The sequence below is a fragment of the Pokkaliibacter plantistimulans genome (assembly GCF_003194385.1).
GTDB lineage: Bacteria > Pseudomonadota > Gammaproteobacteria > Pseudomonadales > Balneatricaceae > Pokkaliibacter > Pokkaliibacter plantistimulans.
In genome coordinates this window covers 1-56516 of sequence record NZ_LAPT01000007.1, presented here as the reverse complement: position 1 = coordinate 56516, position 56516 = coordinate 1, and the positions used below count along the sequence as shown (strand labels likewise).

The following is a 56516-nucleotide window of genomic DNA, read 5'->3' as shown; positions in this document are numbered from 1 at the left end:
CCTCTAAGGAGTGAAGTGGCTAAAGAATGTTATGTGTCCCATTCGTCTAGTGGCCTAGGACACCGCCCTTTCACGGCGGTAACAGGGGTTCGAACCCCCTATGGGACGCCACGCGGGAATAGCTCAGTTGGTAGAGCACGACCTTGCCAAGGTCGGGGTCGCGAGTTCGAGTCTCGTTTCCCGCTCCATTTCTTTTCTTGTCTTATTTCTCCTTTAGTGAACTTCATCATCACAGCTTTGTGATGTTATTCCTTTTGATTTCCTGTGTGCATTCTTACATCTGACTAAATCAGCATTTTGGCTTTTCCTGAAGGCTGAGCCCGATTGGGCGAGGCTCAGCCGAACAGACTTATCAGTGCGTCGTTTTCCCAAAGCGATCTTTTAAAGCTTCATAGTCAAAGTGTAAGCCTTGCTGTTCAGCCTGAAAGCGCAACTCTTCAATGTTCTGGTAGAATTCGATTTCTTCGTCATCGAGAAAGTGCAGGCAGTCGCCGCCGAAAAACCAAAACAAGTCGCGACTCGCCAAATGAGTATGCTGAGGATAGAGGCGAACAAGCTGATTAATGACGTCTTGTCCCTCTGTGTACCAATCGCCACTGTGTGTCGACATGCTTTCAATCAAATGCTGGAAGTTTTCCAAGAATAATTCGTCAGTCTCGCTGATGTGCTCAGGAGCGAATTCTGACAGTGCCTCTAACTTATTGAGGCTTTCTAGCAGCTGATCCAGATGATACTCAAACCATTGTTGATCATTCATGTAGCGGATTCCTTTGAGGTCAGGCTTTTCCGGGATATACACCGAGAGCCGGTCATTGTTGATGTAATACTGCCGCAACTAAGCGGGCGTGATTGATTCAGAATTCGAAACGCATTGGTTCACTCAGGCCTGGTTGAAAATGCCAGGTTTCCACCCTAAAAAAGGTGGCCATTGCATAATTGGGGACAGGTTATGACCAAAGCGCTAACCATACGTGGGTTGCGAAAGGTATATGGTAATGGTTTCGAGGCTTTAAAAGGCATAGATCTGGATGTGGAACAAGGTGATTTTTTCGCTTTGCTAGGGCCTAATGGCGCAGGCAAGTCTACCACGCTAAGTATCGTTTCGTCCTTGGTGAGAAAGACGGAAGGCTCAGTCACTATCTTTGGCTATGATCTGGACACAAAACTGTCTAACGCCAAGAAAATGCTCGGTGTCGTGCCACAAGAGTTTAATTTCAACCAGTTCGAAAAGGTCTGGAATGTGGTCATTACGCAGGCTGGGTATTATGGCATTCCCGCTGATGTCGCAGCTCCCCGTGCTGAGCGTTTACTGAAAAAACTTGATCTATGGGAAAAGCGCAACAACGTGTCAAGAATGCTATCGGGCGGCATGAAGCGGCGGCTGATGATCGCACGGGCATTGGTGCACTCCCCCAAGTTGCTCATTCTGGATGAGCCCACCGCTGGAGTGGATATCGAGTTACGTCGTTCTCTCTGGGATTTTCTGCGTGACCTCAACTCTGAGGAAGGTACGACGATTATCTTGACTACTCACTACCTCGAAGAGGCAGAAAATCTCTGCCGACATATTGCCATCATTAACAAGGGCGAGATTATCGAGAACACGTCGATGCGGTCTCTGCTGTCCAAGCTCAATACTGAGACGTTCTTATTGGATATCAGTCGTGATCTTCTGCCGGCAGATATACCGGTATTGGAGCATTACCCGTTGAGCCTTGTGGGTGAGCATACGCTGCAAGTTGAAGTAGAGAAGTCGCGTGGTATTACAGCGCTGTTTTCCGGTTTGCAGGCACACGGAATTGAAGTGGTCAGTATGAGAAATAAAGCTAATCGACTGGAGGAGTTGTTTGTGGCTTTGGTCAGAGGGGAGAGTATATGACCTCGCGCGAACTGATGGTGGCGTTCTGGACCATATTTATTAAAGAGATTCGCCGTTTTTCTCGTATCTGGGTGCAGACCTTGCTGCCACCAGCGATCACCATGACTCTGTACTTCGTTATCTTCGGCAACCTGATCGGCAACCGCATTGGGGATATGGGTGGCTTTACCTATATCCAGTTTATTGTGCCGGGGCTGATCATGATGTCGGTGATCACAAACTCCTATGGCAATGTTGTGTCGTCTTTTTTTGGTACGAAGTTTCAGGGGCATATAGAAGAGTTGCTGGTATCTCCTGTGCCTAACTGGGTCATTTTATCGGGGTATGTATTGGGTGGCGTTGCGCGTGGTCTGGCTGTCGGGCTGATTGTGACGTTGTTGTCGCTGTTCTTTACCAAGCTGCATGTGCATCATATCGGCATTACGGTGCTGGTCGTGTTTCTTACTGCCTTCCTGTTTTCACTTGGTGGTTTTGTGAACGCGGTCTATGCCCATACCTTTGATGATATTTCCATTGTGCCGACCTTTGTGTTGACGCCATTGACCTATCTTGGTGGCGTATTCTATTCCATCACGCTGTTACCACCCTTCTGGCAGGCAGCCTCTCAGGCCAATCCGATTCTTTATATGATCAACGCTTTCCGATTTGGCATTCTTGGGGTTTCAGATATCAATGTTGGTACGGCGATAGGGATTATCCTGCTGTTCAGTGTGGCTTTGTTTGTGTATTGCCTGCATTTGTTGAAATCGGGCAAGGGTATTCGTAATTAGAGGTGGGGAGAGATGAGTAAGACTGAATCATTGTTGAAGCAGGCGCAGGCTCCTCTGGGTGAAAAAAGTGCCTACGTGGACCAGTATGATCCGGCTCAGCTGTGTCCTATTCCTCGCCAGCAGATCTGGACTGGATCCTGCTATCGCACGGACGTGTGGACTGGTTATGAGATCTCCTGGCTGAATGAGAAAGGCAAGCCAGTGGCTGCGATGGCGACGTTCGATATACCAGGTGATTCACCAAGTATCATTGAGTCCAAGTCCTTCAAGCTGTACCTGAATTCCTTCAATGGCTATCGAGTGGCAAGCTGGGATCGGGTAGCTGAGATGATGGCAAGGGATCTTTCAGCTGCTGCGGGTGCACAAGTGTCGGTGACACTGCAGCCATTGCATCAGCTGTTGGTGCCTTCATTGCCGGAGGGTTTGTGCCTGGATGACCTTGATGTGACTATTGATCACTACCTCCCGGAAGCTTCTTTGCTGTCCCATGCCAAAGGGGCGGGTTCTGTGGTTGAGGAGGTTGTACATAGCAACTTGCTAAAATCCAACTGCCCAGTAACGGGTCAGCCTGACTGGGGGACAGTCGTCGTTCGCTATGTCGGTAAGGCCATAGACCACGAGTCGTTGTTACGCTACATCGTCTCCTACCGTAATCATGGAGACTTCCACGAGCAGTGTGTGGAGCAGATCTTCACTGACATAATGATGCGTTGTCAGCCAGAGCAGCTCACGGTTTATGCGCGTTATGTTCGTCGTGGCGGGTTAGATATTAACCCTTGGAGATCTACATCGCAGGCGCTGCCTACGTTCTACCGCTTACCACGCCAGTAACCCTGCAGGCATACATTTGGGGGTGGCATGAAAAGCCGGAGCAGCTAAGGCTGTTCCGGCTTTTTAGTATGATTAGTATGAGGCTAACAATGTCTTGCTGCCTTACTCAGCCTTATTGCAGCAAGCTGAATGTCTGCGTGGCAGACTCAATGAGTTTAAGCTGGCCCTGGAGGCGTTCAAGATCGGTCCGTAATACGTGGTGCATATCTCGGGACTCTTTAAGCATCTCCTCTATAAACGCGTGATGCTGAGTTTTGGGGCGGATAGTGCTTAGTGCATCATGCAGCTGACCCGTTGCAGATTGGAGGATTTGAATCTGCTCAAGATATTCTGGAATCTGGGCGTTGGTGTACCACAGCAAGTCAGCGAGCTTCTCTTTCAGTAAGTTGAGATCTTCATCTGGAGCAGGCATATCCAACGTCAGTGCGTTCTGGCAGGCTTGCTGAGCTTGTTTTAGTGAGGACAGGATCTCTCTCCATCCATTCAGTGTCGTTGTGGCAGGTTCGCTGTCGGCGGGATAGTTAGGGCCAAAAGCTGTTGATAGGGTGGTGAGTGTATCTTTGAGTGCTGGTTGATTCTGAATTGTTTTTTCCAGCTCAGAGTTAAGTGTGGTGAGGTGTTTGCTGGAGTCTGCGGCCTGCCGAATTAACTTGCTTACTGATGGGATGAGGTGCCCAAGCAATTCTGCTTCCTGTCGGGGTTGTCCTGAAGCGTTGGTCACACTGGATGGTTCAACAAGTGGTACCGGTTCAGGCTTGCGCCTTTTTTGCTCAAAGTCTTCCATGTACGTTTCGGCGACGCGTGAAAGGCTTTTGTGAATACTGTCCCAGAAGCTGTTTTCATCGTTTGACTTAAGGGCCTGCTTTTCAGCATGCAGGAACATTAGTCGCATTGCTGTGGTCTGAACCTCAGCAGGAAGATCTTTATTGAACTCAAAGTTGGTTTGATCGGGGCGAAGCTCTTTATAGTGTTGAACAGTATGCTGCAATGCTTTGTTCAGATGGTAGCGGTAGCTACTGTCTTGCTCGCCATCTATATCGGCAAGATCAAGGTCAGGCATTTGTTCCGGGCCCCTTTCCAGCTGAGACCTAAGGCGTTTAATACGTTGATTCTGGTAGCGACTGAAAACTGCCAGCAAGATGAGTAAAAATGCCAAAACCACAATTGCTTCAAGGGCGAGCAGCATAAAAGGGTCCTGTAAACTCATTCAATATTCCCATTGTTCAGATCCGCTAAGCAGGTGGGGACTTTAAGCATGCCTCTGGTTCCACTGCCTTTTACTCACGTGTTAAAAATGATCAGGCTAGTATGGCTCGAGTGTACTAAATAATTTGTTGAGCTACGCGTTGCGTTGCTTGGCCATTGTCATCTAAAGCGCAAATTGACAGTAAGTAGTACTCGAGTTTTGGTCTATGTTCCCCTGTCGAGGTTTCTTATGCTCTTCTGTGTGAGCATAGTCTAATTCATATATATCTTTATGGCAGATCTGCGACAGGATATTAGCTGTTTTCAGTTTGATGTTTCAGCATCATATTTGACTAAAGCATGTAACGTACTGCGTAACAATTAAGAGTTTTGTATCTGCGAATGCAGATAAACATAAATGCACCTGCATTTTTGTGCCTTCTCAGCCGTCTCTAGCGATAGCCTGAAAGGCAGAAAACGACTCTGCTGATACGAGTCGGCAATGACGTACCAGCAATATTTTCTTATCTGATCGCGAGCGAGTGTTATTCATGGATGCATTAAGTTTACTTCAGCAGCGGGTTTCTGTAGCTCAACTTACCGAGCCTGCTCCCACCTCAGACCAGTTAGAGCTTTTGTGGCGCGCGGCATTGCGTGCGCCAGATCATGGAGCACTGCGCCCCTGGCGATTTGTTGTCGTTCAAGGTGAGGCGCTTGTTCGCCTTGGGGAGTTATTTGCCCAAGTGGCCATGGACAATGATCCCGATGCCGATCCAGCTTTTCTGGAAAAATGCCTCAATATGCCACTGCGGGCTCCCATGCTTATTGTTGTAATAGCATGCTGCCAGCAGCACCCGAAAGTTCCAGAGCAGGAGCAAATTCTGTCTGCAGGCGCTGCGGCGCAGAACATCCTGCTGGCCGCACATGCTCAGGGTCTGGGAGCAATCTGGCGTACTGGTTGGGTAGCCGATGATGAAGTGATTAATCAGCAGCTTGGGTTGGTCAAGGGGGAGGTGAATATTGGTTATATTTATATAGGCACGCCGAAAGGGCATTTACCGGTCTCGCCCGTATTGAACAGTGCGGATTTTGTAACATCGTGGTATGGATGAGCTGATGAGAGCATTCGATGATGCTGATGTTCTGAGGGTTGAGCGCAGGCTGTTGAGCGCGATCCCGCTTGTTGCGCACATGTCATTGCAAGGTATCACTTTACAGAAGGAGGGGTTGTCGTTGAGTGCCCCCCTGGCTCCCAACGTGAATGACAAAGGGACAGGCTTTGGAGGGGCTCTCTCTGCAATCGCTACGTTGTCTGGCTGGTCTCTGACATCTATTTATGCTGAATCTGTAAAGGCAAATGGCTTTGATGTGGTTGTACATACCAGTGAGCTGACTTACCTGGCACCTGTTAAAGCGGATTTCTGCGCGCTTTGCTACTACCCAGAGGAACAGTTGCTTGATGTCTTTCTGCATAAACTTACGGAGCGAGGGAAGGCCTCTTTGCCGTTACGTGCGGAAATTCGCAGTAATGGCGAGGTGGCGGTTATGTTGTCAGGGCGCTTTGTTGCTTTTGCTCGTGCTGAGCAGGTGTGAAGCTCATCGCTCTGCTTTGCCTGAATTGTACTGATGAAAAAAGTGCTTGCGTTTCAAATGCCTATTAAGTACATTACGCACCGCGTTCAGCGATGAGCGCAACCGGTGAGGTGTCCGAGTGGCTGAAGGAGCACGCCTGGAAAGTGTGTATACGGGAAACCGTATCGAGGGTTCGAATCCCTCCCTCACCGCCAGATTCCAATGAAAAGCCCCGACTGAAAAATCAGTCGGGGCTTTTTGTTTTTCTGCGTTATAGCATGCGCTTGCGCGTCTTTTTTGGCGGCTGGTGCTTCTAATCTTGTCGGCATTGGTACGGATGCTTCTGACTGTTTTCCTTCTTTGAAACCGCTTCGTTTCTCGCTGCGCGCCCCGTTTGATTCTGCATCCTAAACTTCGATGTTGGTCAGAGGGCCATCTATAGCTGCTCCTGAGGTCTATGCTTGGAGGGTGTAGGGCGGCCTGGCTGATATAGCTTTAAATCAAGTTGAAGAGGGGAGTGGGTGATCCGTCGGTTGGTGTTCCGCTTGTGTGAAGGGTGTTGTTTGTTGGGAGCTATCCGTTTTGGGGTGAGTGTGTCAGGTGTGCTGGCGGTTAAGAGACTGATCATTAGTTTCACAATAAGTGGCAGGCAAAAAATGCAAAACCCCACTATCAAGTGGGGTCTTTAAATTGGGCTGCGAGAACTTAGCCCAGATAGGCCAGCATATCCAGTTGAGATGCTGGTGTCTGGAAGTCAACTGCCATCATTACGCTCAGTGCGGTGATGGTAACGATTGAAACCACAAAAACCTTGCGGGCCCACAACCTATCATCAGTGCTGGACTTATAGCCTGACAGCGCCATTCCCAGCCACCACAAGCTGGTTGCACAGGCAACCACCAGATAGCCGTAGCCGACGTAGCCGCTCAGGGCCAGCATGACTGTCGCCAGGGCGAAGGCAACGATGTAGATGACGATATGGTGCTTGGCTTTGTTGATGCCCTGAGCAACGGGAAGGACAGGGATATTCGCTGCTTCGTAGTCTTTGAAGCGGAATATCGCAATGGCATAGGAGTGGGGCATCTGCCACAGACTAAACATGATCAGCAGAATCGCTGCGCCTATGTCGAAATTGCCAGTGACTGCACAGTATCCGACGACAGGTGGTACTGCACCAGAAAAGCTGCCAACCAGTGTGCCGTAAACTGAGTTGCGCTTCATGTAGAGGCTGTAGACAACTACATAAATAAAGAAGCCGAATGCTGCAAATCCCAGTGCAACGAGGTTGGTCCAGTAATAAAGCATGCCAAAGCCAATCAAGCCCAGAACGATGCCATGGGTGAATGCTGCTTTGGTGGACATGGCGCCCGTGACGGTTACGCGATTCTTGGTGCGTTCCATCTTGCGATCGATGTCGCGGTCAATGCAGTTATTCAGTGCACATCCTGATGCCACGATCAATGACAGCCCAACCACCGTGGCCAGAAACAGGGATAAATCTACGCTGCCCTTGGCAGCTAGGAAGAAGCCCCCGGCAACAGAGATCAGGTTGCCGAAAATGATTCCCGGCTTAGTAACGAGTAAGTATCTCTTAATCATCAGAACACGCTTACCAGTTGAAGAGGCGTAAGAAAGGGTGCCAGCAGGCACCCGTTCTTACGGTAGGCGGACAGTCTTACAGGATCATGTTGATATGCATGTTGTACATGATCCAGACCGTACCACCGATCAGGATGACCGCAATCAGAACAGTGAAGGCGAATGCCATCACGTTCCAGCTTTGCTCTGAAGAGCTGTCCATGTGCAGGAAGAACACCAGCTGCACCAGTACCTGAGCGATTGCCATGATTACCATGACAATAACAGCAGTTACTGGTGTAGCCAGGCCTGGGAACATAACCAGAGCAAAGGGCACCAGGGTCAAAATGATGGACAGAATAAAGCCGCTTACGTAGGACTTCATGCTGCCGTGGCTCGCGCCACCATTGCCATGTGAATGATGATCGCTCATTTACATTGCCCCCATCAGATAAACAACGGTAAATACGCAGATCCAGACGATGTCCAGGAAGTGCCAGAACAAGCTCAGGCAGGTCAGACGAGTCTTGTTCGTGTCGCTGAGTCCTTGTTTGGAAACAAGGAACATCATGACCACCATCCAGATCAGGCCACAGCTTACGTGGAAGCCGTGAGTACCCACCAGGGTGAAGAATGAAGACAGGAAGGCGCTCTTGTCTGGACCGATGCCTTCTTCAATCAGGTGGTGGAACTCATAGATTTCCATCGCAACGAAGCCTGCACCCAGCAGGGCAGTGATGATCAGCCATTTGATGACCTTGGCTTTGTCGCCCTGGTGCATTGCCAGCATGGAAATACCGCTGGTGAAGCTACTGATCAGCAGCAGGAAGGTTTCAATCAGCACGAATGGCAGCTCGAAAATTTCCTTGCCGCTTGGGCCGGTGGCAATGTTGTTGTGAAGAACTGCATACGTTGCGAACAGGGTCGCAAAGATAATGCAGTCAGTCATTATGTAGATCCAGAAACCGAAGACCTTTGTTGCTCCGGCATCGTGGTGCCCATGATCATCATGGGCGTGATGTAGTGCTTCAGTGGACATGGGTTACACCTGGGTTACGAAGGGGTGGCTAGATGCGTTTTTCTCAAGCACGTCGTGATGCGCGTTTTCAATGCGCGCCACTTCGTCAACCTGAACGTAATAGTCAACATCTTCGTTGAACGCACGAACAATCATGGTAGCCAGAATGCCGGCGGCACTGAGGATAACCATCCACCAGATGTACCAGATCAAGCCAAAGCCAAGGCCTACAGAGAACAGGCCGATGAAAACACCAGCAGCTGCGTTCTTCGGCATGTGGATCTTCTCAAAAGAGGCAGGGCGCTTGTAGGCAATGCCTTTCTCTTTGTTGTCCCAGTGGGCGTCCAGGTCTTCTACGTTCGGCATATGCGCGAAGTTGTAGAAGGGGGGCGGAGAGGAGATGGACCATTCCAGCGTGCGTGCATTCCAGGGGTCGCCAGTGACATCCATGTTGTCCTTGCGGTCACGGATACTGACGTACAGTTGGATGAACTGGCACAGGATGCCACCCAGGATGATGAACGCACCGATAGCGGCGACCACCAGATAAGGGTGCCATGCTGGGTTGTCATAGTGGTTCAGACGACGGGTCATGCCCATGAAGCCCAGGATGTACAGAGGTACGAAGGCTACATAGAAACCTACCAGCCAGCCCCAGAATGCACGGCGACCCCATTTGTCGTTCAGGGTGAAGCCGAATACTTTCGGGAACCAGTAGCCAAAACCAGCCAGGTAACCGAACACCACGCCACCAATAATGACGTTGTGGAAGTGAGCGATCAGGAACAGGCTGTTATGCAGCAGGAAGTCTGCACCAGGGACGGCCAGCAGTACGCCGGTCATACCACCGATAGAGAAGGTGATCATGAAGCCAATGGTCCAGAGAATGGGCGCATTGAACTGCACGCGGCCACGGTACATAGTGAATAGCCAGTTGAAAATCTTCACCCCGGTCGGGATGGCAATGATCATTGTGGCAATACCGAAGAAGGCGTTGACGTTAGCGCCAGAGCCCATGGTAAAGAAGTGGTGTAGCCAGACGATGAAGGACAGTACGGCAATGGCCGCTGTTGCGTACACCATCGAGCTATAGGCAAACAGGCGCTTGGTTGAGAAGGTGGCTGTTACTTCCGAGAACACACCGAAGGCGGGCAGAATCAGGATATACACCTCGGGGTGACCCCAGGCCCAGATCAGGTTGACGTACAACATGGGATCTCCACCAGCAGTGTTGGTGAAGAAGTGCATGCCCAGGTAGCGGTCAAAAGTCAGCAGAGCCAGAGCAACGGTCAGCATGGGGAAGGCGCCCATGATGATGATGTTGGAGCACAGTGCAGTCCAGGTGAATACAGGCATCTGCATCAGACGCATACCAGGCGCACGCATCTTCATGATGGTCACGAAGAAGTTAACACCTGTCAGGGTAGTACCGATACCGGATATCTGCAGTGCCCAGATGTAGTAGTCAACACCAACGCCAGGGCTGTACGTCGCCTCCGATAATGGCGGGTAAGCCAGCCAGCCGGTACGTGCAAACTCGCCGATACCCAGAGACAGGTTGATCAGCACCACACCTACCACGAACAGCCAGAAGCTGACTGAGTTCAGGAAGGGGAAGGCAACGTCACGAGCACCAATCTGCAGGGGGACGACGATGTTGAACAGGCCGATCATGAATGGCATGGCCATAAAGATGATCATGATCACACCGTGAGCGGTGAAGATCTGGTCATAGTGTTCAGGAGGTAAGTAGCCCGCGTTACCTGCATCGGCAAGGGCAAGCTGGGTACGCATCATGATGGCATCGGCGAAGCCGCGTACCAGCATCAGCATGGCAACAAAAATGTACATTACACCGATTTTTTTGTGGTCGACGGAAGTCAGCCACTCGGACCACAGGTAGCCCCACTTCTGGAAGTAGGTCAGACCAGCAACGACGGCAAGGCCAGCGAGCAGAATGATACTTACAGTGACGACAATAATCGGCTCATGGAAGGGAAACGAGTCTAGCGTTAATTTTCCAAACATTGTTATTCCTCAGAAGCCACGTTCATGCTGACTTGCTGAGCTTCTTCACCGGCCTTGCTGTTCAGGGCTTCGTGAGAGTTCAGTGCAGTCGCAGACGGAGATTGGCAGTAAGAGCCATAACTGTTCAGGATGGACTGATACAGATTGGATTCTACGGATGAGAAGTGCGCAACAGGGTTAGCTTCGCTGGGCTTGACCAGCTCGGTGTACTGTTCCTTCTCAAGAGGCTGAGGTGCGGCTTTGACCTTCTCTACCCAGGCATTGAAGTCCGTAGTGGACATGGCCAGAGTGTCGAATTTCATGCCAGAGAAACCACTGCCGCTGTAGTTGGCAGACATACCCATGTAAGTACCGGGTTCGTCAGCCAGCAGGTGCAGCTTGGTGTTCATACCCGCCATGGCATAAATCTGGCTGCCCAGCTGCGGAATGAAGAAAGCGTTCATTACAGAGGCAGAGGTGATATCAAACGCAATTGGCGTTCCGGTAGGGATAGCCAGTTCGTTGACTGAGGCAATGTTCTGCTCGGGGTAGATGAACAACCATTTCCAGTCCAGAGCGACTACCTGAACATGAAGTGGCTTCACTTCAGATTCAAGAGGCTTGTATGGGTCCAGTTCGTGGGTGGTTTTCCAGGTGATCAACGCCAGAACGCCGATGATGACGCAAGGAATGAACCAGACTACCACTTCAATAGCGTGGGAGTGTGCCCATTTGGGAGCGTAAGTGGCGTTCTTGTTGGAAGCGCGATATTTCCAGGCAAAAACGAGGGTCATGATGATGACCGGGACAACCACGATTAGCATCAGCCATGTGGCAGTAAGAATCAGCGATTTACCGCTTTGGCCTATCGGCCCCTTGGGATCCATCAGCACCCAGTCGTCGCAGCCACTTAGAAACAGTGCAGCGAGCAGGCCAGACGCCTTCATCAAACTTAGACAGGTTTTTTTTTTCATCTCACAGCCTCATTACCTCACAAATGTAATGTCAGAAAGGGAAAGGGGATCACAGATTCTTGATAGCTACAGGCGTACTGCCGCGGGGTCACATACCTTAACTGAACACTTCGCGATTAGCAGAGGTGTCTGTTCTAAAAAGTATGATGTGTTGATCTAAATCATTGATAAGTCATGGATGAATGCAGCGTTTGGACTTCTTCCACAAAGGTCAGTTCTAAGTTAAGCGCTGGCCCTGTCATTGGGGACGCCATGTTACTGCATGTGCTGGCCGTGGTGGGAGAGTCACCTCCGTATCTGCAACTTCTATCCTTAAGTTATCCTGATTCCGCGGTTCACGTACTAACTCTGTGCTTCATTTGTTCTTCGGTTACTACACTGCCGTGCTAACAGGGTGGTAACCTGAATTCTTTTTGATGCTGTGACATGAATCAGGTCGATTCATACCAGCGTCGAGCGGGCCGCAGTATAGCAGCCATGCGACATTTTGTCGCTGTTAATGTGCCATTTATTGATGATCACTTCTGCTCGTTTCAACCAGTATCCAGAAGCGACCAAACAATACTTTAGTACGACGGGGCGAGTGTTTTCGCGGCTTGTAAGCGTAGTGGGTGTGCTGGCAGAGAACCATAATAAGTTGTAGAACAGTTCGTCTGTTCTGTCATTTCCGGTTTGCTGTCAGCTGAGGCAGGCCGCACCTAAAACGGAGCCTGATTGGTCACGGTATTGTCTGGTCGTCAGTTATTGAAGCTGCTAGTTTGTGCCACCTTTGGTGAGCCGGTATAGGTATCAAAGCGGCGGTGCTTTAGGTCTATTCCCAAATTCAGCAGATCTTATCTTTCGTAATGGCATCGTTCGTATTATGTGTTCTGCCATTGGGGTAATCGCTGCGCTGCTAAAAGCTTCAGGCGCCTGATTGCTGTTTCGCCGGTTTGAGCAGCGTTGCCGCTGGCCGGCAGAATGTCTGTTTGCCACTCTTGAATCCCATCTGAGGGTGACGTATCTCCGCTATAGTCTGTGGCCCATCCGTACTGTCCACCACGATAAAGTCTGCTTTACAGCCAGGGTGTAAACCATAGTTTTCCAGTCGCAGGAGTTGCGCCGAGTGTTTGGTGATCCAGTGCAGGCATTGCTCCAGCTGTTTATCTGTTCCCAGCTGAGCGATGTTGGCATAGAGATTAGCGATACGGATCAACGAAGTATCGCCCAAAGGGGTAAACGGGTTACGGACATTGTTGGTCGAGAGTGAGCAGCACATTCCCTGTTGCTGAAGAATATGGATCGGGCTTACTCCCCGCGGTATCAGGTGATCGTATTGTCTGCCCATAAGGAACAGATCCGTTGCGGGAAGGCAGGTGAGTTGAATGCCTGCCGTAGCCAGCCTCTTCGCTATACCCAGCAAGTCGGTATGGGAGACTGCCGACAGGCGGGTGACATGGCCTAAGGTCACTCTTCCGTGCCAGCCATAGTGATGCGTTTGCTCGATGACCTTTTCCAGATTCGTCAAATCATCCATCAGGTCAAAGTCGAGATGAAAGTCCAGATCGCGATCGTATTGACGGGCTAACGCAAACAGCCGCTCAATCTGGCCCGTTGGGTCACTATCAGTGTATGGGCAGCCGCCGAGTACCTCAGCGCCTTGTTGCAGGCATTGCATCAGTAGCGTTTCCGTTCCCGGCTTGTTGAGCATTCCTTCCTGCGGAAAGACACAAATTTGCAGGGTAACTGCCCATGCGTAATCGGTTTGAAGTCGACGAATGGCCTCGAAGCCTTTGAGGCCGATACCCGGATCTATTTCGACATGGGTTCGCATGTGGGTGGTGCCCTGTGTGATGGCACGCTCAATGACCTGTGCACCACGTTGATAAATATCTTCCTCACTGAAGCCCTGTTTGGCCTGACTGGTCAGTGCAATGGCTTCTTCGAGTGTACCGTGCTGCAAATGGCAGCGATCCATGATGCAGGCTTTGTCCAGATGGATATGGGTTTCGATCAGGCCGGGCAGTATCAGCGCATTATCCATGTCCCTGTGCTCAATCTCTGTATCTGATCTCAGGGCATCGGCCGGAGGCTCAATAAAATAGCCGTCTTCTATCCACAGTTCAGAGGTGATGTCCGGATGATCCAGAAGGCGCAAGTTGCTCAAGTGTGTCAATGGCATCGGGTATGACCTCTGCTGTGAATCGGTAAAGCGAGACTGTCGGTGAGAGAAGTTGTTAGCAAAGCGGTATTTTTTGCTAACAATGGCTTCCAAATTGCTAGCAATTTCTCTGCCTGATTTCTCAGTGAACCTTTCAGCAGGAGAAAATGCTTATGCCGTCTGCGCAAACAGCCATAGACATTGTTAAAGATTTTTTGGCGGCTTCCATGGCGCCAGACCCGGTCAAGGCGGCCAGCTATATGGCGGAAGGGGTTGCAATAACGTTCACCGGTGGCAGGGCAATGGCAAGTGCAACTGAAATAACCACTTTCAATGCCAGCCGTTACCGGTGGGTGAAGAAACTGCTGGGGGATTTTGACTACATGGAAAAAGAGGGCGTGGTCGTTGTGTATGCGACAGGCACGCTTTATGGCGAGTGGCCGGACGGGCGCAGCTTTTCTGGTAACCGTTACGTGGATCGTTATGAGGTGGCTGGCGGCAAGATAGTGCGCATGGACGTCTGGAATGACAGTGCCGAGTGGATTCTGGTACCGGCCATAGCGAAAAGTTGATCTACACCTTTTGATTTGACGACTGCCACACAAGCAGTCGTCGGTGTGTACCCTTAATGCTCGATACAGGCGATGACCTGCTGCTCAATGCTATCCCAGTCCAGTGGCTGCTGGCTGATGATTTCCAGTCTTGAGTCGCGACGCCAGGCCAGACGGTGGTAGTCAAATTCCCCCAGTACCTGATTGAACAGCAGCCAGGCGTCGCCAATGCGAAATACGCCTTTTACTCTGATGGCCGACGTAATGGCTGTCAGCACAGGCTCCAGTTTTGTGTAATCGAATACGTCATCGCGATGAAACTGCCAGCCGACGCTGCTGAAGTCCCCATTGCTGCCGCTGCGGCGAATTGGCTTGCCGGGATGAGGATGCTCCACACCGGGGGCGAGCTTTGAGCCTGCGAGTGGCGTCGTTGCGGCAGTAAAAAGACCCTCGAAAGTGCTGGTGAATGCTGTGTTACTACTATTGTCAGTAGCAGTGCCTTTGTCAGTAGTAGTGCCTTCCAGTATTTCCTGAAGTTCAGGGGCGCCACTGGGAGTAAAAGGATGCTGTTGAGTGCCAGCGCGCACAACATCGAGCAGGGCAGGGTCGATATGGCCTGCACGTGCCTGCACCACGGCTTGCTTGGGAGGGTACATGTTCAGGCTGCTGGCTTCGGCCAGCTTGATCAGGTCAGTTGCAGCGATATCACATTTACTGACGACGATCACGTCAGCAAGGCTTAACTGGTCCTGAAAGGTTGAGTTGGCCAGCACGTCGGGCCGCTGCAGGTTGCGTGGGTCCAGCAGGCAAATCGTGGCCCGCACATCCAGCGCCTGACGGAATACTTCTGACTGCAGGGTGTCAATGATGCCTTCAGGATGACCCAGGCCGGTTGGCTCAATCAGCAGGCGGTCGGGCCTGGACTGACGCAATAGTGCAGCTAAGCCGACCTGTAAGCTGGGGCCGAGGGCGCAGCACATGCATCCCCCGGCCATCTCTTTGATGAAAATGCCACCCTCTGCAGCAAATGCTGCCTGATCGACCCCAATCTGTCCGAACTCGTTGACCAGAATGGCCCAGCGTTCATTTTCCGGCTTGCTCGCCAGTAGCTGATTGATCAGTGTCGTCTTGCCGGAGCCAAGAAAGCCTGTAATGACATTGGTCGGTATCTGTCGCAACACGATGTGATCCTTTGTCTTCCTGAGGATTGGTCAATCGCCTGAAGGTGGGGTCAACAGAGGTGAGTTTCGAGTAGGGAGCGCAGTTTTCTTTCTTCAACCTTCAGCGTTGTGCCATGTGTAAGGCGTTGTTTGAAGCGCAAGGAAGCATTTGGAAACCCAAATCGGCTGGAACGTCTCCATCTAAAGAAGGTCTATTTTGGTCAGTTATCATGGCCAATACCTGATTGAGCCCGGAAGAGGTGGTCACAGTATGAATAATGACGAACGTCAATTGATCGATGGCTTGTTTTCACGTCTTAAACAGGCGGCACAGCAATCACCCGTGCGCGATGAGGAGGCCGAGAAGGTCATCAATTGTCACCTGAGTGAGCAGGGGAATGCGGGTTATTACATGGCTCAGGTGCTGCTCGTGCAGGAAGAAGCACTCAAGCGTATGGAGCAACAGGTCAAAGGTCTGGAAGAGCAGAATCGCCAGTTAAATCAGCAGCTGGCGCAGGCTTCTGCTCGAAGCCAGAGTGCTGGCAGCCAGGGTGGCTTTCTGTCCAGTTTGTTTGGACTGGGCGGGCAGTCTCAGTCACGGCCGAACGATGCCAGCTGGGGACAGCAGAACAACGCTGCACCTCAGGCAAACCAGTGGGGTCGCCCTGTAGGGGCTGCTCCTGCGCAGGCCAACGCCTACCAGCCTCAGGCCAGTCAGGGCTATGCCCCTAATCCTGCGTTCCAGCAGGCGCAAGCAGCACCCGCGGCAAACGCTGGTCGAGGCTTTCTTGGAGGGGCATTGCAGACGGCGGCGGGTGTCGCAGGTGGTGTCTTGCTGGCAGAGAGCATCAGCAGCCTGTTCAGTCATCACAGCGGTTTAGGCGGGCTGGCAGGTGGTGCAGCGCCGACGGAAGAGATCGTCAATATCTATAATGAGGCGCCCGCTACGACAACCACGGGTCTGGATAGTGGGGGCGAGTATCAGAATGGCTGGACTGACACGTCTTACAATCAGGGTGGGAATGATTGGGGGAGTGGGTTAAGCGACAATCAGGCTGATTTCGGTGGCTATGATGACGGCGATATGGGCGGCTTTGACGACGATGACTTCGTTTAAACTGTCATTCTGCGCTTGCTGGTAGAGTGGCAGCGCTACAGGTCATCCAGACTACGACAGTCAGGTAAACAACAAGGGGCACATGATGTGCCCCTTGTTGTATCTGAGTGCTTTAGTATCTGTGGCCCTGATCAGGCACCGATAACAGCGTCGACAAAATAGGTATCGACACCATTGATCTTCTCGCGTACCAATCCGTGGCAGTCAGTCTCAAAGCCCGGGAAACGGGAGTTGAAGTCACGGACAAACTGCAGATAACGGACGATAGTGCGGTTGAAGCGCTCGCCAGGAATCAGCAGTGGGATACCGGGTGGGTAAGGTGTTACCAGCATGGCGGTAACCCGACCTTCAAGCTCGTCAATAGCGACGCGCTCGATCTGACGGTGTGCCATTTTCGCCCAGGCATCGGCAGGCGTCATTGCCGGTTCGATGTTGGACAGGTACATCTCAGTGGTGATCTTGGCCAGATCGTACTGTTTGTATACGTTGTGGATGTCAGTACACAGATCGCGCAGGCCGACTTTCTCGTATTGCGGGTTCTGTGCGGCAAACTCCGGCATGATGCGCCACAGCGGCAGGTTCTGGTCGTAATCGTCCTTGAACTGCTGCAGCTCGGTGACCATGGAGTTCCAGCGGCCTTTGGTGATACCGATGGTGAACATGATGAAGAAGGAGTACAGGCCTGTCTTCTCGATGATGATGCCGTGTTCGGCCAGGTACTTGCTGACGATGGCAGCGGGAATACCGATCTCATCGAAGTTACCGTCCATATCCAGGCCGGGGTTGATGATGGTTGCCTTGATCGGATCAAGCATGTTGAAGCCCGAATCGATCTGGCCGAAACCATGCCAGGTATCATTGGTATGAATAACCCAGTCATCCCGGTCACCAATGCCTTCATCGGCCAGCGTTTCCGGTCCCCAGACCCTGAACCACCAGTCATCACCGTACTCGGCGTCCACCTTGCGCATGGCGCGGCGGAAATCCAGTGCTTCCAGAATGGACTCTTCAACCAGTGCGGTGCCGCCGGGCGGCTCCATCATGGCGGCAGCCACGTCGCAGGAGGCAATGATGGCGTACTGCGGGCTGGTAGAGGAGTGCATCAGGTACGATTCGTTGAAGCGGTGGGTGTCCAGCTTCCGTGACTTGCTGTCCTGTACCAGAATCTGTGAGGCCTGAGACAGACCGGCCAGCAGCTTGTGAGTGGACTGGGTAGCGAACACCAGGGTTTCTTCCGAGCGTGGGCGACCACTGCCGATGGCATGCATGTTGCGGTAAAAATCATGGAACGCCGCATGGGGCAGCCAGGCTTCATCGAAGTGCAGGGTATCGATGGTCGAGCCCAGCATGTCCTTGATTTCTTCAACGTTATACAGAATGCCGTCGTAGGTACTCTGAGTAATGGTCAGAATACGTGGCTTCTTGTTGGTAGCGTTGCGCGCAAAAGGATTGGCTTCAATCTTCTTGCGGATGGTTTCCGGGTCAAACTCGCTCTTCGGAATCGGGCCGATGATGCCGTAGTGGTTGCGGGTCGGCATCAGGAACACCGGAATGGCGCCGGTCATGATGATCGAGTGCAGGATGGACTTATGGCAGTTGCGGTCAACGACCACGATATCGCCCGGCGCAACGGTAGAATGCCACACCACCTTGTTGGAGGTGGAAGTACCGTTGGTGACAAAGAACAGGTGGTCACAGCCGAAAATGCGCGCAGCATTGTTTTCGCTCTTGTTGACCGGGCCGGTGTGGTCCAGCAGCTGACCCAGCTCTTCTACAGCGTTACAGACGTCAGCACGCAGCATGTTCTCACCAAAGAACTGGTGGAACATCTGACCGACCGGGCTTTTCAGGAATGCCACACCGCCTGAGTGACCCGGGCAGTGCCAGGAGTAGGAACTGTCGCTGGCGTAATGCATCAGGGCACGGAAGAAGGGCGGTGCCAGTGATTCGAGATACTTGTTGGCTTCACGGATAATGTGGCGGGCGACGAACTCGGCGGTGTCTTCAAACATATGAATGAAGCCGTGCAGTTCGCGCAGAATTTCATTGGGGATATGACGTGACGTGCGGGTTTCACCGTACAGGAATACCGGAATATCGGTATTGCGACGACGTACTGCGGTAATGAACTCTCGTACGGATGCCAGTGCAGTATCAACCGCCTCGACACTGCCATCGCCAAATTCTTCGTCATCAATTGAGAGAATGAAACAGGATGCCCGGCTCGCCTGTTGGGCAAAGGCGGTGAGATCCCCATAACTGGTCAGTCCTACGACTTCCAGGCCTTCCTTACTGATGGCATCGGCCAGATCACGAATGCCGGAGCCGGAAATGTTTTCAGAACGAAAATCTTCGTCGATGATGACGACAGGAAAGCGAAATTTCATGTGCAGCGCCATTTGCATGAGAGGTGAATGTACGGTTTCCGGAGGGAAGGCAGGACCATAGCCCGGAACCTTGAAAACGATCAGCAGGGAGGCGTGCTTTGACTCAAGTCTCGGTCAGGTCCGCGATCATTTTCGGGGTGCATTGTGAGGCCAAAACCTCCAGAAACCTAGTGTTTATTTGCTATGGCCCTTGGTGGTAGATAATCCAACCCAAATGCGGACGGTTTTGTTACAGAGTCCTGCTGAGCGCAGGTATTTTTATCGCCAGTGAGTACACTGCGGCCGTCACAAAGGCGGCTTTGCCGGGCTGAGAAGTGTGGGACAAGATGGGTGAGCAGTGTGTAGTACCCATTATTGGGTGATTGTGCTTTGAGCGTGCAGTAGCAGATGGTCTGTTGGTGATACAGGAGCAGTATAAGTGACAGGGCAACAGGTAAAGGCAGTAACCATTGAGTCGGTTTCTTCCATGGCCGATGTTGATGCCGGGGAATGGAATGCACTGTTGGGGAGCCGCTATCCCTTTCTGCGACATGAGTTTCTTCACGCCCTTGAAGTCAGCGGTGCCGTCAGCGAGCAGACGGGCTGGATACCGGCTCACCTTGTGGCACGCTTTGAGGGGCAGCTGGTGGCGGCAATGCCCCTCTATGAGAAGCATCATTCCCGTGGCGAATACGTATTTGACTATCAATGGGCCGATGCCTGGGAACGGGCAGGGGGACGCTACTACCCCAAGTTGTTGTCAGCGGTCCCTTTCAGTCCGGTCACAGGGCCTCGCATTCTGGCAAGCGACGCGGCCTGTGCTCAGCAGCTTATTGAAGTCGTCACAGCCAGTGTGCTGCAGCATGGTTTGTCGGGGGCTCATCTGCTGTTTCCGCAGTCCACGTTTGATCAGCAACTGGAGGAGTCGGGCTGGCTGCTGAGGCTTGGCTGTCAGTATCACTGGCATAATCGCGGCTATCACCGCTTTGAGGATTTTCTGGCGGTGTGTACCTCACGCAAGCGTAAAAACTTCCGTAAGGAACGTGCGCAGGTGACCGCACAGGGGATTAGTTTCAGGGCGTTTCGTGGCGAAGAGGTCGATGAGCGTTTGTGGCGGCAGTTCTTTACGTTTTACGCGGCGACTTACCTCAAGCGTGGTCAGCGACCTTATCTCAGTCTGGCGTTTTTTCTACAGTTGGCCGAACACATGGCTGAATCCATCCGGCTGGTGGTGGCTTATGCCGGAGAGCAGGAAGTGGCGGCTGCGTTCTTCCTTACCGGAGGCAATACGCTGTACGGGCGTTATTGGGGATGTTTGGATGAGTATGACAAGCTGCATTTCGAGACCTGTTTCTATCAGGGTATCGATCTCTGTATTGCGGAAGGTCTTGCGCACTTTGATGCAGGCGCTCAGGGGGAACACAAGCTGATTCGTGGTTTCGAGCCTCAGCTCACTTCATCCTGGCACTTGTTACAACCGGGGCTGCATGAGGCAGTGGAAGAGTTTCTGCTGCAGGAGCGAGCCGCTATTCATCGCTATTATGCCGATGCGCTGAGCTATCTCCCCTATCGAAATGAGGACTGCAGCGAATAACGGCTGGCGCTGTCGGCGGGCGGGAGCCGCGCTGTACAATTCCCATTCCTTTTCTCCTTCTGACAAGACATCACTGATGACTGATTTAGCTTCGACATCATGCCCCTGTGGATCAGGTCGCTTTTATCACCAATGCTGCCAGCCCCTGCATACGGGGGAGCAGGTCGCGACCACGCCTGAGGCGCTGATGCGTTCACGTTATGCTGCGTTCGCGCTGGGGAATCTAGGCCAGTACCTGCTGGATACCTGGCACGTAAGCAAACGGCAGGGCCTGAGTGCCAGTGAACTGTCACGGCGGGATACCGATTGGCAACGTCTGCAGGTGCTGAACAGCTCAGTTCAGGAGGACTCGGGGGAAGTCGAGTTTCGTGCATTCTTCAGTGAGAACAATGCTCTCAAGGTGCTGCATGAGCGTTCCAGATTTGTTCGTGAGCAGGGGCGCTGGTTTTATGTGGATGGCGTCATTAATCCTCCTGCCGTGAGCCGTCAGACCGGGCGAAATGACCCATGCCCGTGCGGTAGTGGCAAGAAATTCAAAAAGTGCTGCGGTCAATGACAGACAAGAGTAGCAATGTAAGCTGTGCCCGCTGGCATATCGTCGCCTATCAGGCGTCCATGGCCAGTGCGTTGGCGGATCTGTTTACCCTTGCCGTCCAGCATATTGACGACGCTGTTTACTCCGCTGCCGAGAAAGCCGCATGGGCGCCGCAGCCTCCGGACTATGAGCGCTGGCAGCAGCGTCTGGCCGGGAAGCGCCCATGGGTGGCTGTCTGCCAGGACATGCCTATCGGATTTATCGAGCTGGATGCTGACGGTCACATCGATTGCGCCTATGTCCATCCTGACTGGCAACGTTGTGGTGTGATGACAGCGTTATACCGTGGTCTGGAAGTCGCTGCAGCAGAGCGAGGGGTGAGCCGACTCTATGTGGAAGCGTCTGAGGTGGCGAAGCCTTTCTTTGCCAGACAGGGCTTTACCCTGCTTGGCAAAAACCACGTCAAACGTGGGGAGCACATACTGGTTAACTATTTGATGGAAAACTATCTGATGGAAATTAATTGATGGAAATTAATTGATGGAAAAGCCTGTTAACGGACAAAAGCCTGATCGAAGCCAGCTGAACGGCGAATCTCTTGCAGGCTCAGAGGCTGGCATACGGGGCCGCTCTCAGGCTGCTGCCACCGTTGCCGCTCGCCACAACATCAGAAACCAGATCAGATGGCAGGCCAGCACTACAAAGCTCAGTCGCTTGCGCACATCACGATACCAGCGTTCACGAATCAACGGATTTTCGTACGCCCACCAGCCAATAAAGGCCAGGCCCAACAGTGGCACTGCCCACAGTGACGGCACCAGTAACGCCGCCCAGGCCAGCAGGCTTGGCAGCATCGCCAGCTTCAGCCGGACATGAGCAGCAGGCAAAGCACCCTGCATTATCCACCCCCAGTGAATGCCTCCCAGAAAAGACAGAATGACGGCGCTGTAGCCTATAAACAGCGTAAAGGCGAAGTGTATATTGACCCCGACCAGCGTGATCAGAATTGTGCCGAGAAAGGGAATCAGGCCGAAGTACCCCAGGCGCGTCGCGAGCTCACTGATATTCGGATTTGGGTCTGTCAGAGGGGTAGGCTGGGGAGCGGAGGGGCGTGGTGACTGCTGCATGGGGTCTCGATTCTGGCTGAGTTATAAACCGTGGCTGCCATGTACGTGGCTGCAGGTGTCGTCAGGATGATGATCATCGGTACTGACATCCAGGCGCTCAAGGCCCTCGATAATGCCGCAACGGCTGACCGGGCCGTGATTGTCACACTGGCTGCGCAGCAGGCGCAACTGTTCCTGCAGATGCTGTAACTGGGTAATGCGGGCTTCAACATGCTGCAGGTGGTTGTCCAGCAGAACGTCCACCTGCTCACAGGGGCTGTCGGGTTTGTCCTGCAAGGTGACCAGCAGGCGGATTTCTTCCTGCGTCATATCCAGTGCGCGACAGTGAAGAATAAACTGCAAGCGTTTGAGATGACCCTCCTGATAGACCCGATAGTTTGCCTGATTGCGGCTGGCGGCAGGCAGCAACCCTTGCTTCTCGTAGTAACGGATGGTCTCTGCCGGGCAGCTGGTCAGGCTGGCCAGCTCTCCTATCTTGTATTCCAGCACTGGCTTGTATTCCTCCACTGGCGGCGAAGTGGTTGGCTGTCTTCCCATGGTGACGTTCTCTGGTTGTTCCCTTTGGTCCGAAGTGATGAAAATCCATTCTGATTTCATCGCTTGACCCTGTAGCTGCTACAGGGTTTTTAATCCCTCCCAGTTGATAATTTCAGATATGCCGACTTTCAAGGAGGGAGCATGGATTTACATCGCCACGATCACGATCACGATCACGATCACAGCCATTCCCATGGTGCTTATCGTCATCAGGGTGGTGGCTGCGGTTGCCATCATACCGGACAGGATGCTTCCGCCGTTGTTGACCAACAGAGCGCGCAGATTCAGGGGCGTTACCAGTATCTGCTGCATATTCCCGCACTGGATTGTGCCAACGAAGAAGCGCAGATTCGCCACGGCCTGACTGACATGGCGGGCGTGCAGCGGCTGCAATTCGATACTCCGGCAGGCCGGTTGCGCGTACATGCCAGTGAGAACGTGCTGGCACAGGTGCTGGAGCAGTTGAAGCGCATGGGGTTGCCGGGCAACCCCTTGGCTGAGTCAACGGCACAGCCCGCTGCTGCTGCACGCTCAGCCTGGGCTGGGCTGCCCAAGTTGCTGCTGGCACTGACAGCCGCTGCTACTTCGGAACTGGTGCACTGGTTTGAATGGGGGCCGTCATGGCTGGCCGCGGCCTTTGCACTGGTTGCCATTGTGCTGTCGGGTATGTCGACCTACCGAAAGGGCTGGCAGGCCCTGCGTTACGGCAATCTCAGTATCAATGGTCTGATGAGTATTGCTGTGACCGGGGCGGTGTTGATCGGGCAGTGGCCTGAGGCTGCCATGGTCATGACGCTCTATGTTCTCGGGGAATGGATCGAAGCCCGTACTCTGGCCAGTGCCCGTTCTGCTATCGGTAAACTGGTCGCGCTGGTGCCTGAGATGGCGGAGTGTCAGGACGCGCAGGGGCAATGGCAGTCGTTGCCGGTAAAAAGCGTAGAGGCAGGGCAGACGTTACGGGTGAAGCCGGGGCAGCGCATACCGCTGGATGGCGACATCAGTAAAGGTCAGGGCTCGGTCAATCAGGCCGCCATTACCGGAGAAAGTGAGCCGGTCGCTGTTGCGGAGGGTGATCCCGTGCTGGCCGGTGCGCTTAATGGTGAGTCAACATTACAGATCCGGGTTTCGCGAACGGCTAATGACACCCTGCTGGCGAAGATTCTGCGACGGGTAGAAGAGGCACAGCACAGTCAGGCGCCAACGCAGACGCTGATTGAGCGCTTCTCGCGTATCTATACGCCTGCCGTCGCGGCACTGGCGGTTGTTATGGCGCTGTTGCCACCTTTGCTGGGATGGGGAAGCTGGCTGGAATGGTGCTATCGGGCACTGGTGTTGCTGGTGATTGCCTGCCCCTGCGCACTGGTTATTTCCACCCCCGTTACCCTGATGAGCGGTATTACCCGCGCCGCCAGAATGGGAGTGATGGTCAAAGGAGGGCGCTATCTGGAGGACGCCCGTCATCTGCAACAGCTGGCGCTGGATAAAACCGGCACCATTACGGCCGGACAGCCGGAAGTGCAGCAGCTCGACATATTGTCTGAGCGTTACTCCGAGGCTCAGATTCATCGCTGGGCCTGGCAGATGGCATCGGCTTCCAGTCACCCGGTCTCTCAGGCTATCACCACGGCCTTGTCACCCGCTGGCAGCGGGGCGCATGCCGTGGTTACGCAGCTGCCGGGGCAAGGGTTACAGAGCCAGCTGGAAGACGAACAGGGGCAGCCTGTCAGCCTTTATCTGGTCAAGCCGCAGTTTGCGCAACAGCGCGGCCTGCTGTCAGCACAACAACAGCAACAGGTAGAGCAGTACTACGCAGATGGATGCAGTGTGACGTTACTGATCACCGACCATGAAGCATTGCTGCTGTGCAGTGTGCGAGACCCGCTGAAGCCTGGCAGTGCCGATGCCATTCGCCAGTTGCATGAGCTGGGTATCACGACACTGATGCTGACCGGCGACAATGCGCGCGTGGCCGCTGCCATTGCTGAACAGGCTGGCGTCCGGCAGGTTGAGGCTGACTGTCTGCCTGATGACAAATGGCAGCGCATCAGGGCATTGGCCCAGCAGGCGCCCATTGGCATGGTCGGTGATGGCATCAATGATGCGCCAGCCCTGGCCGAAGCCCAGGTGGGGTTCGCGATGGGGAAAGGGGGCACGGACATTGCCGTGGAAACCGCCGATGTCGCACTGATGGACGATGACCTGCGCAAATTGCCTCGTTTTATCAGGCTGTCACGTTTTACCTTCAGGGTGTTGCAGCAGAATCTTGTGCTGGCGATCGGCATCAAGCTGCTGTTTGTGGTGCTGGCGGCACTGGGGATGACATCACTATGGATGGCGGTATTTGCTGATGTAGGCGCCAGTCTGCTGGTCATCGCCAATGGCCTGCGGGTGCTGCGTTATCCGTCCTGATCCAGACAATAATCAGGATATGTAACGGCTGCAATTGCGCCCCATGCGACCATCTGGTAGCGTTCGTCACCTTGTTTGTTTGGCGCCTGATCGCTAGTTGTTATAAGCGTGACCGATGTTTGTCAGCGTAAACCAACAGACAGCGACAGGTGGACAGTGTTGTGAAGTAGAGGTGTGGATGCAAGGTTCAGATAAAGTGGTGAAAGGGCTCTCCGCTCAGCAGCTGGAAGACTGGCTGGACCAGGCTGGGATTCGCCACGAGCGTTGCGGTGATTGCGATGGCTACCACTTTGCCGAGTTGGAAGCCATGGTGGAGGGAATGGAGTGCCGCCTGTTCTTCGAGCAGGACGTGATTCTGATCTCTACCGAAATGGAGATTCGTCCGGCAGCCATCCTGCCTGCAGTGGCGGAAACGGCGAGGTTGAATATGGAATTTACCAACCTCAAGATCTTCGTGGATCTCAATGATCAGACCATGCCGCATCTGGTAATGGGCGATACCCTGTCGTTGCGGGCGGGCCTGACCTTTGAGCAGCTGCTCAATTTCATTCAGGAAACCCTGAATGCTACCCAGCTGGTGATCGAAGACTGCCAGCGCATGGGCTATCTCTACACCGATGAGCAGGAACCTGACACCCTGCACTAGCGTGTTGGAGATCGCCTGATCTCATTGGCAGACATACTGATAAAAAGAGCGAACACCCGTGTTCGCTCTTTTGCTTTCTGGTCAAGCTTACTCAGATCGTGAGCATCGTCTTACACGGTGCGCAGAGGCTTGTTGCTGCGTGATCTGATCTGGCTGATCAGCAGGAACAACGCCAGAATGCCGAGTGCATAGAGCATCTGTATTCCCAGTACGCCGAGGGTGATGACACACAGCAGCGTGCTGATGCCCGCCAGCCAGCGCCACACCCCCTGCAGCAGCACCCAGCCTGCCGCCATGCTCAGCAGATAGACCAGAATGAAGTTACCGTTGGCATAGCGAATCAGCTCGGCAATAGAGACACCCTGCCACCACGCCAGCATGGCAAAACTGCTACAGGTCACAATGACCACCAGTAACGCACGTGCAGGTACGCCATGCTGGTTGCGTTGTGCCAGCCCGGCGGGCAGTTTGCCTTCGTCGGCCAGGCTCCAGATCAGGCGGGCAAAGCCTTGCACATAGATATTGATCGAAGCGAAGCAGGCCAGATAACCAATGACGGCAGCCAGCCACTGCGCCTTGCCTCCCATCAGCCGATCAATCAGATGAGGTAATGAGGCGCCGTTGGCCTGTTCATCACCGTAGGTGCCGAAGGTCAGTACCGCGACGGAGCAGGCCCAGTACACCAGACCGGCCAGCAGTACACCGATCAGCAGTGCCAGAGGAAAGTCGCGCTGCGGATTCCTGAATTCCTCGCCCATGTGGGCAAACGCCTCAATACCGACGAAACACCAGAACATCACGGCCAGCGCTGCGGGAATGCTGTGCCAGTCGACGCCGGCGGTCGGTAGCAGTGGCTGCTGCTGGGCGGGGAGATCACCAGCCCACCACAATGACGCGACCGTGGCCACAATCAATATGGCTATGGCAGTCTGAATCAGCCCGGATGCTTTGGCAGGGCGCTGCCCGAGCAGCCCCATCAGGCCCAGCGTCCCCAGTTGGATCAGCAGCACCATGGTGGGTGACAGGTCGAACAGGGCATGCCAGAAGCCCGTGGCAATGTTCAGTGCCGCAGGCAGGCCGACCGGGACAACGGCCAGAAAGAGAAAAGCCACACTCTGCTCCATCCGTGCGCCAAAGGCCCGACCGATCAGATGTGGTGCGCCACCCGCATGGGGGAAGCGTTTACCCAGCTGCGCAAAGGTGAAGGCGATAGGCAGCACCAGTGCGATCAGCAATAACCAGGCCCACAGTGAAGCCTGTCCGGCGACCGCAGCAGCAACTGCAGGGACAATGAAAATGCCTGTTCCCAGCAGGGAGGTCGTCAGCAGACCTACTCCCTGCAACAGACTCAGTTCTTTATTAAGGCGGCTCATGATCAGCACTCACAGGCAGATAGGGCAGGGCTGCAGGGCAAGGTTCGGACCGCAGGGCGCAAGGTGGCGAGCCATCAGAAAGATGCGCCTGAGGCGAGTGCTGCTATAGTATTCGCCTCCCTTGATTCTTGCTGCTGACAGACTGTCGGCATTCACCGTCACAATGACGGAAAGTGCCGGCAGACTGACTGCAGCGCGTTTTCAGCACCGATCAGTGAAGGAATACCGTGGACAAGTTTGACCAGCACATTATCAGCCTGTTGCGTAACGATGCCCGCATGCCGGTGGCGCAGATCGCCAGAGAGGTCAGTTTGTCCCGCAGCGCAGTCAGTGAGCGTATTCGCCAGCTGGAAGAGCAGGGCATCATCGTTGGCTACCACGCCAAAGTAGCCTCTGCCGACAGGGCGCAGGTCTGTGCCTATCTGGAGCTGTTCTACGTCGACAGTAAATGTGAGAAGTACGTGACGCTGATGCGAGCCTACCCCGAGATCAAGCGCTGCTGCGCCATCAGTGGAGAAACCGACATGATGGTCTATGTGGAAACCGCCTCTATGGAGCGACTCATCGAGATTCGCAGTGCGGTAGAAAGCTTTCCTAATATGCAGCGGGTCAAGACTCACATGATCATGAAAGAGTGGGAGATGTAGTAGCTCAGCAGAGGTGCGGGAGCAGGCAGCAAACGTCTATAAGTCCCTGAAAAGAAAAAATTACTTTCAGGGCTTGCGTGGCAAAACTGGCTGCGTATAATGCGGCCCATCGTCACGCGACAGGATGCGTTTCTGCAGCGGGATGATGAAATAGGACTATAGCTCAGTTGGTTAGAGCACCACCTTGACATGGTGGGGGTCGCTGGTTCGAGTCCAGTTAGTCCTACCAAATTCTGAAGACAGCCACTACGGGTCAAGCCGGGTGGCTGTTTTTCTATGTGCGATTTCTCCTCTCATCCCGTCGCGTTATGGTCAGCTGCGCTGAACTCGTAAAAGACTTCCATCGCAATTTTCTCGAATGCCACAAACTCCGGCTGGTGCTGTATCTCATCCTTTAACCATAGATACAACGGCCGTGAAAGTACGGTTTCAGACAGTGGCTTCAGCTCCACGGTGCGTACAAAATCCCGCGCAGCCACCAACGGCAGGTTGGGCAACACCGTCAGATGCATCCCCTGTGACAACGTTTTCAGCAGCATGACACCGTCATTCTTAAACACCACATCTTGGCTAACGATCTGGGATATGCGGATCTGGGCTGCTACAGCGGCCGTCAGGCACAGTTCGGCAGGGTATCGCCTGCGTGGTGCCATGGAAGAGCCCAACAACAGCCGCAGCAAGGGCAGCAGCACACCTGGATTGCCGCCGCATATTGCCACCCTGCCTGCACAGCTGAAGAAAGCGAGTCACTACACCTGCCTGATCGGCAAATGGCATCTGGGTTTCCCGCCGCACTTTGGCCCCCGTGCATCAGGCTACGATGAGTTCTACGGCGTCATGGCGGGCGGGGTGGACTATTTCATCCATGTCAGCGGTCGTGGTGATCATGATCTATGGAATTACGAAGAGGAACATCACGAGATTGGCTATCTCGCCGATCTGCTGTCTTGGGTGAAGTGCAGGTTCTGAAAGAGGTCGTTGCTGGCCGAATCGCTGCTCTTCAGATAGATGTTATGCAGCTGGTTGTTCTTGCCGTCGTCCACCAGCGTCTTGTTGGCACCGAACTCCAGATCAGTTTTCTCGGCAGCGGAGATATTGCTGCCCAGCTTGATGATTCTAGGCTCGTCACTCTGTTGCGGAGAGTGGGGCGCTGAGCCACTGCTGCTGCCGACAGGGGAGGTGCTCTTGCTGTTGTCGCTGCCGCTGTTGGATGGCTGGCCCTGATTGTTGCCCATCAGCATCTTGATCAGATCCTGCAGTATTTGCCTGATCATCTCGCCCAGCGGCTGCATCTCAAACTGATTCTGCTGACCGAGTCCATTGCTATTGCTGAACTGGTCCCGATTGAACTGGGACTGGGAACTGCTGCCACCGCCATAGTCGATAAAACGTTGCCCTGTGACGAAGCGGTTGGCCGCCAGACTGGTCAAGCGGCATCCGGTCCTGAAAGGAAAAGGAGATATCGACTCTAGCGTTGCTGATCGGATTAATGCTTCTGCCTGCGCATCCGTAGGTGGCTCGCCATAACGGCGTAACTGTGACCTATAGGTGATACGGCAGGCAGAGGGAGTTCCGCAGGAAAAGACGTTCCTGTTCAAACTGAAATTAGATAAATAGACTCCGCATTACACAAGCAATGCGTGCTCTCGTACCGCGATTATTTTCTGAATTGTGATTTTATCCAGCCAAAAATGGTTATGCCGCTCAGGCTGATTAGAAAACTGACTACAAACCAACTGATGAAAACACCCATTAATGGGCCTAAATTCATGGTGCAGTTGGCGTTTGCAGATGGATCACTGATATAGGTGCAGTACTCTCCCATGGGATTGTGCTGTAATGCTGCATAGGCCATATAAAGAGACACTGCCGTACTTAAAAAGACCGAAGTAGTTAGTTTGACTCTCCATCTCATTTTGTTTTCTTCCATAGTTTTTGCTTGTAGATAGTGGCAACGCGGGCGCCGTAGTCACTGACCACTTCCTTGCCCAGAAAATTGTATATCGACGCGATTTTGGCTACTGAAGGATCAGATGTGCGATCCTGAATTCTGCGTAAAATCAGCGTGCCAATATCTATGTTATTTGCCGCCTGCTCCAAACCGGCTTCAGTTGCACCTAAATCTTTCCAATAGGTGTAACTCACGTTCATAGGGAGAATCGTATTGCGCCAGGGATTAATCTTGTCGTAGTAACCGTGAGTCGTTTCCATATACATGATTGCCCGAATCAGGTCAGGGTCTACATCATATTTAAGGCATGCCGCTTGAATATGAGCAATATTTGCTTTGGTGACATCGAAATAGCTCAGCTCAATGGCAGGCTCAGAACCATCGGCTCCGAAATTGTCAGATATGTTGAAAAAGGCGGGTGTATTTTCGATCAGACTCTTATGTCGCTCAGGAGAGTTTTGATAGACCGGTCTACAGCTGTTTTTTGCTCCGTTTGAGAGCGGGCCAAGGCGAGTCTGAGATTTGGGGCTCTTGGGGTAAATAATCGGATACATGGCTTTCCCTATTGATGCTTGCATTGACTCCGTATGTTTAGCGTCAGGAGAGCAGTGCACATGCACTGCAGATATCCGTTCCTGTACATCCTTCGCTGGTTGGCCATCTTAGTGGTCACCAAAGTGACCTGCAACCTTCAACGTCCTTGCGGGTTGCCGACATTCTCCCGGTTCCCAATCCCCCCCATCCCTGACAAACTACCCCCTTGTTCTTCAATGGCTTGCGACAGAAGGGTAGTTCGATGAGCGAGACGCCGTTATCCCCCGGACTGATGGTCATCCATGGCAATCATCCCGAAGCACTGCGAGATGTGCTGGTGGCCTGGATGCAGCGTTACCCTCTGGCGCCACTGGAAAATGAAGTGGTGCTGGTGCAGAGCAACGGTATCGCCCAGTGGCTGAAACTGGCACTGGCCGAGCACCCGGATAACGGCGGCTGTGGTATTGCGGCGGCCATTGATGCGCAGCTGCCATCGCGCTTCCTCTGGCAAGCCTACCGCGCCGTACTGGGCGAGGAGCGGGTGCCGAAAACCTCCCCTTTTGACAAGGCTTTTCTGATCTGGCGCCTGATGCGTCTGTTGCCTGCACTGCTCAGGGAGTCTGTATTTTCGCCCCTTGAGCGGTTCCTAAGCGGTGACCACGATCTGCGTAAGCGGCATCAGCTGGCAGTGCGTCTGGCCGATCTGTTTGACCAGTATCAGGTATATCGTGCCGACTGGCTGGCGGACTGGGCGCGCGGTGCCGATGTCCTGCTGACCAGTCGCGACGGGCACAAACCGGTGCCTGACAATGCCCTGTGGCAACCACGTTTGTGGCGTGCGCTGCTGGATGATGTCGGTGCAGAGCAACACACCAGCCGTGCCGAAATTCACCGCCGCTTTCTCGCTGCAGTACCGGCCATGGCCAGTCAGCAGCGCCCGCAGGGATTACCGCGGCGCCTGCTGGTGTTCGGCATTTCCTCCCTGCCGCAGCAGGCGCTGGAGGTGCTGGCGGCTATCGCCAACTGGACTCAGGTGCTGATGTGCGTACATAACCCCTGTGAGCACTTCTGGGCCGACATTATTGCCGACAAAGATCTGCTGCGTGCCGAGCGGCGTCGCCAGTCGCGCAAGTCCGGCATGCCGGAAATGATCCCGGACGACCAGCTGCATCTGCACGCACATCCGCTGCTGGCGGCCTGGGGCAAGCAGGGCAGGGACTTTATCGGTCTGCTCGATGTGCATGACGAACGGGAGCATTACGAGCAGCGCTTTCTCGATATTCAGCAGCGCGTGGATCTGTTCAATGGCAACGGTGATGACACCTTGCTGCAGCAGTTGCAGGAAGATATCCGTGATTTGCGCCCGGTAGCCGAAAGTCGCGCGTTGTGGCCTGCCGTCGATACGGCGCGCGATCACTCCCTGCGTTTCCATGTGGTACACAGTGCACAGCGTGAAGTAGAGGTGCTGCACGATCAGATTCTGGCAGCCCGTGCGGCCAACCCCCGCCTGCAGCCGCGCGACATCATCGTCATGGTGCCGGACATCAACAATTACGCTCACCATATTCAGGCGGTATTTGGCCAGTTTGGCTGGGATGACCCACGATATATTCCGTACTCTCTGGCCGACAGAGGCCAGCGCAGCTTTGACCCGCTACTGAACGCGGTGGAGAAACTGCTTGGCCTGCCATTGTCCCGGTTTGCCGTCAGCGATCTGCTGGATTTGCTGGAAGTCCCTGCGCTGCGCCGTCGCTTTGCCATTGATGAACAGCAGCTGCCGTTGTTACACCGCTGGATTGCCGCTGCCCGCATCCGCTGGGGCCTGCATGCCGAGCAGCGGCAAAGTCTGGCGTTGCCGCAGGCGCCGGAGCAGAACACCTGGCTGTTTGGCCTGCGACGCATGCTGCTGGGTTATGCCGTGGGCAGCGGCGAGGCCTGGGGCGATATTGAGCCGATGGATGAAATAGGCGGGCTGGATGCCGCACTGCTGGGGCCGTTGTCACAGTTGCTGGACCGTCTGGATCAGCACTGGCAGCTACTCTGCAGCGAAGCCAGTGTACAGCAGTGGGTTGGCCGGGTACGGGCGCTGATGGATGATTTCTTTGCTGCCGATGAGGCCGAAGACGGCTACACCCTGCTGCAGCTGGAAAACGTGCTGCAGGCCTGGCAAGAAGAGGCCGACAGTGCCGCCATGAACGATGATCTGCCGCTGGCCGTAGTGCGCGAGCATCTGCTCGGCCAGCTGGACCAGTCATCCCTCAGCCAGCCGTTCTTTGCGGGTGCAGTGACCTTTGCCACCCTGATGCCGATGCGCGCCATCCCTTTCCGTCATGTCTATCTGCTGGGGATGAATGACGGTGACTATCCGCGCACCCGCATCCCCATGGATTTTGATCTGATGGGCCACGACTACCGGCCGGGAGACCGCTCCCGCCGGGAGGATGACCGCTATCTGTTTCTGGAGGCCATGCTGTCGGCACGGGAGCACCTGCATATCAGCTGGATCGGGCGCAGCATCAACGACAATTCGGAGCGGCCGCCATCGGTGCTGGTGGCTCAGTTGCGTGATCATCTGGCAGCGGTCTGGCGGCTGCAGGGGCAGGAGCAGGACGATGCGGCCCTGCTGCATGCGCTGACGGTCGAGCACCGTCTGCAACCCTTTAATCGTGACTACTTCTCTGCACAGGGTCCGCTGTTCAGTTATGCCAATGAATGGCGCGAAGGCTTGCTGGCGGAGCAGCAGGGGCAAACGCCGGTGAGCAGCACGGCAACGCTGGCGGCGTTCCCCTGGGAGGAGGCCCTCAGCCTCAAGCAGCTGGCGGACTTCCTGCGTGATCCGTTGCGCTACTTCCTGCGGGTGCGGCTGGGCGTGCATTTTGAGCTGGATGACCCGGCCAGTGAGGATCAGGAACCGTTCGCGCTGGATGGGCTGGGCAACTGGCAGATTCAGGATGAGCTGATTCAGGCCCAGCTGCTGGCCGTGCAGCAGGGGGGGGACCGCTTGCAGGCGCTGGATAACCAGCTGCAGCGGGTGGTGCGCCGTGGCGATCTGGCCCCCGGCAACTTCGCCGTGCTGCAGCAGGAACAGCTGATCGAACCGATGGATACTCTGTTTGAGCAGTACGAGCAGGTACTGGCGCAGTGGCCAAACGAACAGCCGGACGAGCCGCTGGAGTGCGATATTGGCGAACAGCCGGTCAGTGACTGGCTGACCCATATGCGCAGCAATGCGGCAGGGCAGCGTGGCCGGGTGGTACTGACCAGCAGTGGCATGATCAAGAACCGCGCCTACCGCCACGACAAACTGCTGCCGTACTGGCTGGCCCATGTGGCCGGGCATCTGGGCGGGCAGCCGCTGACCACGGTGGTCATCAGTAAGAACGGCACCGTGCATCTGCCACCGCTGGCGAGCCGCCAGCAGGCGACCGATTACTGGGAAGTGCTGATGGCCAGCTGGAAGCAGGCGCTGACCCGGCCACTGGCGCTGGATATTCCCACGGCGCTGGCATGGCAGCTCAAGGGCGGGCGCCCCGACTGCGATGACGATACCCGCGCTGCCGCCAGTGATGCCGCCGCCACCGCCTTTGCCCAGCAGCAGGAGCGTAACCCCTACCTCAACCGGGTATGGCAGAACGTCGAACAGCTGCTGGACAGTGACGACTTTGCCCGCCTCAGCCAGCAACTGTTACAGCCACTGATCGATGCACTGGGCAAGCCCGCCAAAGGAGACAAGTAATGACGACCCCCATGGCAGTGGCTCCCGGCCTTCCATCGCCCCTTGCGCCGTTACGTTTCCCGCTGCATGGCAGTCGCCTGATCGAGGCCAGCGCCGGTACCGGCAAGACCTTCACCATTGCGGCGCTCTATGTGCGTCTGGTGCTGGGCCACGGCGGTGATGAAGCATTTGCGCGGCCACTGACGCCACCGGAAATACTGGTGGTGACCTTTACCGATGCCGCCACCAAGGAGCTGCGTGACCGTATTCGCGCCCGTCTGGCCGAGGCGGCAGGTTACTTTCTGCAGTCACCTGAGGATATTGCCGAGCAACCCGCAGGCGCTGATCTGCTCCATGACCTGCGCGCGGAATATGCCCCCGAGCAATGGCCCGGCTGCGCCCGCAAGCTGCAGCTGGCGGCGGAATGGATGGATGAGGCGGCAGTGTCCACCATCCATGGCTGGTGTAACCGTATGCTCGGTGAACATGCCTTTGATAGCGGCAGCCTGTTCAGCCTCAGTCTGGAGACGGATCAGAGTGAGTTGCTGAACGAGGTGGTGCGTGACTACTGGCGGACCTTCTTTTTCGCCCTCGATGAAGAGCAGACCAAGGTGGTGCATGGCTGGTGGCAAACGCCGGATGCCTTGTATGCAGGCATCCGCCTGTTGCTGGAGCACAGCACCGAGCTGGGCAATGCAGCAGAGCCTGCTGCCAGCATTGGTGCTTCTTTACAGCAACGTCGTACCGCACTGGCGGCGCTGAAGGCCCCATGGATGCAGTGGGTGGGCGAGTTGCAGGCGCTGCTGGATAAGGCCGTCGCCGACAAGGCCGTCGACGGGCGCAAGATTCAGGCGCGTTATTATCAGCCCTGGCTGGATGCTCTGCTGGCCTGGGCCGGTGACCCGGCGCTGGTGATGCCGCTGGACGACAGCTCCACCGGCTGGACCCGTCTGACCACCACCGGGCTGGCAGAAGCCTGGAAAAAAGACCCGGCTCCTGCCCATCCGGCACTGGAAGCCATGAGCAGCCTGCGTCAGCAATTGCTGCAACTGCCTGAGGCGCGCAACGATATTTTGCGTCACGCGGCACGCTGGGTCTGTGAACGTTTTGCTCTGGAGAAACAACGCCGGGCGGAAATGGGCTTCAATGATCTGCTGACCCAGCTGGATGCCGCACTGCAGGGCGACAATGGCGAGCGGCTGGCCGAGGTGATCCGTAACCAGTTCCCGGTGGCGCTGATTGATGAATTTCAGGACACCGACCCGCTGCAGTACCGCATTTTTGATGCCATCTATCAGGTCAGCAGCAATGCCGCCGAACGAGCGCTGATCCTGATCGGCGATCCCAAACAGGCCATTTATGCCTTCCGTGGCGCCGATATTTTTACCTATCTGCAGGCCCGGCGGGATACCGAGGGCAGGCACTACACCCTGGGTACCAACTTCCGCTCCACCCGCGCCATGGTCAACGCCGTCAATCACGTATTTGGTTATGCCGAGGCACATCCCCAGGGGCAGGGCGCCTTCCTGTTCCGTGCAGAAGGCAGCAATCCGGTGCCGTTTCTACCGGTTGAGGCCAAAGGCCGAGGTGAGCACTTCATGCTTGACGGGCAAGTGGTCAGGGCGCTGACCTGCTGGACGCTGGAGGGCGAGAAGCCCATCAAAAAAGGCGCTTATGGTGAGCAGATGGCCGCCGCCACGGCCGCCCAGATTATTTATCTGCTGCGGCAGGGGCAGGCGGGCAAAGCGGGTTTTAGCGATAACAGCGGCGTGCTGCGCCCGGTGCAGCCGGGTGATATTGCCGTGCTGGTCAACACCGGCACGGAAGCTGCGCTGGTGCGCCAGGCACTGTCGGCAGGCGGCGTGCGTAGTGTCTATCTGTCAGACAAGGAGTCGGTGTTCCAAAGTGCGGCGGCGACCGAGGTACAGTTCTGGCTCAATGCCTGTGCCGAGCCGGATGATGACCGCCGCCTGCGGGCTGCGCTGGGGACGCCCACGCTGGACCTGAGCTGGGCGATGCTGGATGAGCTGAACCACAATGAAGCCGCGTGGGAAGCCCGGGTGCAGCAGTTCCGTGAATACCGCGAGTTGTGGCGACGGCAAGGTGTGTTGCCCATGCTGCGCAGGCTGCTCAACGCCTTTCAGGTGCCCCGTCGTCTGCTGGCAAGCGGGAACGAGCGCGCCCTGACCGACATTCTTCATCTGGCCGAATTGCTGCAACAGCAAAGCCTGATAGTTGATGGTGAACATGCCCTGATTCGTTATCTGGCCGAGCAGCGTGTGCAGGCCGATGGCGATGCTGATGCCCGTAAACTGCGGCTGGAAAGCGACGATGCGCTGGTCAAGGTGGTGACGGTGCACAAGTCCAAGGGCCTGGAGTATCCGCTGGTCTTCCTGCCCTATGCCTGCGCCTTCCGTCAGAGCAAGGCCACCGATCTGCCCCTGAAGTGGCACGATGACAGTGGCAAGCTGCTGCTGTCTCTGGAGGCGAATGACGAGCGGGTGGCGCAGGTGGATCGCGAACGTCTCGGTGAGGATCTGCGCAAGTATTACGTGGCACTGACCCGCGCCCGCTATGTCACCTGGGTGGGCATGGCCAGTCTGGACAATCTGCAGCTGAGTGCTCCCGGTTATCTGTTGAACGGCGGCAACCCCATCGCCAGTGACGAGCTGTTCAGTGCCCTGACCACGCTGGCCAGCGAGTGCGCTGATATTGCGGTCGAGCCGCTGCCCGATGGCGTCGTGGCGTCGTACCAGTCGGAGGCCGCTAGCCTGCAGCTGGCCGAGCCGTTGCCGCTGCCCGCACGCCCGGAGCAGTGGTGGATTTCCAGCTATTCGGGCCTCGAATACTCCTCGGCGCACGGCATGATGGAAGCCTTGCCGTTGCTGGATGACAGCATCAACAGCGGCCCGGAAACGGCACGGCAGGACACCTTCACCGAAGCAGTGCGGGTGGAGGTGCAGGAGGAGCCCGCGTTGCCAGTGGCACAGGGCAGTCTGCATGCCTTCCCGCGAGGGCCGAAGCCGGGCAGTTTTCTCCATGCCCTGCTGGAATGGGCCGCTGATGAAGGATTTGCACAGGCGGTCAGCAATCCGCAGGAGTTGCGCGATATGCTGGCGCGGCGCTGTCAGTTGCGTGGCTGGCAGGAGTGGATCGAGCCACTGTGCCAGTGGCTGCCGCAGTTACTGCAGACGGCTTTCCATCTGGATTCAGCCCCTCTGGCTGCGTTCGGGCCGGGCAGTGACGAAGCGAGTGAGCCGCCGCATCTGGCTGCCGCCGGGCAGCACGATTTTGGCCAGCTTGGCCTGTTTGATGAGCCCCTCCCTGAGATCGCCGGGCCGGATGCGCTGGCCGTATCGTCAGGCGCTTTGTCAGACGCTTTATCCGGTGCTTTATCAGGCACGGAGTCGGGGGAGCCACTGCAACTGACTCGTCTGCAGCAGTATCAGAAGGAGCTGGAGTTCTGGTTTGCTATTGATCATACCCGTACCGGCCAGCTGGACCGGCTGGTGTGCCAGCATACGCTCGGCGGCGTGGCTCGCCCGGCGCTGAGCCACAAGGAGCTGAACGGCATGCTCAAGGGCTTTATCGATCTGGTCTTTGAACATCAGGGCCGCTACTACGTGGCCGACTACAAATCCAACTGGCTGGGGGCTGACGACAGCGCCTACAGCAAAGCGGCCATGCAGCAAGCCATACTGGAACACCGCTATGACCTGCAGTACGCCCTGTACCTGTTTGCCCTGCATCGTCTGCTGAAAGCCCGTCTGCCGGATTACGACTATGACCTGCATGTGGGCGGCGCGGTGTATCTGTTCCTGCGTGGTAGTCAGGCGCCGTCACAGGGGTTGCATTTTGAGCGCCCCGGGCGCGAGCTGATCGACGGGCTGGAAGCCCTGTTTTCTCCCCCGTCTGTACGCTCATCCACAGCAGCTGAAGAGGTGAAGGTATGACGACACTGACCTTAATGGGGTGCACCGCGCATTATTCCGCGGCGGTTGAACAGCATCTGCAACTGCTGCGGCAATGGACGGATCGTGGCTGGCTGCGAGAGCTGGATTACGCCTTTGTCCGTTTTCTGGCTGATCATGCCGGTGATACCGATCCGCTGGTGCTGCTGGCGGCGGCACTGGCCAGCCATCAGCTGGGCCGCGGCCATGTCTGCCTTGATCTGGCCGATACCCTGAAAGACAGCCGCTTTGCGCTATCGCTGCCACCGGAAGGGGAAGAAGGCGAAGTTCAGCTGCCGGAAGAGGTGCTGAACAGTGTCACCCTGCACAGCTGGCAGCGGGCACTGGCGGGTTCTGAGCTGGTTACGGGCGGGCAGGGCAGTACGCCGCTGGTGCTGGTGAGCGGCAGGCTCTATCTGCGTCGCTACTGGCAGTATGAGCAGGACGTACGCAGCCTGATTCAGCTGCGGCTGCAACAGGGCGGCATGACCACCGATGCTGAACGGCAGCAGCAGTTACGTCAGCGTCTGGATGTGCTGTTTCCCGCACAGGCAGGCAGCGCCACCGACTGGCAGAAAGTGGCCTGTGCACTGGCGGCAGGTAATGCGTTCAGCATCATTACCGGCGGCCCCGGCACCGGCAAGACCACTACGGTGGTCAAGCTGCTGGCATTGTTGCAGAGCCTGTCGTTGCAGAGCAGCCAGCAGGTGCTGCGCATCCGGCTGGCGGCACCGACCGGTAAGGCGGCGGCCCGCCTCAATGAGTCCATCGCCGGTGCTCTGGCGCGGCTGGACCTGCGTGGTCTGCCGCAGGCGGACGAGGTGCGGCAGGCCATCAGCGGAGAGGCCACCACTCTGCACCGCCTGCTCGGCAGCCGACCGGATACCCGTCACTTTGTCCATCATCAGCGCAACCCGTTATCGCTGGATGTACTGGTGGTGGATGAGGCATCCATGGTTGATCTGGAAATGATGGCCTCGTTGCTGCAGGCACTGCCTGCCCGAGCACGACTGATCCTGCTGGGTGACAAGGATCAGCTGGCCTCGGTGGAGGCCGGGGCGGTACTCGGTGAGCTGTGTCGTCGCGCCCGCGATGGGCACTATCTGCCATCGACCCGGCAGTGGCTGCAGGCGGTCACGGGTGAGCAGATTGATGACCAGCTGATTGATGCCAGCGGTGATCTCTACGATCAGGCGGTGGTGATGTTGCGCCACAGTCATCGTTTCACTGCCGACAGTGGGATCGGCCAGCTGGCCGAAGCGGTCAACGACGGACAGGTCGCCGCTGTCAGACAGGTATGGAAGCAGCACTTTGCCGATCTGGCGCGGATGCGGGTCAGCCGTGATGACGACAGCCAGCTGGCCGAGCTGGTGGTCAATGGCGCGGTCAGTGCTTTCACTCATCAGGGGCAGGGTCGTCTTCGTGGTGATCAGCCGCTGCCCGCGCCGGTGGGCTACAGACACTATCTGAATGTGGTCAATCAGCAGCGCCCGGCGCTGGATGCCGGTCACGATGCCTTTGATCACTGGGCACGTCAGGTGCTCAGGGCGCACGGCCAGTTTCAGGTGCTGTGCGCATTGCGCCGCGGGCCCTGGGGTATCGAGGGGCTCAATCAGCGCATCGCTGAGCTGCTGCAAAAGCGTGATCTGTTGCGTCTTGGCAAAGACTGGTACCCCGGTCGTCCGGTGCTGGTCACCAAAAATGATTACAGTCTGGGGCTGATGAACGGCGATATCGGCATCACCCTGATGCTGCCCGGTGAGCGCATCAATCAGGACGGTGAACGCTACACCGGCTGGGTGTTGCGGGTGGCCTTCCCGGCGGGAGATGGTCAGGGTGGCATCAAGTGGATACTGCCCAGTCGTCTGAAAGCGGTAGAAACAGTGTTCGCCATGACCGTGCACAAGTCACAGGGTTCGGAGTTTACGCATACCGCCCTGATTCTGCCGGAAACCCTCAACCCCATTCTGACCCGGGAGCTGGTCTATACCGGCATCACCCGTGCCCGTGACTGGTTTACCCTGGCGTCGGCAGGGAGTGACGCCGTGCTGCATGAGGCGGTGGAGCGGCGAGTGCAACGTGCCAGTGGCTTGCGGGAGTGAAGCGCAGAGGGGGCGATGTTCAGTCATGAGGACAGGTTCTATGTCAGCGCGCAGTGCGGCCAGAATGTTGGTGGCCTGACGCAAAGTGACTGATTCAAGCTTCACGATAATGGCCTGCAGAGCCGTAGTGGCACCGTCGTGTCACTACTGCCTTAACAGGCCGGTGCACATGGAAAGGTGCGATCACCCCAAGTGAAGCGCAGAAGCGAAACACAGAAATAAAAACAGCCACCCGGCATGATCCGTAGTGGCTGTTTTTCAATTCTGGTAGGACTAACTGGACTCGAACCAGCGACCCCCACCATGTCAAGGTGGTGCTCTAACCAACTGAGCTATAGTCCTGAAGTGGCTGTGTATATTACTCACAAATTACCTCTTTGCAAGTACTTTCAACCACTTAGCAGATGTCTGTACGGTGGTTCAGCACCCATCTGCGGGCGCAGCTCAGCGCCACATCAACACATTGTCGTCATGGTTATTTTCACTTCTGGAGTGAAAGTGCTGCTGTTTTTTCTGGCTGTTTCCGCTGTGCTGGCCTGCTTACCATGGCTCGCAACTGAACACTTTGCACTGTTAGCGAGGAAATCCCATGAAAGCCATCGTTTATACCCAGCACGGTTTGCCCATTGATGATGCCGAGGCACTGCAGGACATCGAGCTGCCCGCGCCGCTGCCGGGGGCCCGTGACCTGCTGGTGCGGGTCAGGGCGGTGTCGGTCAATCCGGTGGATACCAAGATTCGTGCCGGTGTGGCGGTGACTGAACCCCGCGTGCTGGGGTGGGATGCCGCCGGTATTGTCGAGGCCGTTGGTGCTGAGGTAACGCTGTTTCAGCCCGGTGATGAGGTGTTCTACGCCGGTGCCATTCATCGCCCCGGCAGCAATAGCGAACTGCATCTGGTGGATGAGCGCATTGTCGGGCGTAAGCCCGTTTCGCTTGACTGGGCACAGTCGGCGGCCGTACCGCTGACGGCCATCACCGCCTGGGAACTGCTGTTTGATCGTCTGGCTGTCACGCAGGGCAGTGGCGAGGGGCAGACATTGCTGGTGGTGGGCGCTGCAGGCGGTGTGGGTTCCATGCTGGTACAGCTGGCCCGCCAGCTGACCGGGCTGACGGTGATAGGTACTGCCTCACGGCCGGAAACGCGTCAGTGGGTGGCCTCCATGGGCGCTCATCATGTCATTGATCACCGTCTGCCACTGGCCGAGGAGCTGACCCGCATTGGCCTGCCGCAGGTGAACTATGTCGCCAGCCTGACCCATACCGAGCAGCACTTTGCCCAGCTGATCGACGTGATGGCACCTCAGGGGCATATCGCCGTGATTGATGACCCCGCGACGCTGGATGTCGTCCCGCTCAAGCGCAAAAGCCTTGCCTTGCACTGGGAGCTGATGTTCACCCGTTCGCTGTATGCCACCGCCGATATGATTCGCCAGCATCAGCTGCTGAACGACGTGGCGGAGCTGATCGACAAGGGCGTGCTGAAAACGACGGTGGCCGAGCATTTTGGTGCCATCAATGCAGACAATCTGCGCCGTGCTCATCAGCTGCTGGAAAGCGGACGTTCACGCGGCAAGGTCGTGCTTGCCGGATTTTGATGGCTCAGCAGGCGACCCGGACAGGCAGGGCAACGCTGTGATAGCGAAATAGCGGATGCCTGCTGCCGCATTCTCGATTATTGTGTCTGCCGTTTTGGGAGGGGCTCGCATCCTTCGGATGAGTGAGCCCGGCTTGGGGATCAGCGTTATCCCGTTATCAGGAGAAATACTATGTCTGTTGCTTCCGTTGCCAGTCGTCGTTACACCACCAAGGCGTTTGATGACAGCAAGAAAATCACTCAGGACAAGATTGATGAGCTGAAAGCGCTGTTGCGTCTGGCACCCTCATCCGTCAACTCACAGCCCTGGCATTTTGTGCTGGCAGCCAGTGAAGAAGGGAAAGGCCGTGTCGCCAAAGCGGCGGCTGGCAATTTTTCCTACAACGAAGCCAAGATCAGCAAAGCCTCTCATGTGCTGGTGCTGTGTGCCCGTACTGATATGACTGAGGCGCATCTGCAGGCGGTGCTGGAGCAGGAACAGGCCGATGGCCGTTTCCGCAGCGATGAAGCCAGGGCAACCCAGCATGTGGTGCGCACTTCCTATGTGAATCTGCATCGTTATACCCAGAAAGATCTGCAGCACTGGATGGAGAAGCAGGTTTATCTGGCACTGGGCACGCTGCTGCTGGGCGCTGCCAGTCTGGGTCTGGATGCCACGCCGATGGAAGGCATCGACTTTGGCGTGCTGGACAGCGAGCTGGGTCTGCGTGAGCAGGGCTTCACCAGCGTGGTGGTGGTCAGCCTGGGCTATCACAGCGATGAGGACTTCAATGCGGCACTGCCCAAATCCCGTCTGACTGAAGAGGTGGTGTTCACTACCATCTGAGAACCCGTTCAGAATTGCGCGATCTTATAAGCGCGATGGCTGATGGATGTGACGCACGGGCGGAGTATGCACTAGGAGCCTGTCGGCCTTGACCGGCTGTCATGAGAAAAAGTCCGTTTTGAGGCAGTTTGTCCGCTCTCTTGAGGCGAATAGTGGTTCTATTTAACGAAAGAGAGGGGGCAAAATGCCCAAAATCGGCTTTGTCGCAGTAAGCCCAGTGTTAAGTCCGACAGGCTCCTAGCGACTCCGCCCGTTTTTTATGCTGCTCTGGCGCCGGTATCCAACCTCACTCCGGCAGCGTCATGCCATTGGCTGGCAGGGGCAGGGCGGTCTTGTACCGCACCTGCTTAAGCGCAAAGCTGGAGCGGATATTGGCTACGCCGGGAATCTTGGTCAGGTGCTGCAGAATAAAGCGCTCCAGCGCCTGAATATCGGGCACCACGACCCGCAGCAGATAATCGGCATCTCCCGTCATCAGATAGCACTCCATGACCTCTGGCCGCGCATCGATGGCCTGTTCAAAACGCTGCAGGGCATCCTCCACCTGCTTTTCCAGACTGACATGAATAAACACATTGACGTGCAGACCCAGCTTGTCGGGCGCCAGCAAGGTGACCTGCTGACGGATCAGACCCATTTCCTCCATGGCCTTGACCCGATTGAAGCAGGGCGTGGTGGACAGATTGACGGAGCGGGCCAGTTCCGCATGGGTGATGCGGGCGTTGTCCTGCAGTTTGTTGAGGATAGCAATATCGGTGCGGTCGAGCCGTTGCATGATAGATATTCTTCAGAATGGATGATTAGCAGAATAAGTAACCTGAAATGGGTCTGGATGGAAGAATAATGGGAAAAATCGTCTTTCTCTAAGGGAATAAAATAGTCCTGTTCTGACCTGTGAGAGAGACCCGTCATGCGTTCGCAAGAGGCTGGCTGTATTGCTGAAACCCGCTATTCCCCAGCGGCGACCCTACCGCACTGGCGCCCGCAGCTGTCGGTGCAGAGCCGCGGTTTACTGCTGCTCAGTCTGGCCATTGTGCTGTGGGGGGCGAACTGGCCGGTGATGAAGGTGGGCCTCAGTCACATCAGCCCCATCTGGTTCTCCGCCACCCGCTTCGCGACAGGCGGGGCTTGTCTGTTTCTGCTACAGATGCTGACCGGTACCCTGCGCCTGCCAACCCGGCGCGACCTGCCGTTGATCGCCAGCGTCGGCTTGCTGCAAATGCTGTTGTTTACCGTACTGGGGGCTATCGCCATGACGACTATCCCGGCCGGGCGCTCGGCAGTGCTGGCATACACGACGCCGTTGTGGGTCACACCGGCGGCAATCCTGTTGTTTCGCGAGCGCCTCAGCCGTGGTCAGCTTATTGGCACCCTGCTGGGGCTGAGCGGGGTCGCGGCACTGTTCAACCCGCAGGCGCTGGACTGGAATAACAGCACCCTGCTCAAGGCCAACCTGATGCTGCTTGCCGGTTCTCTGTGCTGGGCCATGTGCATTCTGCATCTGCGCTACTACAAGGGGGACTCCAGTGCCTATCAGCTGGCTCCCTGGCAAATGTTGCTGGCGACTATTCCGCTGACCGGGCTGGCCTATGTCATCGAAGGCCCTTACAGCGGTGACATGAGCCGCTCATTCTGGGAGGTCATCCTGTTTGTGGGGCCGCTGGCGACGGCGTTTTGTTTCGTTGCCGTCAATGCTGCCAGCATGTGGCTGTCATCCACCAGCATGTCATCGGCCATGCTCGGTGTACCGGTGGTCGGGCTGATGATGTCAGTGGTGTTTCTGGGCGAACAGCTGAGCCTGTCGCTGATCATCGGAGTGGTCGCCATTCTCGGCGGTATTCTGGTGGTGTCGCTGGCGGCGGTGAAGCGCTGATAGCGGCGGGCGGAACAGTTCGTCAGGCTCTGGCGTACTGTCTGTGGTGTGGCATCTGTGATAACGGAAGCGGTCAAACATTGCTGAAAAGCGGTAAAACATTGCTGAGAAGCGTGCAATCTGCGACAGATAGTGCGCATTTTACGAATCTTAACGGCACCTCCTTTCTTCCTTGACTAACATCATTCTCATTGGTGGATGTCTGCAGACAATCAGGCTGCGACAAGGAACGTGAATGTCACGCTGATTGGAGTCCTCTATGCTTGCCCTCTATGCTGCGCAAGTACTGTTGTTTTCTGTATTCCCCCTGTATTTCTCCACGCTCAGCAACCCTGTGCGGCAGGTGTGCTTCTACGTCTGGCTGGGTCTTGTGCTGCTGTTCGGCGGCTATCTGGGTTCGGTCTATACCCTGCCTCTGGCAGAAGGGGTGGCCATTTCCGGCGGCAATCTGTGCTACGGCGCCTTCATGATGAGCAGTGTGCTGTTCGTGATCGTCGAGCGCGACATCTTCATCCTGCGCAACATCGTACGGCTGGTGATCAGCGTCGATGTCTTCAACTTCTTTCTGTCGTGGCTGGTGTCCAGCAGCCTCCAGCATGAGGGCGTGATCAACAGTAACAACACGCCGGTTCAGCTGTTTGATGTCTCTGTACCACTGATCGTACTGGGCGGCGTGCTGATCATTGCCGAGCTGCTATTCCTGCTGTTTGCGTTTGAAAAACTGAAGCGCCTGACCTCCAGCCTCTATATCTCGGCACTGGCTTACACCTTGCTGTTCAGTCTGGCGTTGTGTGCCGATGGCATCCTGTTCCCGCTGATCGGCTTCGGCATGAGCCAGATGGTCATCGATATGGTGATCGGCAATCTGGGAGGCAAAGTGCTGCTGGCGCTGTCGTTCAGCCTGCCGTTGCTGCTGTTCCTCTGTATCAACCGCAGTGCTTTCAGTCGTTATCTCAACCATGCTCCCTTCCGCTGGGGGCTGCTGGTGACGTCCAGTGAGCGGCTGATGCAGGACATGCAGCGCAATGAAACACGTCTGCAGCAGGCTGCTGTTTCCTTTGATCATGCCAGCGAAGGCGTCTTTATTACCGATAGTCAGCTGCGGCTGACTCGTGCCAATCCGGCCTTTCTCACCATGCTGGGGATTACTGAAGCGCAGGTGGAGCAGGGGCAGCAGACTGTCACCCAGTTGATCCAGCTGGGTGATGCCGGGCTCGGGCTCAGTCAGGCGCAGGGTTTCAGCCGTGAGGAAGTGCGCTATGGCCAGCGTGACGGAAGCACCCGCGCCGGTCTGCTGTCACTGACGCCGCTGTGTGATAACGCGGGCGTTGTGCACAGCTATGTGGGGGCACTGGTGGACATCCAGCCGATCAAGCATGTCCAGCAGCAGTTGGCCTATCTGGCCGAGCATGACACCCTGACAGGGCTGGCCAACCGCCGCCTGCTGGAAGAGGCGCTGCAGGACAAGTCGGCGCGGAGGCGGGAGGCGTCGCACTATCACGAAGAGGTGCCCCGTTTTGCCCTGCTGACGGTGGATCTCGATCACTTCAAGGACGTGAATGACAGCTATGGTCATCCGGCAGGGGATGAAGTGCTGGTGGAAGTAGCACAGCGCCTGCTGCAGCTGCAACGTCATGCGGACCTGCTTTGTCGCACCGGTGGCGATGAGTTTGCGGTGCTGATGCGCGGGCTGGATGACATCGGGCAGGCCGGGCAGATGGCAGAAGCGATTCTCCACAGTCTGCAGGCACCCCTGTGGCTCAGTAACCATGTGCAGGTGCATATCAGTGCTTCTATCGGTATCGCCGTCTTCCCTGATCAGACGCAGGACATCAGTCTTCTGCTGCAACAGGCCGATACCGCGCTCTATGCTGCTAAACACCGCCAGCGTGGCACCTTTGCCTACTTTGTGCCGCAGATGACTGAGCTGGCCCTGAACAAGCTGACCATCGAGTCGCGTCTGCGCGAGGCCATGGCTCAGGATCACCTGCAGGTGTACTTCCAGCCGCAGGTGCAGCTGGCGGACAACCAGATCTGCGGGGCCGAGGCGCTGGTGCGCTGGATTGATCCGCAGCACGGCATCGTCTCGCCCGCCGAGTTTATTCCGGTGGCCGAAGTCACCGGGCTGATCGAAGAGCTGGGGGCGACGGTGCTGCGCAAAAGCTGTCAGCAGGGCAGGCAGTGGCTGGATGCTGGCTTCGCGCCGATGCTGATTTCCGTCAACATCTCTCCTCACCAGCTGCGCTTCGGCAATCTGGTGCCAACCGTGCAGCGCATTCTCGACGAAACCGGCTACCCACCGCAGTGGCTTGAACTGGAACTGACCGAAAGTGCCCTGATGGAGCGTGAAAGTGAGGTGTTGCCGCAGCTGCAGGCACTGGTGGCGATGGGCATGCATCTGGCACTGGATGACTTCGGTACGGGCTACTCGTCGCTGTCCTATCTCAGTCGTTTCCCCATCGATACCCTGAAAATCGACAAGAGCTTCCTTGATGGTGTGCCTGACTCAGCGCGGCTGACCGAGCTGACCGCCACCATTATTGCTATGGGGCGCAATCTGGGCCTGAGGGTGATTGCCGAGGGCGTCGAGACTGAGGTGCAGCGGGCGTTTCTGGCCGAGCGTGATTGCCATCTGTATCAGGGTTACCTGAAAAGTCCGCCCGTCCCTGCCGAACGCTTTGCTGCGCTGCGACGGGCGGGCTAATTCCACGATCCCGGTCAATGTGAGGAATTATTCGCCTAACTCATCGCCGCGGAATTAACTAGCATTGCTTCATCAGTAGATGAATTAATGCGGAGTTGTCCCATGCCTGAGAATCCCGGTCGTCCCCGTGGGGATTCTGATGCCCGAGCGCGGTTGATCAGTGCCGCGCAGCAGCTGTTCACCGCCAAACACTATCAGAATGTCTCTACCCGTGAGCTGGCCCGCTATGCCGGGGTGGATGCGGCATTGATCCGCTATTACTTCGGCGGCAAGCCGGGTCTGTTTGAACAGATGGTGCGGGAAACCATGGCGCCGATGCTGGCACAGTTTCAGCAGCTGGCCGGTAAGGATGCACCGGCTGATCTCAGCCAGCTGATGCAGACCTATTACACCGTCATCGGCAGTAATCCCGGCCTGCCGCGACTGCTGATGCGGGTGCTGCACGAAGATCAGGGCAGTGAGCCCTATCATATTCTGCTGTCGATCTTCAGTGACGTACTGCGCCTGTCGCAGCAATGGCTGATGAAGGGGCTGGTGGCGTCGGGCAGGCTGCGCGCGGATATCGACCCCCAGCTGGCCCGTCTCAGTTTTGTCAGCCTGATGGTGTTCCCCCTGATTGCTCCTCCTGCGCTGGTCAGCCAGCTGGGCGTCACCCTTGATCAGCAGGGCTTGCAGGGGCTGATTCCTCATCATCTGGCCGTGCTCAGTGACGGGGTGCTGGCCCACGATACAAAGGAGGGGCAATGATGGTTATCTGGCGACGCAGCGGTGCTGCTCTGGTTGTCTCGGCTCAGCCTGTGCTGGCGGGGCTGGCTTTACTGGCATTGGTGATGGGGCTGAGTGGCTGCAACGAAGAGGAGGATGGCATCTATGGCACCATCGAGCGTGATCGCCTGACGTTGATAGCGCCTGCTGGCGAGCTGATTACTCAGGTCAATGTGCATGAAGGTGACAAGGTCAGTGCCGGTGCCGTGCTGCTGACACTGGATGACCGTGCCGCGCAGGCCCGGGTGGCACAACGGCAGGCACAGCTGGCACAGGTCGAAGCCAGTCTGGCAGAGCTGACCAAAGGCGCTCGCAGCGAAGAGCTGGCGCAGGCGCAGGCGCAGGTGGCAGCCAACGAAGCCACCCGGCGCGAGGCGCAGCGCCGGTTTGATCGCACCCAGCAGCTGTACCGGCAAAAGGTGCTTACGCAGGCCGATCTTGATCAGGTGCGGGCTGATCGTGACAAGGCCACTGCGGCGACCCGAGAGGCTGAAGAAAAGCTGCGTGAGCTGATCAACGGCACACGCAGTGAACAGCTGGCGCAGGCCAGTGCCGAAGTGGATGCTGCCCGTGCCGCCCTTGAGCAGGAGCAGAAAGCGCTGTCTGATCTGACGCTGGTGGCCGCTCAGGCAGCGGTGGTCGATAACCTGCCGTGGCGGGTGGGTGACCGGGTGGCGGCAGGCACGCAACTGATTGGTTTGCTGGCGCTGGACCGCCCCTATGTGCGGGTGTATCTGCCTGCCAGCGATCTGCACAGGGTCAAATCCGGCACTCAGGTGCTCATCCATGCCGAAGGCTTTCCCCAGAGCGTCACGGGCACGGTGCGGACCATCCGCAGCCAGCCTGCCTATACCCCGTTCTATGCGCTGAACGAGCGCGACCGTGCCCGCCTGATGTATTTGACCGACATTGATCTGCCGCAGGGCAGTGAGCTGCCGACCGGGCTGGCGGTGGAAGTGGAGCTGCCCCATGACTGAGCTGGCGGTCGAAACTCAGGGCATGACACGGCTGTTTGGCAGCAACAAAGCGGTAGACAGCCTTGATCTGGCCATCCCCAAAGGCTCCATCTACGGCTTTCTCGGCCCCAACGGCTGCGGCAAGTCCACCTCCATTCGCATGCTGACCGGTTTGCTGACACCCTCGGCAGGCACTATCAGAGTGCTGGGGGAGGCGCTGGCAGGCAATGAAGAACGCCTGCGTCGTCGCATCGGTTATATGACCCAGAAGTTCTCCCTCTATGAAAACCTGCGGGTGACGGAAAACCTGAACTTTGTCGCGCAGATTCATGGTGTACCAAGGCGTCAGGCGCGGGAGCGGGTGGCCGAACTGCTGACGCTCTATGACCTGACCGGCCAGCACAAGCAACTGGCAGGCTCTATGAGCGGCGGGCAGAAACAGCGGCTGGCACTGGCTGCGGCCACCTTGCACCAGCCTGAACTGCTGTTTCTGGATGAACCCACCTCCGCAGTTGACCCGGAGAACCGGCGCGAGTTCTGGGAACGGCTGTTTGACCTCTGCGCTCAGGGCACCACCATTCTGGTATCGACCCATTACATGGACGAGGCCGAACGCTGCCATGGTCTGGCCATCCTTGAGCGTGGAATCAAACGTGCTGACGGCTCGCCCAAACAGCTGATGGCGCAGATGGGCGCGCGCGTTGTGGAAGTGGGCGGTGATGATCTGCGTACTCTCAAACAGCGCCTGACGCAGCAGCCCGCCGTGCTGTCGGCTGCGCAGATCGGCAGCCGCCTGCGGGTGCTGGTGCGTGACGATGAGGGTGATCCGGTGCAATGGCTGCAGCCGCTGATCGCAGGGCGGACGCTGGAAGAGGTGCGGCCCAGTCTGGAAGATGTCTTCGTCACCTGTACCGGTGCACGGGCACACCCTGCACCACGGGAGAGCAGCCATGTGGAGTAGAGTGCTGGCGGTGATCGTCAAGGAGCTGCGCCAGCTGTCCCGTGACCGCATGACCTTTGCCATGATCGTGATGATTCCGCTGGTGCAGCTGATCCTGTTTGGCTACGCCATCAATACCGACGTGCGCCATCTGCCTGCAGCTGTGGTGGACATGAGCGATTCCTCATACAGCCGGGCGTTGATTCAGGCGGTCACCGCCACGCAGGTGGTGGATTTCAGCGAGCGGCTGAGCAATGTGCATCAGGCGGAAACGGCCATTACCAATGGCCAGATCAAGGCAGCATTGGTGATCCCCGTGGATGTTGGTGAGCGGCTGGTGCGCTATTCCTCAGGTCATTACATGACCGAGCCGGTGGCGCAGTGGCTGGTGGATGGCTCCGATACCGTGGTGGCCTCCACCATCAAGGGGCTGCGCAAGATGCCGATGGACGAAGTGCTGGGTAACCCGCACAGCGAAGGCGTACCCACGCTGGAAGTGGTGCAGTACTTCAACCCCGAACAGCGCTCGGTAGTGAATATTGTGCCGGGGCTGCTGGGGGTGATTCTGACCATGACCATGGTGCTGTTCACCGCAGTGGCCATCGTGCGCGAACGTGAGCAGGGCAATATGGAGTTTCTGATCACCACACCAATTCGCCCTTTCGAGCTGATGCTGGGCAAGATTGTGCCCTATGTGATCGTCGGTTTTGTGCAGGTGGGGATCATTCTTGGCGTCGGCCACCGGCTGTTTGCGGTACCCATTCGAGGCGGGCTGGACTCGCTGGCGCTGGCCGCGTTGCTGTTCATTCTGGCCAGCCTGACACTGGGGCTGGTGATTTCCACCGTCGCCAGAACCCAGCTGCAGGCGATGCAGATGACGGTGTTTGTGCTGCTGCCGTCGATCCTGTTGTCCGGCTTTATGTTCCCCTTTGAAGGCATGCCTCAGGTGGCGCAGTGGATCTCGGAAATACTGCCCGCGACCCACTTTATGCGGATGGCGCGGGCCATTGTGCTGCGTGGCGCCGAGGTGGCCAACTTAGGCTATGACGTGCTCTGGCTACTGGGCTTTACGCTGGTGGGACTGGCCGTTGCCAGTCTGCGCTTCTCCAAACGGCTGGATTAACAGGCTGTTAAAGGCCGTTGCCCGGATCGTGGACAGGTTCAGCCGTATCCGGGCACGAGCTACCGCGTTAACGCAGCCTCCTGCGCCAGCATAGCCACCAGCTCAGCGGCAGGAAGGGCACGTGCAAGCGGTGCCCCCTGACCGGCCCACTGGGCAGCAAAGTCAGCGCTGCCTTGAGCGCTGGCCGCCGCGTGCAGAGCCTTACCGGCATCGTACGCATTGGGGTAGTCGGGCAGGGCAACCGGGCTTTGTTCACCCAGGGTATAGAAACGATTGGGCAAGCCGCGCGCCGGGCGGCCGGAAATGGCACTGGTGATGCGGGTCTGATAGGCCAGATCACTCTGCATGGCGGCGCGATATGCTGCATTGGCTGACGACTCGGGGCAGAGTACGAAGGCGGTGCCCATCTGCACACCCTGAGCGCCCAGTGCCAGCGCGCCCTTGATGCCGTGGCCGTCCATGATGCCGCCTGCGGCGACCACCGGCAGCTGCGTCTGGCTGACAATCTGGCGTACCAGTGCCAGTGTGCCAAGGCCGTGGTCACCCTGTTCCGGGGTGAACACCCCACGATGCCCACCGGCCTCAACCCCCTGAGCAACGACGATATCTACCCCGGCCGCTTCAATCTGGCGGGCTTCTTCCAGCGTCGTGGCGCAGGCCAGCAGGATGATGCCCGCCTGCTTCAATGCCTGAATCGCGGCGTTGTCGGGCAAGCCGAAGTGAAAGCTGACGATAGCGGGGCGCTCCTCCAGCAACATGGCCAGCATGGCCTGATCGGCGACAAAACTGGTGTAGATCTCCTGCAGTTGGGCCGGGGGTGTGGCATCGAACTCGGCAAAAACAGGGGCCAGAAACTGCAGCCACGCGGCCTCCCGCTCGCTGTCGGCGACAGCAGGTCGATGGCAGAACAGATTGACGTTAAAGGGTTTACTGGTGAGGGCCCGTGTCTGGCGAATCATTTCCTGTGCCTTATCAACACTGGATGCACCAACGGCGATGGAACCCAGAGCACCGGCATTGCTGACGGCAGCGGCCATCGCAGGTGTGGAAACACCCGCCATCGGTGCCTGAATAATGGGCAGCTCGGTATGCAAAATGGAGGTAAGGGAAGTCATAAGAGAACATTTCCAGTCAGGGCCGTCTGGCTGTTATTGGGTTTATGACGGCAGGATCAGGGCAGGGTTGGAGCAGGCGTTGCCCCCTTGCGAGTGATGTCTATGGTGTCAGGTGGGCGCGTTGCAAAGTCTGTTCTGCCATCAGAACCGCCAACCGGCTCAGGCGACGGGAGTAAAAGGAAAATGCCCTTTGTTCAGGATCTCGAAAAACACCCGCAGGATGTAAGGGTCGTGCTTGCTGCCGGCCTCTTTCTCCAGCTCTGACATGATCAGATGCACAGGGCGCTGGTTCTGATAGACCCGGCGGGTTGCCATGGCATCAAAACTGTCCACAATGCCGACGATGCGAGACAGATAGGGAATGTCTTCGCCACTGATCCGGTCCGGATAGCCCTCGCCATTGAAGTATTCATGATGGTGACGCACTGCCGAGGCGATCTGTCTGACCGCATCGATGTCGTCGCTGTACTCGGCACAGCCCAGAATGATGTATTCCCCCTTGGCCGTGTGCTGTTTCATCTGTTCGTATTCGTCTTCAGTCAGCTTGCCGGGCTTGAGCAAGACCTGATCGGGAATACCGATCTTGCCGACGTCGTGCAGGGCGGCAGACAGATTGAGCATTTGCAGGTCGTGGCTACTGAGGCCGCAGGCTTTGCCAACGGCCATCGCCAGCTCTCCCACCCGTTCGCCATGCTGCTCGGTGTAGAGGTCTCGCTGTTCAATGGCACGGCTGAGCCAGCGCGAGAAGTGCCTGATGTTTTCCATATCCGGTGCCTTTTAACTGCTAAGCGGGCGTATAAAGCGCAAGCTAGCCGAAGTTTGGCGGGGGGTAAAGCAGGGGTGATAAGGGAGCAGGCTGAATCAATGTGTTGGTTTGACCTCGCCACAGGGAAGCGACACCATAGGCGCTGCCTGTAAACAGGGATGAGGTGTGGGCGTAGTGGTGTTGCCAGTACAGGCACCACCAGTAAAAACAATAACGTTGAGCGGGGTGTTTCAGTTGTTTTCACCCGGCCAGAGGTCCCTGAAAAAGTGCATTTACTTCTGATCGAAGATGATCCGCTACTGGCCCAGTCCGTCGGTACCGCATTGCGTCAGCATGGCCATGTGGTCGATGCCTTCAGCTCGGCAGGTGAAGCGCTGCGCGCACTGGAAATGGGGCATTTCGATCTGGTGCTGCTGGATCTTGGCCTGCCCGATGGCGACGGCCTCAGTGTGCTGCAATTCATCCGTCGTGGGCAAAATGCCACGCCGGTGCTGATTCTGACCGCGCGCGACAGTCTGGAAGACCGGGTCAAAGGGCTGGATCTGGGCGCTGATGACTACCTGACCAAACCCTTTTCACTGGTCGAGCTGGAGGCCCGGGTGCGTGCGCTGCTGCGCCGCAGTCAGCAACGCCTCGACAACCATCTGCGCTTTGGCCGCATCCGGGTGGATGTGGAATCCGCCACCGCTTATGTCGATGAGCTGCCAATCGAGCTGCCGCGTCGCGAACTCACTCTGCTGGAATCCCTGCTGCTGCACGCCGGGCGGATTGTCCCGCGGGAAACCCTGGAACAACGTCTGTTCGGCTTTGAGGCGGTGGGAGCCAATGCGCTGGAGGTCTACGTCAGCCGCCTGCGCAAGCGGCTGGCCGACAGTGGCGTGGAAATCCGCACCATTCGTGGCCTCGGCTACCGTCTTGATGAGGCGCGTGGCTAGATGATGCGCTCCCTCAAGCGCAGTCTGGCACTGTGGTGGCTGGCCATCATGCTGATGCTCGGTGGCCTGATGCTGATCGAGGCCTGGAGCAGTGCCCACCGCTCTGCCGATCAGGCGCTGGATGGCCAGCTGGAGGCCGCCAGCCTGACCATTGCCGAGGCCATGCAGTGGTCAGACGGCATGCCGCTGATCGAAATCCCCGCTTCGGCACTGGAAGTGCTGGCCACGCGCTGGCAGGAGCGGGTGTTTTATGAACTGATCGGTGCTGACGGCCAGCTGATTACCCGTAACGCCGAACTGCCTGTAACGGCCAGACTCAAACGAGAGGTCAGCAAGGCGCCGGTGTATGTGGATGCCACCTACCACGGAGAAACCATTCGCCTGCATGGGCGGGAGGTCAGCTCAGCCGGATGGGACACACAGGAGCCAGTGCAGGTGTGGGTGGCGCACACCTGTATTGGCCGGGATGAGCTGGCCCGCACGCTGATTGAACGCACGCTGACCCGCATTCTGGCCACCATGCTGATGGCCGGTGTGATCCTGATTTTCGCCATGCGCGCCTGGATGATGCCGCTGCGGCGGCTGCGCTCGGCGTTGCGCGAGCGCGAGCTGGAGGATACCCGGCCGCTGCTGGTCGATGTACCGGAAGAAATGCATGAACTGACCGACACGCTCAACCATCTGCTGGGCCGTCAGCGTCAGCACCGTGACAGCCTGCTGCGCTTTATTGCCGATGCTTCGCACCAGCTGAAAACCCCGCTGGCCGGGTTGCGCAGTATTTCCGAGCTGTCACTCAAGAGCCCTGATCCGCGTGACTGGCAACAGGCACTGACGACTATTCAGGACGAAACTGACCGGACCAGCCGTCTGGCGACCCAGTTACTCAACCTGACACGGCTGCGTCATCAGGTCGATCTGGCCGATACCGACCGTATTGCGCTCGACCGGCTGCTGAAAACCACTGTGCTGGAGTGGGCGGAGCGGCAGGATGCGCGGGACCACGATATCGGCGTCGAGATTGTCGGCAGTGGCCCCTTTGTGGTCTGTGGTGAGGAGTGGGCGTTGCATGAGCTGATTAACAACCTGATCGACAATGCGCTGCGCTATACCCCGGCGGGAACGGTGATCACCCTTGGTCTGCGTCGCCTGAACCAGCAGCTGGAGCTGTTCATTGAAGACAACGGGCCGGGTGTCGGGGTGCCGGACCCGGCCAGCCTGATACGGCCGTTCGAGCGGGCCGGGCGGCAGGATACCTGTGGTTCCGGGCTGGGGCTGGCCATCGTCGCCTCCATCGCCGAGCGCCATCATGGCCAGCTGCAGTTGAGTCACTGTCAGCCCAGCGGCCTGCGGGTCAGCCTGCTGCTGGCCGTGGCTGAAAGCGGACACGGGGAGGAAGACCAATGACAGGCAGACACTGGCGCTGGGTATGGATGGCATGTGCGCTGCTGACAGCGCTTCCTGCGGCAGCCACCACCCTGATTGTGGAAGCGGCACTGGATCAGGATATTTTTGAGCCGGTACTGCGCGCCTTTCAGCAGGCCAATGCGGATATTCAGATCGACTACCGCGACCGTTCCACTATTGATGTTGAGCAGCGTGCGCGCGCCAGCGACGACCCACCCGATGTGGTGATCAGCTCAGCTATGCCCTGGCAGGTTGCCCTCAGTAATGACGGTCTGGCTCAGCCGCTGACCACGCCGGAGGCACAGCAGTGGCCGCAGTGGGCGAAGTGGCGCAATGAGGTGTTTGGCTTCACCTTCGAACCGATTGTGATTGCCTACCGGCTGGAGCTGGCAGCGGCCATGCCGCCTCCCAGTACCCATCGCGACCTGCTGGATATTCTCACTCATTACCGTCAGCAGCTGGATGGCAAGGTCGTCAGCTATTCGCCGTACTCCAGTGGTATCGGCGATATGCTGTTCCAGCAGGATGCCCGCTACACCCCGCGCATGTGGGATCTGGTCGCCGCCATGGGAGCAGCCAATACCGATTTTCGCGGCACTACGCGCAGCATGCTGGAAGGGCTGACTGCCGGTCGCTACTGGCTGGGCTATAACTTGCTCGGGTCGTATGCGCTGGTATGGGCGCAGCGGCACCCGGAAATCATCGTACAGGTGCCCAACGACTATTCGCTGGTGATGATGCGCACCGCGCTGATTCATCGCAATGCGCGCCATGTGGATGCCGCCCGGCGCTTCGTCAACTTTCTGCTTAGCAAGGAAGGGCAGTTTGTGATGGCGGGCGAGACGCCGCTGTTCAGCGTCCGCCCCGATGTGATCGGCCCCTATACTGCGCAGCGTCTGCGTGACGAAGTAGGGGATCATCTCTATCCCATTCCGGTGGATGCCACCCTGCTTGCCTTTGTCGATCCGCTACGCCGACAAAGTTTTCTGAAACGCTGGAACCGGGAGCTGAAGATCTTGCGGCAGCCAGCGGATTAAGCTTCCGGTGCCAAGCCGGTGCGGTTCACTGCGTTCACCACCCCTACGTTGGTTGTTCTCTATCTGGCGGTAGATACCATCTCTCCTAACTGCCCTCAAATCGCATCACGCGACTTGAGGGCAATATTCGTTTTGATGTTTCACCACACCAAAACAAATCTGTACCAGCTTGCGCATCGCCGCGCCTAGCGCCTGCATTTTACTCTTG

The 56516-nt window shown here is 56.6% G+C and carries 48 protein-coding genes, 5 tRNA genes and 1 pseudogene; 32 read left to right on the top strand and 22 right to left on the bottom strand.

Going from position 1 to position 56516, the window contains the following annotated elements:
• Positions 1-35: 35 nt before the first annotated feature.
• Both WH50_RS02545 and WH50_RS02540 read left to right on the top strand, forming a co-directional pair.
• Positions 36-111: transfer RNA gene (locus tag WH50_RS02545), tRNA-Glu, on the top strand.
• Between the two features lies 1 nt (position 112).
• Positions 113-188: transfer RNA gene (locus tag WH50_RS02540), tRNA-Gly, on the top strand.
• 164 nt (positions 189-352) lie between these two features.
• On the opposite strand, the gene WH50_RS02535 is transcribed toward WH50_RS02540, so the two are convergent.
• The gene (locus WH50_RS02535) at positions 353-757 is read right to left on the bottom strand and encodes a PA2817 family protein (RefSeq protein ID WP_110185875.1); all 405 of its coding nucleotides are present in this window, start codon (positions 755-757) and stop codon (positions 353-355) included.
• Positions 758-949: 192 nt separating this feature from the next.
• Between WH50_RS02535 and WH50_RS02530 the strand changes: the two genes are divergently transcribed.
• The 3 genes from WH50_RS02530 to queF are packed head-to-tail and all read left to right on the top strand — an operon-like array spanning position 950 to position 3480.
• Complete coding sequence (locus tag WH50_RS02530) at positions 950-1879, top strand: ABC transporter ATP-binding protein (protein ID WP_110185874.1); 930 nt, start codon at positions 950-952, stop codon at positions 1877-1879.
• Positions 1876-2649 carry an ABC transporter permease gene (locus WH50_RS02525; protein ID WP_104155756.1) on the top strand — a complete coding sequence of 258 codons (774 nt, stop codon included), beginning with the start codon at positions 1876-1878 and terminating at the stop codon, positions 2647-2649. Before WH50_RS02530 ends, WH50_RS02525 begins: the two co-directional genes overlap by 4 nt.
• Before the next feature lie 12 nt (positions 2650-2661).
• Entirely contained in the window at positions 2662-3480 is an 819-nt protein-coding gene (gene queF, locus WH50_RS02520; RefSeq protein ID WP_165838279.1) for an NADPH-dependent 7-cyano-7-deazaguanine reductase QueF, read from the top strand.
• 112 nt (positions 3481-3592) lie between these two features.
• Here the strand turns inward: queF and WH50_RS02515 are convergent, their stop codons facing one another.
• Positions 3593-4687 carry a hypothetical protein gene (locus WH50_RS02515; RefSeq protein ID WP_133251220.1) on the bottom strand — a complete coding sequence of 365 codons (1095 nt, stop codon included), beginning with the start codon at positions 4685-4687 and terminating at the stop codon, positions 3593-3595.
• 529 nt (positions 4688-5216) lie between these two features.
• Between WH50_RS02515 and WH50_RS02510 the strand changes: the two genes are divergently transcribed.
• The 3 genes from WH50_RS02510 (at position 5217) to WH50_RS02500 (ending at position 6452) form a co-directional block, all read left to right on the top strand.
• The gene (locus WH50_RS02510) at positions 5217-5777 is read left to right on the top strand and encodes a nitroreductase family protein (protein WP_110185882.1); all 561 of its coding nucleotides are present in this window, start codon (positions 5217-5219) and stop codon (positions 5775-5777) included.
• Positions 5770-6258, top strand: a complete 489-nt coding sequence (locus WH50_RS02505) for a YiiD C-terminal domain-containing protein (protein WP_110185872.1) — start codon at positions 5770-5772, stop codon at positions 6256-6258. Before WH50_RS02510 ends, WH50_RS02505 begins: the two co-directional genes overlap by 8 nt.
• Positions 6259-6362: 104 nt before the next feature.
• Positions 6363-6452: transfer RNA gene (locus WH50_RS02500), tRNA-Ser, on the top strand.
• Positions 6453-6942: 490 nt separating this feature from the next.
• Here the strand turns inward: WH50_RS02500 and cyoE are convergent.
• From cyoE to WH50_RS02470, 6 genes are all read right to left on the bottom strand, one after another.
• Positions 6943-7836: a heme o synthase gene (gene cyoE, locus WH50_RS02495; RefSeq protein ID WP_110185871.1), complete on the bottom strand. Its 894-nt coding sequence runs from the start codon at positions 7834-7836 to the stop codon at positions 6943-6945.
• A gap of 76 nt (positions 7837-7912) precedes the next feature.
• On the bottom strand, positions 7913-8248 hold the full coding sequence (gene cyoD, locus WH50_RS02490; protein ID WP_110185870.1) for a cytochrome o ubiquinol oxidase subunit IV: 336 nt from the start codon (positions 8246-8248) through the stop codon (positions 7913-7915).
• The gene (locus WH50_RS02485; protein WP_110185869.1) at positions 8249-8854 is read right to left on the bottom strand and encodes a cytochrome o ubiquinol oxidase subunit III; all 606 of its coding nucleotides are present in this window, start codon (positions 8852-8854) and stop codon (positions 8249-8251) included.
• A gap of 3 nt (positions 8855-8857) precedes the next feature.
• Positions 8858-10861, bottom strand: coding sequence for a cytochrome o ubiquinol oxidase subunit I (cyoB, locus tag WH50_RS02480; RefSeq protein WP_110185868.1), 2004 nt, complete (start codon positions 10859-10861; stop codon positions 8858-8860).
• A gap of 2 nt (positions 10862-10863) precedes the next feature.
• Positions 10864-11814, bottom strand: a complete 951-nt coding sequence (cyoA, locus tag WH50_RS02475) for a ubiquinol oxidase subunit II (RefSeq protein ID WP_110185867.1) — start codon at positions 11812-11814, stop codon at positions 10864-10866.
• A gap of 904 nt (positions 11815-12718) precedes the next feature.
• A complete protein-coding gene (locus WH50_RS02470) occupies positions 12719-13975 on the bottom strand; it encodes an amidohydrolase family protein (protein WP_110185866.1) in 1257 nt (418 codons plus the stop codon).
• Positions 13976-14127: 152 nt separating this feature from the next.
• Here WH50_RS02470 and WH50_RS02465 point away from each other — a divergent pair, with 152 nt between their 5' ends.
• Positions 14128-14526, top strand: coding sequence for a nuclear transport factor 2 family protein (locus tag WH50_RS02465; protein ID WP_110185881.1), 399 nt, complete (start codon positions 14128-14130; stop codon positions 14524-14526).
• Between the two features lie 53 nt (positions 14527-14579).
• Here WH50_RS02465 and WH50_RS26280 read toward each other — a convergent pair whose 3' ends face one another.
• Positions 14580-15686 carry a CobW family GTP-binding protein gene (locus tag WH50_RS26280; protein WP_165838278.1) on the bottom strand — a complete coding sequence of 369 codons (1107 nt, stop codon included), beginning with the start codon at positions 15684-15686 and terminating at the stop codon, positions 14580-14582.
• Positions 15687-15936: 250 nt separating this feature from the next.
• Here WH50_RS26280 and WH50_RS02455 point away from each other — a divergent pair, with 250 nt between their 5' ends.
• Positions 15937-16782 carry a DUF2076 domain-containing protein gene (locus WH50_RS02455; protein ID WP_110185865.1) on the top strand — a complete coding sequence of 282 codons (846 nt, stop codon included), beginning with the start codon at positions 15937-15939 and terminating at the stop codon, positions 16780-16782.
• Positions 16783-16913: 131 nt separating this feature from the next.
• On the opposite strand, the gene WH50_RS02450 is transcribed toward WH50_RS02455, so the two are convergent.
• Positions 16914-19169, bottom strand: coding sequence for an arginine/lysine/ornithine decarboxylase (locus tag WH50_RS02450; RefSeq protein ID WP_110185880.1), 2256 nt, complete (start codon positions 19167-19169; stop codon positions 16914-16916).
• A 418-nt stretch (positions 19170-19587) separates the two neighbouring features.
• On the opposite strand from WH50_RS02450, the gene WH50_RS02445 reads away from it, so the two are divergent.
• The 3 genes from WH50_RS02445 to WH50_RS02435 all read left to right on the top strand — a co-directional run bounded on the left by WH50_RS02445 (position 19588) and on the right by WH50_RS02435 (position 21804).
• A complete protein-coding gene (locus WH50_RS02445; RefSeq protein WP_243409962.1) occupies positions 19588-20742 on the top strand; it encodes a GNAT family N-acetyltransferase in 1155 nt (384 codons plus the stop codon).
• A gap of 76 nt (positions 20743-20818) precedes the next feature.
• Entirely contained in the window at positions 20819-21298 is a 480-nt protein-coding gene (locus tag WH50_RS02440) for a YchJ family protein (protein WP_110185863.1), read from the top strand.
• Positions 21295-21804, top strand: coding sequence for a GNAT family N-acetyltransferase (locus WH50_RS02435; protein WP_207780142.1), 510 nt, complete (start codon positions 21295-21297; stop codon positions 21802-21804). Before WH50_RS02440 ends, WH50_RS02435 begins: the two co-directional genes overlap by 4 nt.
• A gap of 105 nt (positions 21805-21909) precedes the next feature.
• Here WH50_RS02435 and WH50_RS02430 read toward each other — a convergent pair whose 3' ends face one another.
• The gene (locus WH50_RS02430) at positions 21910-22404 is read right to left on the bottom strand and encodes a DUF3429 domain-containing protein (RefSeq protein ID WP_110185862.1); all 495 of its coding nucleotides are present in this window, start codon (positions 22402-22404) and stop codon (positions 21910-21912) included.
• Positions 22405-22425: 21 nt separating this feature from the next.
• The gene (gene cadR, locus WH50_RS02425; RefSeq protein ID WP_110185861.1) at positions 22426-22941 is read right to left on the bottom strand and encodes a Cd(II)/Pb(II)-responsive transcriptional regulator; all 516 of its coding nucleotides are present in this window, start codon (positions 22939-22941) and stop codon (positions 22426-22428) included.
• 141 nt (positions 22942-23082) lie between these two features.
• On the opposite strand from cadR, the gene WH50_RS02420 reads away from it, so the two are divergent.
• The gene (locus tag WH50_RS02420) at positions 23083-25350 is read left to right on the top strand and encodes a heavy metal translocating P-type ATPase (RefSeq protein WP_207780141.1); all 2268 of its coding nucleotides are present in this window, start codon (positions 23083-23085) and stop codon (positions 25348-25350) included.
• Positions 25351-25528: 178 nt separating this feature from the next.
• A complete protein-coding gene (locus WH50_RS02415; RefSeq protein ID WP_165838277.1) occupies positions 25529-25996 on the top strand; it encodes a type III secretion system chaperone family protein in 468 nt (155 codons plus the stop codon).
• A gap of 110 nt (positions 25997-26106) precedes the next feature.
• On the opposite strand, the gene yjeH is transcribed toward WH50_RS02415, so the two are convergent.
• Complete coding sequence (gene yjeH / locus WH50_RS02410; RefSeq protein ID WP_110185877.1) at positions 26107-27369, bottom strand: L-methionine/branched-chain amino acid transporter; 1263 nt, start codon at positions 27367-27369, stop codon at positions 26107-26109.
• 227 nt (positions 27370-27596) lie between these two features.
• Between yjeH and WH50_RS02405 the strand changes: the two genes are divergently transcribed.
• Both WH50_RS02405 and WH50_RS02400 read left to right on the top strand, forming a co-directional pair.
• Positions 27597-28016, top strand: coding sequence for an Lrp/AsnC family transcriptional regulator (locus tag WH50_RS02405; RefSeq protein ID WP_110185859.1), 420 nt, complete (start codon positions 27597-27599; stop codon positions 28014-28016).
• 152 nt (positions 28017-28168) lie between these two features.
• A tRNA-Val gene (locus WH50_RS02400) sits at positions 28169-28245 on the top strand.
• Between the two features lie 64 nt (positions 28246-28309).
• On the opposite strand, the gene WH50_RS02395 is transcribed toward WH50_RS02400, so the two are convergent.
• On the bottom strand, positions 28310-28555 hold the full coding sequence (locus tag WH50_RS02395; protein WP_110185858.1) for a hypothetical protein: 246 nt from the start codon (positions 28553-28555) through the stop codon (positions 28310-28312).
• A gap of 46 nt (positions 28556-28601) precedes the next feature.
• Between WH50_RS02395 and WH50_RS02390 the strand changes: the two genes are divergently transcribed.
• Positions 28602-28985, top strand: coding sequence for an alkaline phosphatase family protein (locus WH50_RS02390; protein ID WP_243409960.1), 384 nt, complete (start codon positions 28602-28604; stop codon positions 28983-28985).
• Here the strand turns inward: WH50_RS02390 and WH50_RS02385 are convergent.
• From WH50_RS02385 to WH50_RS02380, 3 genes are all read right to left on the bottom strand, one after another.
• Positions 28943-29446 (bottom strand): hypothetical protein, encoded by a 504-nt coding sequence (locus tag WH50_RS02385; RefSeq protein ID WP_110185857.1) that lies wholly within the window; start codon positions 29444-29446, stop codon positions 28943-28945. The two genes, WH50_RS02390 and WH50_RS02385, sit on opposite strands and share 43 nt — an antisense overlap.
• Positions 29447-29673: 227 nt before the next feature.
• Positions 29674-29946, bottom strand: coding sequence for a hypothetical protein (locus tag WH50_RS26025; RefSeq protein ID WP_133251219.1), 273 nt, complete (start codon positions 29944-29946; stop codon positions 29674-29676).
• Positions 29928-30521 carry a hypothetical protein gene (locus WH50_RS02380; protein ID WP_133251218.1) on the bottom strand — a complete coding sequence of 198 codons (594 nt, stop codon included), beginning with the start codon at positions 30519-30521 and terminating at the stop codon, positions 29928-29930. The genes WH50_RS26025 and WH50_RS02380 overlap by 19 nt, the downstream gene beginning before the upstream one ends.
• Positions 30522-30763: 242 nt before the next feature.
• Here WH50_RS02380 and recC point away from each other — a divergent pair, with 242 nt between their 5' ends.
• Genes recC through recD form a run of 3 tightly spaced genes read left to right on the top strand, consistent with a single transcriptional unit; the run spans position 30764 to position 40268 of the window.
• On the top strand, positions 30764-34237 hold the full coding sequence (gene recC, locus WH50_RS02375; protein ID WP_110185855.1) for an exodeoxyribonuclease V subunit gamma: 3474 nt from the start codon (positions 30764-30766) through the stop codon (positions 34235-34237).
• Complete coding sequence (gene recB / locus WH50_RS26795) at positions 34237-38169, top strand: exodeoxyribonuclease V subunit beta (RefSeq protein ID WP_243409959.1); 3933 nt, start codon at positions 34237-34239, stop codon at positions 38167-38169. The genes recC and recB overlap by 1 nt, the downstream gene beginning before the upstream one ends.
• Positions 38166-40268, top strand: a complete 2103-nt coding sequence (gene recD / locus WH50_RS02365; protein ID WP_207780139.1) for an exodeoxyribonuclease V subunit alpha — start codon at positions 38166-38168, stop codon at positions 40266-40268. Before recB ends, recD begins: the two co-directional genes overlap by 4 nt.
• A 265-nt stretch (positions 40269-40533) precedes the next feature.
• Here the strand turns inward: recD and WH50_RS02360 are convergent.
• Positions 40534-40610, bottom strand: a tRNA-Val gene (locus tag WH50_RS02360).
• A 247-nt stretch (positions 40611-40857) separates the two neighbouring features.
• On the opposite strand from WH50_RS02360, the gene WH50_RS02355 reads away from it, so the two are divergent.
• A complete protein-coding gene (locus tag WH50_RS02355; protein WP_110185854.1) occupies positions 40858-41865 on the top strand; it encodes a zinc-binding alcohol dehydrogenase family protein in 1008 nt (335 codons plus the stop codon).
• 171 nt (positions 41866-42036) lie between these two features.
• The gene (gene nfsB / locus WH50_RS02350) at positions 42037-42690 is read left to right on the top strand and encodes an oxygen-insensitive NAD(P)H nitroreductase (protein WP_110185853.1); all 654 of its coding nucleotides are present in this window, start codon (positions 42037-42039) and stop codon (positions 42688-42690) included.
• A gap of 286 nt (positions 42691-42976) precedes the next feature.
• On the opposite strand, the gene bkdR is transcribed toward nfsB, so the two are convergent.
• The gene (gene bkdR / locus WH50_RS02345) at positions 42977-43465 is read right to left on the bottom strand and encodes a Bkd operon transcriptional regulator BkdR (RefSeq protein ID WP_104152081.1); all 489 of its coding nucleotides are present in this window, start codon (positions 43463-43465) and stop codon (positions 42977-42979) included.
• Positions 43466-43600: 135 nt separating this feature from the next.
• On the opposite strand from bkdR, the gene WH50_RS02340 reads away from it, so the two are divergent.
• From WH50_RS02340 to WH50_RS02315, 6 genes are all read left to right on the top strand, one after another.
• Entirely contained in the window at positions 43601-44563 is a 963-nt protein-coding gene (locus WH50_RS02340) for a DMT family transporter (RefSeq protein ID WP_110185852.1), read from the top strand.
• 259 nt (positions 44564-44822) lie between these two features.
• Complete coding sequence (locus WH50_RS02335) at positions 44823-47267, top strand: putative bifunctional diguanylate cyclase/phosphodiesterase (protein ID WP_110185851.1); 2445 nt, start codon at positions 44823-44825, stop codon at positions 47265-47267.
• Between the two features lie 102 nt (positions 47268-47369).
• Positions 47370-48014 (top strand): TetR/AcrR family transcriptional regulator, encoded by a 645-nt coding sequence (locus WH50_RS02330; protein WP_207780138.1) that lies wholly within the window; start codon positions 47370-47372, stop codon positions 48012-48014.
• Complete coding sequence (locus tag WH50_RS02325; RefSeq protein ID WP_110185849.1) at positions 48011-49009, top strand: HlyD family secretion protein; 999 nt, start codon at positions 48011-48013, stop codon at positions 49007-49009. The genes WH50_RS02330 and WH50_RS02325 overlap by 4 nt, the downstream gene beginning before the upstream one ends.
• Positions 49002-49949 carry an ABC transporter ATP-binding protein gene (locus tag WH50_RS02320; RefSeq protein ID WP_110185848.1) on the top strand — a complete coding sequence of 316 codons (948 nt, stop codon included), beginning with the start codon at positions 49002-49004 and terminating at the stop codon, positions 49947-49949. The genes WH50_RS02325 and WH50_RS02320 overlap by 8 nt, the downstream gene beginning before the upstream one ends.
• A complete protein-coding gene (locus WH50_RS02315; RefSeq protein WP_110185847.1) occupies positions 49939-51051 on the top strand; it encodes an ABC transporter permease in 1113 nt (370 codons plus the stop codon). Before WH50_RS02320 ends, WH50_RS02315 begins: the two co-directional genes overlap by 11 nt.
• Before the next feature lie 59 nt (positions 51052-51110).
• Here the strand turns inward: WH50_RS02315 and WH50_RS02310 are convergent, their stop codons facing one another.
• Together WH50_RS02310 and WH50_RS02305 are read right to left on the bottom strand one after the other, a co-directional pair.
• Positions 51111-52166: an NAD(P)H-dependent flavin oxidoreductase gene (locus WH50_RS02310; RefSeq protein ID WP_110185846.1), complete on the bottom strand. Its 1056-nt coding sequence runs from the start codon at positions 52164-52166 to the stop codon at positions 51111-51113.
• Positions 52167-52325: 159 nt separating this feature from the next.
• Entirely contained in the window at positions 52326-52931 is a 606-nt protein-coding gene (locus WH50_RS02305; RefSeq protein WP_110185845.1) for an HD-GYP domain-containing protein, read from the bottom strand.
• A gap of 267 nt (positions 52932-53198) precedes the next feature.
• Between WH50_RS02305 and WH50_RS02300 the strand changes: the two genes are divergently transcribed.
• Genes WH50_RS02300 through WH50_RS02290 form a run of 3 tightly spaced genes read left to right on the top strand, consistent with a single transcriptional unit; the run spans position 53199 to position 56308 of the window.
• Positions 53199-53867, top strand: coding sequence for a response regulator (locus tag WH50_RS02300; protein WP_110185844.1), 669 nt, complete (start codon positions 53199-53201; stop codon positions 53865-53867).
• Positions 53868-55271 carry a sensor histidine kinase gene (locus WH50_RS02295; RefSeq protein ID WP_110185843.1) on the top strand — a complete coding sequence of 468 codons (1404 nt, stop codon included), beginning with the start codon at positions 53868-53870 and terminating at the stop codon, positions 55269-55271.
• Complete coding sequence (locus tag WH50_RS02290; protein WP_110185842.1) at positions 55268-56308, top strand: ABC transporter substrate-binding protein; 1041 nt, start codon at positions 55268-55270, stop codon at positions 56306-56308. Before WH50_RS02295 ends, WH50_RS02290 begins: the two co-directional genes overlap by 4 nt.
• Positions 56309-56413: 105 nt before the next feature.
• Here the strand turns inward: WH50_RS02290 and WH50_RS27235 are convergent.
• Positions 56414-56516: pseudogene (locus WH50_RS27235) on the bottom strand (IS110 family RNA-guided transposase); the annotation flags it as partial.

Bases quoted from the DNA above. Each gene is read 5' to 3' on its own strand.
- WH50_RS02535 (WP_110185875.1), bottom strand. From the start codon at position 757: ATGAATGATCAACAATGGTTTGAGTATCATCTGGATCAGCTGCTAGAA.
- WH50_RS02530 (WP_110185874.1), top strand. From the start codon at position 950: ATGACCAAAGCGCTAACCATACGTGGGTTGCGAAAGGTATATGGTAAT.
- WH50_RS02525 (WP_104155756.1), top strand. From the start codon at position 1,876: ATGACCTCGCGCGAACTGATGGTGGCGTTCTGGACCATATTTATTAAA.
- queF (WP_165838279.1), top strand. From the start codon at position 2,662: ATGAGTAAGACTGAATCATTGTTGAAGCAGGCGCAGGCTCCTCTGGGT.
- WH50_RS02515 (WP_133251220.1), bottom strand. From the start codon at position 4,687: ATGAGTTTACAGGACCCTTTTATGCTGCTCGCCCTTGAAGCAATTGTG.
- WH50_RS02510 (WP_110185882.1), top strand. From the start codon at position 5,217: ATGGATGCATTAAGTTTACTTCAGCAGCGGGTTTCTGTAGCTCAACTT.
- WH50_RS02505 (WP_110185872.1), top strand. From the start codon at position 5,770: ATGGATGAGCTGATGAGAGCATTCGATGATGCTGATGTTCTGAGGGTT.
- cyoE (WP_110185871.1), bottom strand. From the start codon at position 7,836: ATGATTAAGAGATACTTACTCGTTACTAAGCCGGGAATCATTTTCGGC.
- cyoD (WP_110185870.1), bottom strand. From the start codon at position 8,248: ATGAGCGATCATCATTCACATGGCAATGGTGGCGCGAGCCACGGCAGC.
- WH50_RS02485 (WP_110185869.1), bottom strand. From the start codon at position 8,854: ATGTCCACTGAAGCACTACATCACGCCCATGATGATCATGGGCACCAC.
- cyoB (WP_110185868.1), bottom strand. From the start codon at position 10,861: ATGTTTGGAAAATTAACGCTAGACTCGTTTCCCTTCCATGAGCCGATT.
- cyoA (WP_110185867.1), bottom strand. From the start codon at position 11,814: ATGAAAAAAAAAACCTGTCTAAGTTTGATGAAGGCGTCTGGCCTGCTC.
- WH50_RS02470 (WP_110185866.1), bottom strand. From the start codon at position 13,975: ATGCCATTGACACACTTGAGCAACTTGCGCCTTCTGGATCATCCGGAC.
- WH50_RS02465 (WP_110185881.1), top strand. From the start codon at position 14,128: ATGCCGTCTGCGCAAACAGCCATAGACATTGTTAAAGATTTTTTGGCG.
- WH50_RS02455 (WP_110185865.1), top strand. From the start codon at position 15,937: ATGAATAATGACGAACGTCAATTGATCGATGGCTTGTTTTCACGTCTT.
- WH50_RS02450 (WP_110185880.1), bottom strand. From the start codon at position 19,169: ATGAAATTTCGCTTTCCTGTCGTCATCATCGACGAAGATTTTCGTTCT.
- WH50_RS02440 (WP_110185863.1), top strand. From the start codon at position 20,819: ATGACTGATTTAGCTTCGACATCATGCCCCTGTGGATCAGGTCGCTTT.
- WH50_RS02435 (WP_207780142.1), top strand. From the start codon at position 21,295: ATGACAGACAAGAGTAGCAATGTAAGCTGTGCCCGCTGGCATATCGTC.
- WH50_RS02430 (WP_110185862.1), bottom strand. From the start codon at position 22,404: ATGCAGCAGTCACCACGCCCCTCCGCTCCCCAGCCTACCCCTCTGACA.
- cadR (WP_110185861.1), bottom strand. From the start codon at position 22,941: ATGGGAAGACAGCCAACCACTTCGCCGCCAGTGGAGGAATACAAGCCA.
- WH50_RS02420 (WP_207780141.1), top strand. From the start codon at position 23,083: ATGGATTTACATCGCCACGATCACGATCACGATCACGATCACAGCCAT.
- WH50_RS02415 (WP_165838277.1), top strand. From the start codon at position 25,529: ATGCAAGGTTCAGATAAAGTGGTGAAAGGGCTCTCCGCTCAGCAGCTG.
- yjeH (WP_110185877.1), bottom strand. From the start codon at position 27,369: ATGAGCCGCCTTAATAAAGAACTGAGTCTGTTGCAGGGAGTAGGTCTG.
- WH50_RS02395 (WP_110185858.1), bottom strand. From the start codon at position 28,555: ATGCTGCTGAAAACGTTGTCACAGGGGATGCATCTGACGGTGTTGCCC.
- WH50_RS02390 (WP_243409960.1), top strand. From the start codon at position 28,602: ATGCGGATCTGGGCTGCTACAGCGGCCGTCAGGCACAGTTCGGCAGGG.
- WH50_RS26025 (WP_133251219.1), bottom strand. From the start codon at position 29,946: ATGGAAGAAAACAAAATGAGATGGAGAGTCAAACTAACTACTTCGGTC.
- WH50_RS02380 (WP_133251218.1), bottom strand. From the start codon at position 30,521: ATGTATCCGATTATTTACCCCAAGAGCCCCAAATCTCAGACTCGCCTT.
- recC (WP_110185855.1), top strand. From the start codon at position 30,764: ATGAGCGAGACGCCGTTATCCCCCGGACTGATGGTCATCCATGGCAAT.
- recB (WP_243409959.1), top strand. From the start codon at position 34,237: ATGACGACCCCCATGGCAGTGGCTCCCGGCCTTCCATCGCCCCTTGCG.
- recD (WP_207780139.1), top strand. From the start codon at position 38,166: ATGACGACACTGACCTTAATGGGGTGCACCGCGCATTATTCCGCGGCG.
- WH50_RS02355 (WP_110185854.1), top strand. From the start codon at position 40,858: ATGAAAGCCATCGTTTATACCCAGCACGGTTTGCCCATTGATGATGCC.
- nfsB (WP_110185853.1), top strand. From the start codon at position 42,037: ATGTCTGTTGCTTCCGTTGCCAGTCGTCGTTACACCACCAAGGCGTTT.
- bkdR (WP_104152081.1), bottom strand. From the start codon at position 43,465: ATGCAACGGCTCGACCGCACCGATATTGCTATCCTCAACAAACTGCAG.
- WH50_RS02340 (WP_110185852.1), top strand. From the start codon at position 43,601: ATGCGTTCGCAAGAGGCTGGCTGTATTGCTGAAACCCGCTATTCCCCA.
- WH50_RS02335 (WP_110185851.1), top strand. From the start codon at position 44,823: ATGCTTGCCCTCTATGCTGCGCAAGTACTGTTGTTTTCTGTATTCCCC.
- WH50_RS02330 (WP_207780138.1), top strand. From the start codon at position 47,370: ATGCCTGAGAATCCCGGTCGTCCCCGTGGGGATTCTGATGCCCGAGCG.
- WH50_RS02325 (WP_110185849.1), top strand. From the start codon at position 48,011: ATGATGGTTATCTGGCGACGCAGCGGTGCTGCTCTGGTTGTCTCGGCT.
- WH50_RS02320 (WP_110185848.1), top strand. From the start codon at position 49,002: ATGACTGAGCTGGCGGTCGAAACTCAGGGCATGACACGGCTGTTTGGC.
- WH50_RS02315 (WP_110185847.1), top strand. From the start codon at position 49,939: ATGTGGAGTAGAGTGCTGGCGGTGATCGTCAAGGAGCTGCGCCAGCTG.
- WH50_RS02310 (WP_110185846.1), bottom strand. From the start codon at position 52,166: ATGACTTCCCTTACCTCCATTTTGCATACCGAGCTGCCCATTATTCAG.
- WH50_RS02305 (WP_110185845.1), bottom strand. From the start codon at position 52,931: ATGGAAAACATCAGGCACTTCTCGCGCTGGCTCAGCCGTGCCATTGAA.
- WH50_RS02295 (WP_110185843.1), top strand. From the start codon at position 53,868: ATGATGCGCTCCCTCAAGCGCAGTCTGGCACTGTGGTGGCTGGCCATC.
- WH50_RS02290 (WP_110185842.1), top strand. From the start codon at position 55,268: ATGACAGGCAGACACTGGCGCTGGGTATGGATGGCATGTGCGCTGCTG.